The sequence below is a fragment of the Streptosporangium pseudovulgare genome (genome assembly GCF_014648055.1).
Classification (GTDB): Bacteria; Actinomycetota; Actinomycetes; order Streptosporangiales; family Streptosporangiaceae; genus Streptosporangium; species Streptosporangium pseudovulgare.
On record NZ_BMQJ01000028.1, the window covers coordinates 1 to 57,104 of the forward strand.

Annotated in this window: 52 protein-coding genes, 1 tRNA gene and 1 riboswitch (1 of these 54 running past the window's edge); of the genes, 27 read left to right on the top strand and 26 right to left on the bottom strand. The window is 72.0% G+C overall.

The window, feature by feature from the left end:
- Window positions 1–650 precede the first annotated feature (650 nt).
- Window positions 651–1,583, top strand: a complete 933-nt coding sequence (locus IEZ10_RS34845) for a DUF418 domain-containing protein (protein WP_229811950.1) — start codon at window positions 651–653, stop codon at window positions 1,581–1,583.
- 535 nt (window positions 1,584–2,118) lie between these two features.
- Here IEZ10_RS34845 and IEZ10_RS34850 read toward each other — a convergent pair.
- From IEZ10_RS34850 to IEZ10_RS34860, 3 genes are all read right to left on the bottom strand, one after another.
- Window positions 2,119–3,015 carry an RNA polymerase sigma-70 factor gene (locus IEZ10_RS34850; protein ID WP_189250777.1) on the bottom strand — a complete coding sequence of 299 codons (897 nt, stop codon included), beginning with the start codon at window positions 3,013–3,015 and terminating at the stop codon, window positions 2,119–2,121.
- 233 nt (window positions 3,016–3,248) lie between these two features.
- On the bottom strand, window positions 3,249–4,100 hold the full coding sequence (locus tag IEZ10_RS34855) for an SDR family NAD(P)-dependent oxidoreductase (protein ID WP_189250778.1): 852 nt from the start codon (window positions 4,098–4,100) through the stop codon (window positions 3,249–3,251).
- Window positions 4,101–4,564: 464 nt separating this feature from the next.
- Window positions 4,565–5,173, bottom strand: a complete 609-nt coding sequence (locus tag IEZ10_RS34860) for a hypothetical protein (RefSeq protein WP_189250779.1) — start codon at window positions 5,171–5,173, stop codon at window positions 4,565–4,567.
- A 582-nt stretch (window positions 5,174–5,755) separates the two neighbouring features.
- Here IEZ10_RS34860 and IEZ10_RS34865 point away from each other — a divergent pair.
- Window positions 5,756–6,055: a hypothetical protein gene (locus IEZ10_RS34865; protein WP_189250841.1), complete on the top strand. Its 300-nt coding sequence runs from the start codon at window positions 5,756–5,758 to the stop codon at window positions 6,053–6,055.
- 58 nt (window positions 6,056–6,113) lie between these two features.
- Window positions 6,114–8,252, top strand: a complete 2,139-nt coding sequence (locus IEZ10_RS34870; protein WP_189250780.1) for a serine/threonine protein kinase — start codon at window positions 6,114–6,116, stop codon at window positions 8,250–8,252.
- Between the two features lie 421 nt (window positions 8,253–8,673).
- Here IEZ10_RS34870 and IEZ10_RS34875 read toward each other — a convergent pair whose 3' ends face one another.
- Together IEZ10_RS34875 and IEZ10_RS39530 are read right to left on the bottom strand one after the other, a co-directional pair.
- Window positions 8,674–9,243 carry a GNAT family N-acetyltransferase gene (locus tag IEZ10_RS34875; protein WP_189250781.1) on the bottom strand — a complete coding sequence of 190 codons (570 nt, stop codon included), beginning with the start codon at window positions 9,241–9,243 and terminating at the stop codon, window positions 8,674–8,676.
- Window positions 9,244–9,252: 9 nt separating this feature from the next.
- Window positions 9,253–9,558 (bottom strand): hypothetical protein, encoded by a 306-nt coding sequence (locus IEZ10_RS39530; RefSeq protein ID WP_229811951.1) that lies wholly within the window; start codon window positions 9,556–9,558, stop codon window positions 9,253–9,255.
- Window positions 9,559–9,756: 198 nt separating this feature from the next.
- Between IEZ10_RS39530 and IEZ10_RS34885 the strand changes: the two genes are divergently transcribed.
- The 3 genes from IEZ10_RS34885 to IEZ10_RS34895 all read left to right on the top strand — a co-directional run bounded on the left by IEZ10_RS34885 (window position 9,757) and on the right by IEZ10_RS34895 (window position 11,310).
- A complete protein-coding gene (locus IEZ10_RS34885) occupies window positions 9,757–10,077 on the top strand; it encodes a type II toxin-antitoxin system Phd/YefM family antitoxin (protein ID WP_189250782.1) in 321 nt (106 codons plus the stop codon).
- Complete coding sequence (locus tag IEZ10_RS34890) at window positions 10,074–10,481, top strand: type II toxin-antitoxin system VapC family toxin (RefSeq protein WP_189250783.1); 408 nt, start codon at window positions 10,074–10,076, stop codon at window positions 10,479–10,481. Before IEZ10_RS34885 ends, IEZ10_RS34890 begins: the two co-directional genes overlap by 4 nt.
- A gap of 319 nt (window positions 10,482–10,800) precedes the next feature.
- Complete coding sequence (locus IEZ10_RS34895) at window positions 10,801–11,310, top strand: HAD domain-containing protein (RefSeq protein WP_189250784.1); 510 nt, start codon at window positions 10,801–10,803, stop codon at window positions 11,308–11,310.
- 446 nt (window positions 11,311–11,756) lie between these two features.
- Here the strand turns inward: IEZ10_RS34895 and IEZ10_RS34900 are convergent, their stop codons facing one another.
- Window positions 11,757–12,176 (bottom strand): hypothetical protein, encoded by a 420-nt coding sequence (locus IEZ10_RS34900; RefSeq protein ID WP_189250785.1) that lies wholly within the window; start codon window positions 12,174–12,176, stop codon window positions 11,757–11,759.
- Between the two features lie 196 nt (window positions 12,177–12,372).
- Between IEZ10_RS34900 and IEZ10_RS34905 the strand changes: the two genes are divergently transcribed.
- The gene (locus tag IEZ10_RS34905) at window positions 12,373–13,209 is read left to right on the top strand and encodes a site-specific integrase (RefSeq protein WP_189250786.1); all 837 of its coding nucleotides are present in this window, start codon (window positions 12,373–12,375) and stop codon (window positions 13,207–13,209) included.
- Here the strand turns inward: IEZ10_RS34905 and IEZ10_RS34910 are convergent.
- From IEZ10_RS34910 to IEZ10_RS34925, 5 genes are all read right to left on the bottom strand, one after another.
- A tRNA-Ala gene (locus IEZ10_RS34910) sits at window positions 13,197–13,272 on the bottom strand. The genes IEZ10_RS34905 and IEZ10_RS34910 overlap by 13 nt on opposite strands.
- A 136-nt stretch (window positions 13,273–13,408) precedes the next feature.
- Entirely contained in the window at window positions 13,409–14,152 is a 744-nt protein-coding gene (locus IEZ10_RS34915) for an HAD family hydrolase (protein WP_189250787.1), read from the bottom strand.
- Between the two features lie 29 nt (window positions 14,153–14,181).
- Window positions 14,182–14,301: a DLW-39 family protein gene (locus IEZ10_RS39535; RefSeq protein WP_229811953.1), complete on the bottom strand. Its 120-nt coding sequence runs from the start codon at window positions 14,299–14,301 to the stop codon at window positions 14,182–14,184.
- A gap of 173 nt (window positions 14,302–14,474) precedes the next feature.
- On the bottom strand, window positions 14,475–14,864 hold the full coding sequence (locus tag IEZ10_RS34920) for a VOC family protein (RefSeq protein ID WP_189250788.1): 390 nt from the start codon (window positions 14,862–14,864) through the stop codon (window positions 14,475–14,477).
- Window positions 14,865–14,968: 104 nt separating this feature from the next.
- Complete coding sequence (locus IEZ10_RS34925) at window positions 14,969–15,253, bottom strand: GNAT family N-acetyltransferase (protein WP_189250789.1); 285 nt, start codon at window positions 15,251–15,253, stop codon at window positions 14,969–14,971.
- A gap of 429 nt (window positions 15,254–15,682) precedes the next feature.
- Between IEZ10_RS34925 and IEZ10_RS34930 the strand changes: the two genes are divergently transcribed.
- The 4 genes from IEZ10_RS34930 (at window position 15,683) to IEZ10_RS34945 (ending at window position 18,754) form a co-directional block, all read left to right on the top strand.
- Complete coding sequence (locus IEZ10_RS34930) at window positions 15,683–16,078, top strand: STAS domain-containing protein (protein WP_229811954.1); 396 nt, start codon at window positions 15,683–15,685, stop codon at window positions 16,076–16,078.
- 176 nt (window positions 16,079–16,254) lie between these two features.
- Window positions 16,255–16,653: an ATP-binding protein gene (locus IEZ10_RS34935; RefSeq protein WP_189250790.1), complete on the top strand. Its 399-nt coding sequence runs from the start codon at window positions 16,255–16,257 to the stop codon at window positions 16,651–16,653.
- Between the two features lie 197 nt (window positions 16,654–16,850).
- Entirely contained in the window at window positions 16,851–17,264 is a 414-nt protein-coding gene (locus IEZ10_RS34940) for a GNAT family N-acetyltransferase (RefSeq protein ID WP_229811955.1), read from the top strand.
- 419 nt (window positions 17,265–17,683) lie between these two features.
- Window positions 17,684–18,754: a polysaccharide deacetylase family protein gene (locus tag IEZ10_RS34945; RefSeq protein WP_189250792.1), complete on the top strand. Its 1,071-nt coding sequence runs from the start codon at window positions 17,684–17,686 to the stop codon at window positions 18,752–18,754.
- A 79-nt stretch (window positions 18,755–18,833) separates the two neighbouring features.
- On the opposite strand, the gene IEZ10_RS34950 is transcribed toward IEZ10_RS34945, so the two are convergent.
- On the bottom strand, window positions 18,834–20,210 hold the full coding sequence (locus IEZ10_RS34950) for an MFS transporter (RefSeq protein ID WP_229811956.1): 1,377 nt from the start codon (window positions 20,208–20,210) through the stop codon (window positions 18,834–18,836).
- A 240-nt stretch (window positions 20,211–20,450) separates the two neighbouring features.
- On the opposite strand from IEZ10_RS34950, the gene IEZ10_RS34955 reads away from it, so the two are divergent.
- The 4 genes from IEZ10_RS34955 to IEZ10_RS34970 all read left to right on the top strand — a co-directional run bounded on the left by IEZ10_RS34955 (window position 20,451) and on the right by IEZ10_RS34970 (window position 25,553).
- Window positions 20,451–20,663, top strand: a complete 213-nt coding sequence (locus IEZ10_RS34955) for a heavy-metal-associated domain-containing protein (RefSeq protein WP_189250793.1) — start codon at window positions 20,451–20,453, stop codon at window positions 20,661–20,663.
- A complete protein-coding gene (locus IEZ10_RS34960) occupies window positions 20,660–21,706 on the top strand; it encodes a DUF8832 domain-containing protein (RefSeq protein WP_229811957.1) in 1,047 nt (348 codons plus the stop codon). The genes IEZ10_RS34955 and IEZ10_RS34960 overlap by 4 nt, the downstream gene beginning before the upstream one ends.
- Before the next feature lie 28 nt (window positions 21,707–21,734).
- On the top strand, window positions 21,735–23,990 hold the full coding sequence (locus tag IEZ10_RS34965; RefSeq protein WP_189250794.1) for a heavy metal translocating P-type ATPase: 2,256 nt from the start codon (window positions 21,735–21,737) through the stop codon (window positions 23,988–23,990).
- Window positions 23,991–24,221: 231 nt separating this feature from the next.
- Window positions 24,222–25,553, top strand: coding sequence for an aminotransferase class V-fold PLP-dependent enzyme (locus IEZ10_RS34970; RefSeq protein WP_189250795.1), 1,332 nt, complete (start codon window positions 24,222–24,224; stop codon window positions 25,551–25,553).
- Here the strand turns inward: IEZ10_RS34970 and IEZ10_RS34975 are convergent.
- From IEZ10_RS34975 to IEZ10_RS34990, 4 genes are all read right to left on the bottom strand, one after another.
- Window positions 25,483–27,084, bottom strand: coding sequence for an MDR family MFS transporter (locus tag IEZ10_RS34975; protein ID WP_229811958.1), 1,602 nt, complete (start codon window positions 27,082–27,084; stop codon window positions 25,483–25,485). The genes IEZ10_RS34970 and IEZ10_RS34975 overlap by 71 nt on opposite strands.
- Window positions 27,081–28,292, bottom strand: a complete 1,212-nt coding sequence (locus tag IEZ10_RS34980) for a PLP-dependent cysteine synthase family protein (protein WP_189250796.1) — start codon at window positions 28,290–28,292, stop codon at window positions 27,081–27,083. The genes IEZ10_RS34975 and IEZ10_RS34980 overlap by 4 nt, the downstream gene beginning before the upstream one ends.
- A 101-nt stretch (window positions 28,293–28,393) precedes the next feature.
- The gene (locus tag IEZ10_RS34985) at window positions 28,394–29,002 is read right to left on the bottom strand and encodes a hypothetical protein (RefSeq protein WP_189250797.1); all 609 of its coding nucleotides are present in this window, start codon (window positions 29,000–29,002) and stop codon (window positions 28,394–28,396) included.
- A 185-nt stretch (window positions 29,003–29,187) separates the two neighbouring features.
- Window positions 29,188–29,604 carry a CBS domain-containing protein gene (locus IEZ10_RS34990; RefSeq protein ID WP_189250798.1) on the bottom strand — a complete coding sequence of 139 codons (417 nt, stop codon included), beginning with the start codon at window positions 29,602–29,604 and terminating at the stop codon, window positions 29,188–29,190.
- Between the two features lie 99 nt (window positions 29,605–29,703).
- Between IEZ10_RS34990 and IEZ10_RS34995 the strand changes: the two genes are divergently transcribed.
- On the top strand, window positions 29,704–30,246 hold the full coding sequence (locus IEZ10_RS34995) for a cysteine hydrolase family protein (protein ID WP_189250799.1): 543 nt from the start codon (window positions 29,704–29,706) through the stop codon (window positions 30,244–30,246).
- Window positions 30,247–30,488: 242 nt separating this feature from the next.
- Here the strand turns inward: IEZ10_RS34995 and IEZ10_RS35000 are convergent, their stop codons facing one another.
- The 5 genes from IEZ10_RS35000 to IEZ10_RS35020 form a co-directional block, all read right to left on the bottom strand.
- Complete coding sequence (locus IEZ10_RS35000) at window positions 30,489–31,163, bottom strand: DUF6766 family protein (protein WP_189250800.1); 675 nt, start codon at window positions 31,161–31,163, stop codon at window positions 30,489–30,491.
- 94 nt (window positions 31,164–31,257) lie between these two features.
- A complete protein-coding gene (locus tag IEZ10_RS35005; protein WP_229811959.1) occupies window positions 31,258–31,599 on the bottom strand; it encodes a hypothetical protein in 342 nt (113 codons plus the stop codon).
- 169 nt (window positions 31,600–31,768) lie between these two features.
- The gene (locus tag IEZ10_RS35010; RefSeq protein ID WP_189250802.1) at window positions 31,769–32,722 is read right to left on the bottom strand and encodes an LLM class F420-dependent oxidoreductase; all 954 of its coding nucleotides are present in this window, start codon (window positions 32,720–32,722) and stop codon (window positions 31,769–31,771) included.
- Window positions 32,723–32,905: 183 nt separating this feature from the next.
- Window positions 32,906–35,356, bottom strand: a complete 2,451-nt coding sequence (locus IEZ10_RS35015; RefSeq protein ID WP_189250803.1) for an ABC transporter permease — start codon at window positions 35,354–35,356, stop codon at window positions 32,906–32,908.
- On the bottom strand, window positions 35,356–36,087 hold the full coding sequence (locus IEZ10_RS35020) for an ABC transporter ATP-binding protein (RefSeq protein ID WP_189250804.1): 732 nt from the start codon (window positions 36,085–36,087) through the stop codon (window positions 35,356–35,358). Before IEZ10_RS35020 ends, IEZ10_RS35015 begins: the two co-directional genes overlap by 1 nt.
- 98 nt (window positions 36,088–36,185) lie before the next feature.
- Between IEZ10_RS35020 and IEZ10_RS35025 the strand changes: the two genes are divergently transcribed.
- A complete protein-coding gene (locus IEZ10_RS35025) occupies window positions 36,186–36,794 on the top strand; it encodes a response regulator transcription factor (RefSeq protein WP_189250805.1) in 609 nt (202 codons plus the stop codon).
- Window positions 36,795–36,903: 109 nt separating this feature from the next.
- Here IEZ10_RS35025 and IEZ10_RS35030 read toward each other — a convergent pair whose 3' ends face one another.
- Entirely contained in the window at window positions 36,904–39,171 is a 2,268-nt protein-coding gene (locus tag IEZ10_RS35030) for a sensor histidine kinase (RefSeq protein WP_189250806.1), read from the bottom strand.
- A gap of 348 nt (window positions 39,172–39,519) precedes the next feature.
- On the opposite strand from IEZ10_RS35030, the gene kdpF reads away from it, so the two are divergent.
- The 6 genes from kdpF to IEZ10_RS35065 are packed head-to-tail and all read left to right on the top strand — an operon-like array spanning window position 39,520 to window position 47,482.
- A complete protein-coding gene (kdpF, locus tag IEZ10_RS35040) occupies window positions 39,520–39,609 on the top strand; it encodes a K(+)-transporting ATPase subunit F (RefSeq protein WP_189250807.1) in 90 nt (29 codons plus the stop codon).
- 1 nt (window position 39,610) lies between these two features.
- Complete coding sequence (kdpA, locus tag IEZ10_RS35045) at window positions 39,611–41,260, top strand: potassium-transporting ATPase subunit KdpA (RefSeq protein WP_189250808.1); 1,650 nt, start codon at window positions 39,611–39,613, stop codon at window positions 41,258–41,260.
- Complete coding sequence (kdpB, locus tag IEZ10_RS35050) at window positions 41,257–43,380, top strand: potassium-transporting ATPase subunit KdpB (protein ID WP_189250809.1); 2,124 nt, start codon at window positions 41,257–41,259, stop codon at window positions 43,378–43,380. Before kdpA ends, kdpB begins: the two co-directional genes overlap by 4 nt.
- The gene (locus IEZ10_RS35055; RefSeq protein WP_189250810.1) at window positions 43,381–44,250 is read left to right on the top strand and encodes a potassium-transporting ATPase subunit C; all 870 of its coding nucleotides are present in this window, start codon (window positions 43,381–43,383) and stop codon (window positions 44,248–44,250) included.
- Between the two features lie 8 nt (window positions 44,251–44,258).
- On the top strand, window positions 44,259–46,817 hold the full coding sequence (locus tag IEZ10_RS35060) for a DUF4118 domain-containing protein (protein ID WP_189250836.1): 2,559 nt from the start codon (window positions 44,259–44,261) through the stop codon (window positions 46,815–46,817).
- Window positions 46,814–47,482 (top strand): response regulator, encoded by a 669-nt coding sequence (locus tag IEZ10_RS35065; protein ID WP_189250811.1) that lies wholly within the window; start codon window positions 46,814–46,816, stop codon window positions 47,480–47,482. Before IEZ10_RS35060 ends, IEZ10_RS35065 begins: the two co-directional genes overlap by 4 nt.
- A 73-nt stretch (window positions 47,483–47,555) precedes the next feature.
- On the opposite strand, the gene cobF is transcribed toward IEZ10_RS35065, so the two are convergent.
- A complete protein-coding gene (gene cobF / locus IEZ10_RS35070; RefSeq protein WP_189250812.1) occupies window positions 47,556–48,284 on the bottom strand; it encodes a precorrin-6A synthase (deacetylating) in 729 nt (242 codons plus the stop codon).
- 129 nt (window positions 48,285–48,413) lie between these two features.
- On the opposite strand from cobF, the gene cbiE reads away from it, so the two are divergent.
- Genes cbiE through IEZ10_RS35085 form a run of 3 tightly spaced genes read left to right on the top strand, consistent with a single transcriptional unit; the run spans window position 48,414 to window position 51,033 of the window.
- Window positions 48,414–49,580: a precorrin-6y C5,15-methyltransferase (decarboxylating) subunit CbiE gene (gene cbiE / locus IEZ10_RS35075; RefSeq protein ID WP_189250837.1), complete on the top strand. Its 1,167-nt coding sequence runs from the start codon at window positions 48,414–48,416 to the stop codon at window positions 49,578–49,580.
- Entirely contained in the window at window positions 49,577–50,320 is a 744-nt protein-coding gene (gene cobM, locus IEZ10_RS35080; RefSeq protein ID WP_189250813.1) for a precorrin-4 C(11)-methyltransferase, read from the top strand. Before cbiE ends, cobM begins: the two co-directional genes overlap by 4 nt.
- Window positions 50,305–51,033 (top strand): cobalt-precorrin-6A reductase, encoded by a 729-nt coding sequence (locus tag IEZ10_RS35085; RefSeq protein WP_189250814.1) that lies wholly within the window; start codon window positions 50,305–50,307, stop codon window positions 51,031–51,033. The genes cobM and IEZ10_RS35085 overlap by 16 nt, the downstream gene beginning before the upstream one ends.
- Window positions 51,034–51,094: 61 nt before the next feature.
- Here the strand turns inward: IEZ10_RS35085 and IEZ10_RS35090 are convergent, their stop codons facing one another.
- From IEZ10_RS35090 to IEZ10_RS35100, 3 genes are read right to left on the bottom strand one after another with little or no spacing between them, the layout of a single operon-like run.
- The gene (locus tag IEZ10_RS35090) at window positions 51,095–52,597 is read right to left on the bottom strand and encodes a precorrin-2 C(20)-methyltransferase (RefSeq protein ID WP_189250815.1); all 1,503 of its coding nucleotides are present in this window, start codon (window positions 52,595–52,597) and stop codon (window positions 51,095–51,097) included.
- A gap of 5 nt (window positions 52,598–52,602) precedes the next feature.
- Entirely contained in the window at window positions 52,603–53,223 is a 621-nt protein-coding gene (locus IEZ10_RS35095) for a precorrin-8X methylmutase (RefSeq protein WP_189250816.1), read from the bottom strand.
- Complete coding sequence (locus IEZ10_RS35100; RefSeq protein ID WP_229811960.1) at window positions 53,220–54,332, bottom strand: ferredoxin-like domain-containing protein; 1,113 nt, start codon at window positions 54,330–54,332, stop codon at window positions 53,220–53,222. The genes IEZ10_RS35095 and IEZ10_RS35100 overlap by 4 nt, the downstream gene beginning before the upstream one ends.
- Before the next feature lie 159 nt (window positions 54,333–54,491).
- Window positions 54,492–54,685, top strand: a riboswitch (cobalamin riboswitch).
- Between the two features lie 34 nt (window positions 54,686–54,719).
- On the opposite strand from IEZ10_RS35100, the gene cobN reads away from it, so the two are divergent.
- A protein-coding gene (cobN, locus tag IEZ10_RS35105) for a cobaltochelatase subunit CobN (RefSeq protein WP_189250818.1) crosses the window boundary here: on the top strand, window positions 54,720–57,104 show its 5' portion. 1,275 nt of this gene lie beyond the right edge of the window; 2,385 of the gene's 3,660 nt are visible here — the first part of the coding sequence; it begins with the start codon at window positions 54,720–54,722; its stop codon lies beyond the right edge, outside the window.

A 57,104-nucleotide genomic window follows, 5' to 3' on the forward strand; every position in this document is an offset into this window, starting at 1 on the left:
CCTGGCGAGCACGGCTACGGGTCCGGAAACGAAGAGAGCCCGCCTGATCCACACGATCAGACGAGCACTCGTGACACATGATCAGGCCATCTCAAGAACAGCCCGTGGTGGGGCCTAGGAGATTCGAACTCCTGACATCCTGCTTGCAGAGACGCACGCCGATCATGTTCGATCTGTGGAGACGCAGCTCACGGCACTGATCGCGTGTCCAGACACGACGGTAGCCTTGCTGAGGACGCTGCCGGCTCACAGGAATCCGCCACCGCACCCGCGCGCCTTCCGAGAGTGGGAGCTACCGGCATGGAGCCCCAGTGATCGCTTAAGGCCAGGCGCCCGCCTTCGCCCATGAACCGGCCGAAAGTATGATCTCGGACGCTGCGGACCCTGCTTTCGGCTGGTGCCGTCCCCTGGGGGGTCGTACACGATGAAGCCCCATGCCACGCGAAGATCTCCCCCAGGAATCGCACCCCAAGGGCCCAGCCGGCCATCCCGGCCACCGTCTCCCACACGACGGGTCCGCTACCGTCTCCCCCGATCGGCCCCAGACCACCGCGCCCGCATCCGGCCGGCCCCAGACCTCTGCGCTCTCCTCGGATCGGCCCCAGACCTCTGCGCTCTCCCCGGGTCGGTCCCGGATCACCGCGCTCGACGTGCTGCGCGGGTTCGCGCTGTGCGAGATCCTTCTCGCCAACATCCAGCTCATGGCCACCGGTGGCTCCGCCGTCGTGGCGCAGCCCATGGGCGACTGGGACCCCTGGCTCGGACTGCCGATCTTCTCCCTGCTGTTCGGCATCGGGTTCGCGCTGCTGCTGGACTCCGCCGCGAGCCGCGTCCCCCGCCCACGCCTGGTCCTACTGCGCCGGCTTGGAACGCTGCTCGCGATCGGCCTCGTGCACATGCTGTTATGGCCGGGCGAGATCCTGACCGACTACGCCGTCGTCGGCATACTGGTGCTGCTGCCCTCGACCTGGCTGCCGCGGTGGGCCACGGCCGGTCTCGCCGCCGCACTCATCCCGGCGGCGCTGATCTCCAGCGGGGGCGGGCCCCTGCTGATCGCAGGGCTGTTCCTGCTGGGCTCGGCGCTGGTCCGCTACGGAGTGATCGAGCAGATCGAGCGCTCCACCCGAGGGCCGCTCCTGCTGGGCCTGGTCTTCGCGGCGGGACTGGCCTCTGCCCTGTGGGCACGGGACAGTATGCGGGCCGTGGGGGCCACGACGTACCTGTCTTCCGTGTCCAGCCTCGCCGATCTGCTGCTCGTCGGCGTGTACGTGTGTGGCCTGCTGGTCCTGCTCAGAACGCCGCTGCGACCGGCGCTGCGGTTCGTCTTCGCGCCGCTGGGCCGGATGGCACTGACCAATTATCTGACCGCCACACTCCTCGTTCTGGCGGCCGGTCACATCCTCGGCCTGCCGATCGGCCGGTCCTTGACGACGGCGTACTGGACCGCGGGAGCGATCCTCACGGCCCAGTGGCTGTTCTCCACCCTCTGGCTGCGCCGTTACCGTCAGGGGCCCATCGAGTGGCTCTGGCGCTGGGCCACCTGGGCCCACCGCCCGCCCCTCGGCCGGGCCAGGACGTCATGAGCTCGGGGCCGACGTCGGTGATGACGACGTCGTCCTCCTGATCGGCGCCGCCGACCGCGCGCCGGAACAGCATCCCAAGCCCTCGGTGGTAACGGTGTTGATCATGGCGATCCGTTTGTCCAACAGGTGTTTCTCCACGTCTTCGGGCGGACGCCGGGCTCACGATCATGCTGTCACCGGCCGACGCTGCCAGCGGCTGAAAAGGGTTCACCACAGTGCCCGCGGCTTCGAGGCAGACCACGACCGTCTGGCTCGGTGCGCCGTACCGGGGAACGAGGCACGGCTCACCGATCGCCCCAAGCGCATGCGGTGGCCGGCCGCGCCGTGGCGATCGTAAGGGCCGCATCTGTGCGGCGGCGCGCTGCGCCGCCGCCTTGACACCCGTACGGTCCGGGTCCGGGTCCGGGTCCGGAGCAGCTTCTCGAACCGGACGGGGGGAGATGGTGCTCAACCCTCCCAAGTCACGGGCCGGCCGGCGGATCGTCGGCATCCCCTCCGGCGATCGTCCCGGCGCTCATCGACCACCTGCCGGTGTTCATCGCAGGGTGAGCGGAATCTCGGATTCGATGCGGGTCAGCTTCGCCGGGTTGCGGACGTAGTAGAGGCCGCTGATGCGAGCGTCCTCGACACGGATCACAACCACGCCGTCGATCTCGCCGTCCACGCGGAGAACGAGTGCCGGGCTGCCGTTGACCGCGGTGAGCTCACCGGTGAGAGAGACTCCGGCCTTGCCGATGCCACTGACGATGAAGCGGGCCACCTTGTCGGCGCTGATGACGGGCCGCGGTGCGGCCTGCTTGACGCCGCCGCCGTCGCTCACCAGGACGACCTCCGGGGCGAGCACGTCGAGCAGGCCCTGCAGGTCCCCGGATTCGAGTGCGCGCCGGAACGACTCCAGAGCCGCCCGGGTCTCACCGGAGGAAACCGCCTCGCGAGGGCGGCGGGCATCGACGTGCCGCCGGGCGCGGTACGCGATCTGGCGGACGGCCGCGGGGCTCTTACCGACGGCGGCCGCGATCTCGTCATAGCCGATATCGAATGCCTCACGCAGCACGAAGACGGCGCGCTCGGTCGGCGACAGTGTCTCCAGGACGAGCATGAGCGCCATCGACACGCTCTCGGCGAGCTCTACGTCCTGGGCCACGTCCGGCGCGGTGAGCAGCGGCTCGGGCAGCCAGGGGCCGACATAAGCCTCCTTACGGCTCTTCATGCTGCGCAGGCGGTTGAGCGACTGCCGGGTGGTGATCCGGATCAGGTAGGCGCGCTGGTCCTGCACCTGTGCCAGGTCGACCTTGACCCATCGCAGCCAGGTCTCCTGCAGGACGTCTTCGGCGTCGGCCGCCGATCCGAGCATCTCGTAGGCGACGGTGAACAGCAGGTTGCGGTAGGCGAGGAAAGTCTCGGTCGCCGCGTTGGTGGCGTGGTCGCTCATGTCTCGGGGCTTCTCCTTGGTGGCCGGGCCGGCCGTTCAGCGGCGGCCGACGCCTCACCGCACCTGACCGGCATCGCCTGCAACGCTTCGGGCAGGACGATGTCCTGGCTGATCAGTCAGCTTGCAGAGATGACGGTGTGCGGTCCATGCTCCCATTCCGCAGGCCGGCGCCCCGAGCTTGAGGCCGGCTTCAAAGCCGCTTCGGCTCAGGGCTCGGAAAGCTCGGACCGGGGTTACCGATCTGCTCGATCGAGGTCGCCGTGAGCCTGGGCCGACAGGTCCTGCCAGTCGGCCCACAGCTTGAGCCGGTCAGCGTAGGCCTGCTGGATCATCGGGTAGAAGCCCTGGCCGAACAGGATCCGCAGCGGTGGGTTGTCGGAGTCCACCAGCTTGAGCAGCGCCTGGGCGGCGGCGGCCGGATCGCCGGCGGGCTGCTTCCCGGCGATCGCGCCCAGGCGCCGGCGCAGGCCGTCGTAGGCCGGGTCGGGCTGAGCCACGTGGCCGTTGTCGAGCGGGTTGGGGTTCTTGCCGGAGCGGGTGGCGAAGCCGCCGGGCTCGATGATGGTCACCTTGACGCCGAACTCGGCGGCCTCGCCGGCGAGGGCCTCGTTCAGGCCCTCAAGAGCCCACTTGGAGGCGTGGTAGGCGCCGCCAAGCGGCATGGCGATGAGACCGGCGGCCGAGGACAGCTGGATGATGTGCCCCGAGCGCTGCTCGCGCAGATACGGCAGCGCGGCCTGGATCACCCACACCGCGCCGAACAGGTTGGTCTCCATCTGGTCGCGCAGATCCTGCTCGGTCAGCTCCTCGACCGCACCGACCTGGGCGTAGCCGGCGTTGTTCACGATGACGTCGAGCCGGCCGAAGTGCTCCCTGGCCCGCTTCACGCTCTCGAAGACCGCGGCCCTGTCGGTCACGTCCATCTCCAGCGGGAGCACCGCCTCGCCGTGGGCGGCGACCAGTTCGTCAAAGCCTGCGGTGCTGCGGGCGGTCGCGGCCACCCTGTCACCGCGCGACAGGGCGGCCTCGACGAAGTCACGGCCGAGGCCGCGCGACGAGCCGGTGACGAACCAGACCTTGCTCATGATGTCTTTCCGTTCTGCGGTGGCGGCATTCCAAGATCGGCTCCTGGTTACCGCTGTCTGCTGTTTCACCCCCTAGGACACGCGACCCGACGAAGATGTAACACCCACCGAATGTGACCTACGTCTCTCCCGCGCTCACGCGAAGACCGGCTCATACACCACTTCGCTGGACGTGACCCTGTGGCGTGGAGGCGTCGCCGAAGGGACATCGCGTTGGTGCAGGTCTTTCCGCCGTTGACGATGTGATCGTCTATGACCTTCCAGAGATCTTCCACGGGCGCGTCCTCTCGGACATCAGCTCGGGAAGTGCGTGGATCACGCCTTGTAGGGCGGCTTACCTGGGCGTTCGGCCGGTCGTGAGTGACCGTGGCCGGCCCCTCGTCACCCTGCTCTAACGGCACAACGATCAAAGCTCTGGATCGGCCCGACGACGGACTCGGCGGCGATGGCTCGGAGTCGCTCGATCACCCCGGAGTCGCGGCGCTCCCGCCGGAGGCGTCGGAGTCCATGGGGAGCGTTCGGCAGGTGGGTCGAGCCGCCCCCAGTCTCCGGGCACTGGCCGGGGACAGGGTCATGGGGGTGACCCATCCCTGCCGCGTCAGGACGACTTGGGCCGGCAGCGGAGTGACCGGGTAGACCTCGATGCCGTGTGCCCAGTTCGTGAGCAGTCCTTCGGTGCCGCTGGAGTCGGCCAGAACGATTGAGACGGGCTGGCCGTCCCTGGCCCAGGCGTTCCAGATCGCCCAGCCTTCGGGCTGAGCCTCGACTCCCAGGCGGGCGCAGATCTCGGTGTAGCTCTCTTCCATGCCGGCGGGGACGGCATGCGGCCGGAGGATGACGACCCCGGCGAGTTTCATGGGCGGAAGCTCTCCGTCGAGGCAGCCGTCCCCGTCGAAGTGATGGTGACGGAGTTGACGGGCCATTTCGATCACTGCTCGCCGAAGGGGAGTGGCTTCATCGGAGACGCCGGTGAGGACGAGCCATCCTTCGCCGTCTGCCGCGTCGACGATGGCGCGCGCCAGGTGCTCGATGTGACGGAGGTATTCGGTCTCGCTGAGATCGGTTCGGGACACCGCGACAGTGTGGCATCAGGTCGTGCGCTTGAGCATGTGGGTCACCCGGCCGACCGGAAGTCGTCGGCCTCCTGGCGTGGAGCCGGTGACGGGATTCGGATCATGCGCGTACACGCACACTTCTCCCGCCGGACCTTCCCGTCTGCCTCGTCCCACCCGGAGGGGCAACAGCTCGGGGACGGAGGGTCAAGGCCGTCTTCGCGTGTACCTCAACCGGCAGACGTTCCTCGGCCATCGGACGCCAGTGGTCGCAGACGGCCTTGAACCGGAGGAGTCGAGATGCTGGGCTTGCCTGGGACGTGGCAGACGGGAAGATCAGACCCCACCTCAGCCCACTGCGGCTCCGCGATCGGCAGTCGCGATCATCCCGGAGCGGGGCCCCCGCCGGAGGCGTCAGCTTCGAAAGAGGCGGAAAAGCGCGATGGCTATCACGACGGGGATGACGATCGCCGCTACGAGCACGAGAAGAAGGAAGATCCCGAACGGAGAGTAGATCACGGTCTGCTCCTGTCGACAGGCTGATCATATGCATGTCCAGGAAGCGGAGCGGCGGCGGGCCGGTGGTCGGCGAGAGCATCGGCCATGGCGGGCGCGTGGGTCGGTGGACGACCCGGGGCGGCGCCGTCCGGGACCGGCCCCAGGCCGCATGCCCGGGCGGCGGGCAAGCGACGGGCCGCTGTACGGCGGCGCGGCGCGCCGCCGCTCGACGACCTCGCCCGCGGGGCACTCGGGGAGACATCGGGCACGCAACGGGCACGGGAGCCGGACGAGGACTTCCCGCACGCGCTGGAGTACGCCATGCCGTTCACCGGCGGCCTCGGCCTCGGCGTGGGCCGGCGCATCATGATGCCGATCTTCCCCCTGGTTCGCTCCCGAGGCTGATGCGTTGATCGTTTACTCTCACAATGGACCGTAAAGTCCTTAAAGGGAGGATGTGGCCATGCCGGACCTCGCACCCTTGCGGCCCGGGGACCCCGAGCGGGTAGGGGAGTACCGGCTTGCCGGACGGCTCGGGGAAGGCGGCCAGGGAACGGTATTCCTCGGGGTGTCGCCCACGGGCGCCCGCGTCGCGGTCAAGTTGCTCCGTGCCGACCTCGCGCAGGACGAGAAGGCGCTGGAGCGCTTCGTCCGCGAGGTCAGCACAACTCGGCGGGTCGCGCCGTTCTGTACCGCCGCGGTGATCGACACCGGTGTCGATCAACATCGGCCCTACACCATCAGCGAATACATCGACGGCCCGACGCTGGACGCCGTCGTGGCCACCGAGGGACCTCGCGAGGGCTCGGCCCTGCACCGCCTGGCGATCGGCACCGTCACCGCGCTGGTCGCGATCCACCAGGCCGGGATCGTGCACCGCGACTTCAAGCCGTCCAACGTGCTCCTCGCCCCCGACGGCCCCCGGGTGATCGACTTTGGCATCGCCAAAGCACTCGACCGGACTTCCACGCTGACCAAGGCCACGATCGGCACCCCCTCGTACATGACCCCCGAGCATTTGTCGGGGGAGAAAGTCGGATCGTCGGCCGACATGTTCGCCTGGGGCTGCACCATGGTCTTCGCGGCCACCGGCCGGCCGCCGTTCGGCACGGACAGCCTGCCCGCCATCTTCAACCGGATCATCAACCTGGAGCCCGACCTGCGGGCGATCACCGATCCAGCGCTGCGTGAGCTGGTGGGACAGTGCCTGGCGAAGGACGCCGCCCTGCGCCCCTCGGCGGAGGAGGCGCTGCTGCGACTGCTCGGCCACGCCAGCGGCGCGTCGTCGCCCACCGCGCCTCGTGGCATCCTCGCCGAGGGCTCGGCCGCCGCCGCGCAACCGGCGGGTTCCGACGTTCACTCCTCTCACCGGCAGGCCGGGCCGGGCCATCCGCAGCGGGGGCCGAGCCATCGGCAGGCGGTCTCGCAGCTCCACGGCGGCCCCCTGGACCATCCCTCCTCGCTCCCCTCGCCGTACCCGGCGGAGGGAGCGGCCAGGCGCGGACGCGGGGTCCGGCTTTCGATCGGGGCGGGGCTTGCGGTCACGCTCGCCACGGCCGCCGGGATCGCGCTGGCGTCACGCGGCGCCAAGCCCGACCGGGTCGTGTCCGCTCAGACGACCGGCACTCAGCAGGCCGCCACCTCCCAGCCGGGCGGCCCCACCTCCACGCCCATGATCTCCGCCCTGCCCCAGGCAACCAGGACGATCAAGCTCCCCGACGGCTCGATCACGCTCTACGAGAATGACGACGACCCGCTCAAGCTGAACTCCTACAGCACGGACCGGGGTGAGAACCTCTACGTCCGCACCCCCGGCACCGGAGACTTCATCAAGAACGACCGGTACATCCATTACACGGTGAACGCCTCTGGTACCCAGGCGCTGGCCACCGACAGGCTCTACGACGGCGACCACTACTCCGTCGTCTCCGTCGTCGACCGACGGCCGGGCTCGGCGAAAAAGACCAAGATCAGGATCGCCAAGACGCCGGTCTACCCATTCGAGCCCGAGTGGTCCCCGGACGGCACGCACGGCCTGACGACGCTGTACGAGGTGGGCGGGGGCACCAATGAGACAGAGCCCTACACGTTCAAGAAGTACGGCTACGCGATCATCGACATCGCCGGGAAGAAAGCCGACATCGTCCGGGTCAAGAGGAATGACGAGAGCACAGGAAGTTATTTCTGGAGAAGGGACGGCCAGGCGATCGGCACCTGGGTGCTGACCGACAAGACCGCGCACATCCGTTTCTACGACCTGCGGGGCACCGTGCTGCAAAATCTGCCGGACATCGGCATCCCGCTCAGTGAGGGTGGCGAGAGCCTCTCCCCATCGGGCACGTCACTCGTGACGTACTGCAGGGGAACCCCGGAGGAGGTCTGCGTCCGCTCAACCGACGCCGACCTGGAGGCCCAGATCAGGGTCCCGTTCGATACCAGGTGGTTCATCGGCTGGTACGACGATCGGCACATCGCCGGCTGGCGGCGCAAGGGCGGCGGGTACGAGGCGGTAGTGATCGACTTTGAAGGGCAGGTGAAACGAGTGCTCGCCGACGCCAAGGAGGACGAGAAAAAGACCATGCGCTTCTCAAGAGGACGCTGACGTGTGGGAGTGGGCCTACGCCGGGGGTCTCTTACTCAGGTCGCGACCGAGATAATCGAGTGGATGCGCGAGGCAGCTCCTGTTGCGACAATCGGGCACAGGAGAGACGGGGCATGAGGGCACCGGTTAACACCATTAAGCCCTTTTCATCCCTATGGCACCGGCTGATGCGTTCCGGAATTCATAGAGATCCGGAGTACACCACTCCGACGTGGGGTGGAGCCTAGGAGATTCGAACTCCTGACATCCTGCTTGCAAATCGGCCCGATCTTCGGGCACAACCACCTCGGCCTGCGCTGAGGGCGGTCCGCGAGTGTCCGTGATCGACCGCTGCTCACCGCCCTTAATGGCCCGCTAATGACCCGACGAGCAGTCGGCGGTCTGGTGTTTCTCGCACGACGCGCGCACCTCACCCGTCTGATCATCTCAGAGCCTGAGGCCCCCGCCGGAGGCTCTCCCAGTCGGCTCTAAGCAGTTCGTACTCCACAATCCCCTGCTCGGATCCTGGGATCCCCGGCCTGTCGACGTGAAACGAGCGCACGTACTGCAGCCCGGCCTTCTCCATCACCCGCCGCGACGCGATGTTGGCCGCCAAAGCCTCCGCATGGACGCGACGGGCCCCCAGCTCGCTGAAGGCTTTCCGGATCAGTGCCACAGATCCTTCGGTGGCATAGCCCTTCCCCCAAGCGATTTTGCGCAGCCGGTAGCCCAGCTCAGGCTCGTCCTCGGGCTCACCGTGCTTGGCTCGCAGATGAAACCACCCGAGGAACTCCTCGGTCGGCTTCTCGATCGCGGCGAAAAACCCCTGGTCGCCGGCGTAGCTCAAGATGCGAGGCAGAACCTCATTGACGATCTTCTCTCGTGACGTCGGCTCGCCACCGCTCAGGTAGCGCATGACCTCGGGATCGCTGTCCAGCTCCACTAAATTGTCGGCGTCGTCCTCGGTGATGCGGCGCAGGATCAACCGCTCGGTCTCCACGCAAGTCTGCACCGCGTCACCCTATCCGCGTGCGCCCGGATTGCTCACCGCCGGTATCCGGTTAAGGATCTTTGGCCTTCGCGTCCGGGCGGCCCGAGCACGGCCGCGCAAGAACGGCCCCAGGCCGCACGCGTAGGTACGGCCGAGCAGCGAATCATGCCCGACCAGCTTGGCCAGGTGCGGCGTCACCAGCATCTCGGAGTCGAACCGGAAGACGCTCATGGCGATGTGCTCGTCACTGAACCTCGCCTCGATGCCGGGCATTCTGCGAACCTGCTCGATCTCGGACAAGGTGATCCGGATACGGGCGGAGAGGGCCAGCGGCACATGAACCGATCCGGACTTCGTGGAGATTGTGATCTGCCCCGGGTTTCATGGAGTCGCACGCTATGCCATGAATCCGGCGGGTCTCATATCTGGACGGTCGCATCGCAGCAAAACGTTCCCTCAAGCCCAGGTCCAGAGCAGCTCTCCAAATTGTGCTACCACATAGCACCATGTAGCACTCCGTTGTACGGTTGATGGATGAGCACTCCTCAGCCCGACCGCACCCATCAGATCTCCCAACGCGACCTCCGTAACCGGTCCGCCGAGATCATGGACGGCCTGGAACGCGGAGAGCGGTACGCCGTCACCCGCAACGGCCATCACATCGGTGACCTCGTGCCCATCCGCCGCCGGCGCCGGGCCGTCTCAAGAGCGGAGTTCGCAGCCATGTCCCGGGGCATGCCGCGCCTCGACGACCGGAAGTACCGCGAGGACATGGATCGTCACGTCAACGACGGTCTGTACGATCCGTACGATCGCGCCTACGGCAGAGGCGAGTTCACCGGGGACGGGGAATGAGCCACGCCCAAGGACTGCTCGACACCAACATCCTCATCCTGCGTGCCGGGATCGATCCGGACGAACTGCCGGACGAGATGCTGATCAGCGCCATCACCACCGCGGAGTTGTCGGTAGGTGTGCTCGTGGCGTCCGGACCGCAGGAACTCGCTCAGCGGATGAAGATCCTTCAGGCGGCCGAGGCCGAGTTCGATCCCCTTCCCTTCGACGACACCGCCGCCCGCGAGTACGGCCAGCTGTGGACGGCCGTCATCGCCTCAGGCCGTAAGCCCCGTCCTCGGACAGCGGACCTGATGATCGCCTGTGTGGCCATCGCCAACCGTCTCCCGCTCTACACCTGTAACCCCAAGGATTTCAAAGGCCTGGATCACCTGCTCACGGTGGTTCCGGTCACCCGGCCATGATGGACCGGCGCATAAGGACGTCTACTTCCGAGCGCTCCGCGCCGCCACCGTCATCCGCCTCACATGATGCACGCTCGGATCATGCGCCGGTAGACCTTCCTCTTTTCCATCCCAGCGGCCATGATCGCGATGGTGGCGGCGCTCATGCCCCTGTCATTGCCAGCGGGACTCACTCTGTTGCCGCTCCCCGTGACTCCCCGCTGTTCCCCCTCGTTCCCCGCCCCATCGGGCACGCGACGGACACGCCGTCAGCAAGCAAGCGAAGCCGTCCCCGGTCTTCGGGAACGAAGTCGCAGGCAGGATATGGAAGGGTTCGGCTGTGACCGGAAGAGACGCCTCTCATACTGAGCGCCCGCTGCTCTTCCTCGACGTCGACGGGCCGCTTCTCCCCTTCGGCCAGGACCCGCAACGTGCACCGCGGGGGACGACACCGGATGCGCGCTTGGCGCAGCTCACCTTTGAGGTGGGGCGTCGGCTGGCAACACTGCCTTGCGAACTCATCTGGGCGACAACCTGGGAAGAAGAGGCCAATGCCGAGATCGCACCCCGAATCGGACTGCCGCGACTGCCCGTCGTGAGCTGGCCGGAGCCAACCGACCACCATGAACGTGAGGACCAGTGGTTCGGCCTGTGCTGGAAGACCCGAACCCTGGTGAACTGGGCAGGCGGGCACCCATTCGCCTGGGTCGACGACGAGATCACCGACGCCGATAAGGAGTGGGTCGCCGCACACCATAGCGGCCGGGCTCTCCTTCACCACGTGGAGTCCTACCGGGGACTCACCGACGAAGACTTCACAGCCCTCGATCAATGGCTTCGAGCCTTGTGAATCACCCGCGATCCACAGAGTTCGGCAATTGCTCCGCTGTCAGCCTGGGAACTGCATCGATCACGGCCCACAGGGATGCTGAGCTGGGCGGAAAGCCGGTCCTGAATGACCGTGGTTGACCCCTCATCACCTCTCCTGATGGCCCGCTAATGGCCCGGAGATCGGCCCGTGACCTGGTGTTTCCCGCGCGACGCGCACACTCCGCCCGCCTGATCATCCCGTCTGCCGTCGACCCGCCCGAAGAGGAAGCGGGCCAGGGCCACGGGTACCAGATGGAGCGCCCCACCGGACGAACGATCTGGTACCCGTGGCCCTGGTCTGCTCGGCTTGTCCCGGGGTGATGGCGGGCGGGATGATCAGGCTTCCACCTCAACCGCCTACGGACCTCAGCTCCGGAGCAGCGATCATCCCAGAGCCGGAGCACCCCCGCCGGAGGCTTAAGTCCTTTACAGGCAGCGCACCCAGGCGACGAGTGTGTTATGGCCGGGGCTGTCATCGATGGCGCGGACCTGTACGTATGCCAGCTCGATTCGCTGTCCGGTAGAGCCGGGGACGATACACGTGGGATGTGATCCATCGTGGACTCTGCCATCTCGGTCGATCCAATAAGCACCGGCGATCTCAAATCCGATCCCCTCGTTGCGGCTGCCTGCTGATTCGTCGATGCGCAGGCCAATCTGTGTGGCATCGCCACTGGCGGCCGTGACTGTGCCTCTCACGATGGTGGGGACCTTGCTGCCGAAGGGCGCGAAGTACACCGCGGCTGCTCCGGTCAGGACGGCGACCAGAATGAGGCCGACGAGCACGGGGAAGGTCAGCCGGATGCCTCTAGTGGATCTGCCTTCGCGTTGGAGGGGGGCAGTCATGGACGTGACCATACTCGCCATGATCCGTCACGGGGGATGGCTGCTGTGTGATCAATAGTCGCGTTGCGCATTCGCGCGGCCCGAGTGGCGGGCCGCGCGCGAGAACGGCCCCCCAGGCCGCACGCGCAGCGTGCGGGCCGCAAGCTCGGGCCGCGTGGCGGCGCGGAGCGCCGCCCTTGACGCGGGGGTCAGTGTGGTGACCGTTGCCAAGGCGTACCGGCTGTTGAAAGCGATTCTGTCCACAGCTGTGGATGACCAGCTCATCAAGCGGAATCCGTGCCGGATCAAGGGTGCCGGTCAGGAGAGGTCCCCGGAACGTCCGGTGCTCACGGTGGCAGAGGTCTACAAGCTCGCCGATGCGATCGAACCGCGTTACCGGGCGCTGGTGCTTCTGGCGACTTTCGGCAGTCTGCGGTGGGGTGAGCTGGCCGGCCTTCAGTGCCGGGACATCGACCTGGACGCCGGAACCGTGCGGGTGGAACGCCAGTTGATGCAGATCACCGGCAAGGGGCTCGTCTTCACCGAACCCAAGTCCGCGGCAGGCAAGCGGACGGTGGTGATCCCCGAACTGATCGTCAAGGACCTGCGGGAGCACGTGAAGTACTTCGCCCAGGACGGAGAGAAGGGCCTGATCTTCGCCGGGCCGGATGACGGGCCACTCCGCAACACCAACTTCAACCGCCGCGTATGGCCGCAGGTGCTCCAGGACACGGACCTTCCGAAGATCCATTTTCACGACCTGCGGCACACCGGGCAACACCCTCGCCGCGAACGCCGGGGCGTCGATCCGGGAGCTGATGGAGCGCATGGGTCACTCCAGCACGCGGGCCGCGATGATCTATCAGCACTCGACCCACGAGCGGCAGCGGCAGGTGGCCCGCAAGCTCGACGACCTCGCCCGCGGGGCACTCGGAGAGACATCGGGCACGCAACGGGCACGGGAGCCGGACAAGGCCGGATGAAGATCGAAGCCCAGGTGAGGCGACCGTGCCTGACCTGGGCTTCTTCGTGTCGTGAGGGTGGTGGAGCCTAGGAGATTCGAACTCCTGACATCCTGCTTGCAAAGCAGGCGCTCTGCCAACTGAGCTAAGGCCCCCGGTGAGCCGTCGGGGTCGCCGGGATTTCTCCGGGACGCGGCTCGCTTCCAGTCGTACACCGTAGCAACAGGACCCGCTTCGGCGCCACTCGGCGGCGGGGCCGTACGGCAGAGCCCCGCCGTACCTTCCGAGCGGTCAAAGGGCGGAGGCGGAGGCGGCGGTGGGCTGGAGCGGCCTGCCGCCGAGGAGCAGGGCGGGAAGGTCGGCGACGGAGCCGACGAGGTGGGTGGCGCCGCCCTTGAGGAGGCGTTCCCTGCTGTGGACCCCGGTCAGGACGCCGGCGACCACCGAGGCGCCCGCGCGGCGGCCACAGATCATGTCACTCTCGGAGTCACCGGCCACCGCCACCTGCCGGACGTCCTCGATGCCGAGGCGCAGGACCGCGGCGAGGACCATGTCGGGCATGGGACGGCCGCGCCCGGTGTCCTCCGGGCTCAGGGCGAGGTCGACCTTGCCGGACCAGCCCAGCGCCTCCAGGACGCCTCCCAGCATCGCCCGGCTGAAGCCGGTGGTGAGGCACACCTTGACGCCGGCGTCACGGAGATCGTCCAGCGCCTCCATGACACCGGGCGCCGGGACCAGGCCCGCGCGGCCGATGGCTCCCTGGTAGGAGCGCTCGAAGGTGAGGTTGGCCGCCTGTGCCTGGGCCTCGTTGTCGGGGAAGATGCCGCGGAAGACCTCGATGGTCGGGCACCCCCGGGACCGGTGCACGTGCACCATGGCACGCGCGTACGCACCGGTCCCGGGAACGATGCCCTGAGTGGCGATCGCGTCGGCGAACGCCCGCTCAACCATGGCGATATCACCGATCGTGGTGCCTGCCAGATCCAGACAGGCGAGCCTGATGGGCGTTGCTTCCCCATCGCGAGCAGGGATCATGAAAGCACCCAAATCGGTAGCCGCGTTGATCAGTTCTCGCCGCCGGTGGCCTCGGTCCACAGGTCGAGCTCGGCGCGATCAGCCTGCACCTTGCGCCAGACCAGCAGTCCCCCAACGGCGACAAGCACCAGAACGAGCAGCTTCTTCACGGTGTGACCCCACTTCTTGACGGTCTCACCTGCCGGGGTGAGACAACGCCCGGTTCAAACGGTTCCCTGCAGCCTAGCAAGGGATCGGGCTCTGATCTGGTTCACACGGTAAGCCCACGTGGCAAACCCACATCAACCAGGTGATTCCTGATAACCATGCCGTACGGCCGCGCTCAGCGCTCGCGAACCGCGACGAGTTCGACCTCGAAGCCGTCCTCGTTCTCAAGATAACCTGCGTAATGGCCGGTTCCGCCCGCGTAGGGGTGGCGATCAGGGAACATCAGTGTCCACCCGTGCCCGGCCGACGCGCTGACCAGCTCATCCACCCGTGCCTGTCCGGTTACGCCGAAGGCCAAATGGTTCAGACCCGGTCGGCATCGATCATGCGCGGACGAGGTGAGGGCGGGCGACCGCTCGACGACGACGTAGGTGCCGTCCAGGATCCAGCTCCGGCCCGCCTTCCACTCCTGGAAGGGCTGATATCCCAGCTCCCCGAGCAGCCACCCCCATGACCGCACCGCGCGGTCGAGATCGGGCACCCAGAGTTCGACATGATGCAGCATTCGCCCATGCTGCCGGGCCGGGCGGGCGCCGTGCGCCCGGGTCCGGGCGCACGGCGCCCGCCCGGCCCGGGGAGGCCCGGACGCCGGCCCGGGGTGAGACCCGGTCAGGTGTCCTTCACCAGATCGGCGTACTCGGGGTGCTTCCGGATCCAGGCGCTGACGAACGAGCAGAGCGGGACGACCTTCGCGCCCTCGGACCGGGCGTCGTCCAGCGCCACCCGGACGAGCGCGCCGCCCACGCCCCTGCCCTCGAAACGGGGATCGACCTCGGTGTGGGTGTAGGCGATGGCGCCGTCGCGCCGGCTGAGGTCCAGCCGCCCCACCCGCTCGCCGCCGACCTCCGCCGTGTAGGAACCTCCACCGGGCAGGAGCCTGACGTCGACCTGCATGGGTTCTCCCTTCTCCGGCCGCCGGACGGCGGCGCTGGGCCGACCGGTTCTCCGCGGCGTTCGTTCCCGAAGCGGCATTCATTCCCGATGGGGACAAGGTATGCGTTCCGGAGGGTCCGGGGTGATCCCCCGGGCCACCGGTCAGTCGATCGATAAAGGGGTATTAATCGTGAATTCTGGGGATTCAATAGGCTAGAGCGATCAGGGTCGGTCCGGCCACGCGGCGGGGGTCGCGACGTGGTCAGCGGCCTCGCGAGAGGAATCGAGATTGCGGGTGAACGATGTCGGCGTCCAGCGGATCGTCTCGGTTCCGGTACACCGAGCCCCGGGGTCCGGCAGGCGCCCGCCGTTTCGCGTTCGCGCCGTCCGGGTGACGGCTCCGCTCCCGCTCCCGCCCCCTTCCCCTTCGGCCGTCTGCGGAGGTCGCCCGTGAGCACCGCCGTCCACATCAGCACCGTGCCCGACGACGCCGTGACGGCGTCCGGCGGCCCAGTGGAGGGGGTGTCCCTCCTGGCCGTGTCGGGCGAGCTCGACTACACCAACGCCGAGCGGTTCCGCCACGACCTCCTGGGGTCCATCGGCTCCGACCGGCAGCACCTCGTCATCGACCTCGCCGGGCTGTCGTTCTGCGACTCCACCGGCATCCGGGTCTTCCTGGCCGTCCGCAAGCTCGTCCAGGACCGCGGGGGCAACCTCGCCATCGCCGACCCGCATCCCCGGATACGGCGGATCTTCCACCTGACCGGGCTCACCGACGCCTTCGCCGTGCATCCCACGGTCGAGGAGGCCGTCAGGTTCCTGCGGCGGAACGGGGATCCGGCGTGACCGGGCCGGTTCCCGGCGGACGGCGGCCCGAGGGATATTCCGTCCGCCCGAGCCGTCGTAAGTCGGTCTGGAGCGGGCAGATGCCCGGCATCGACAAGTCATCGGCAACATCCGGTTCCGGAGCGGGTCGGTTCGCCCCGGCGGTTGCCGGGCAGCGCGAAGCTCAGGGGGGTGTCGTGACCGGCGACCGCGGTCAGCACTGGCCGATCGATGACGACCTCACCGCCCTGCGCGAGCGTCTGTTCCGGCACGCGACCCTGGCGGGCATGCACGGCGACCGGCTGGACGACCTGCTCCTCGCCGCCAACGAGGCGGTCATCAACGTCCTGGAGCACGGCGGGGGAAAGGGCACGCTGAGTATCTGGCACAACGCCACCTGCGTCACCGTGGAGATCACCGACAGCTCGGGGGACCTGGCGGCCAAGCACGTCCCGCCCGAGCGCCCCACGGACACGGTGCGCGGGTTCGGGCTGTGGCTGATGAGCCAGCTCTGCGACGAGCTCACCATCGACCAGGCCGACGAGGGCTCCCGGGTCCGCCTCCGGATGCGCCTGGACGCCGAGCCCGCCTGTTGACCACCCGCTGAGCACCTACCGCGCCCCGCCCGTCCACCGCGCGCCCGCACCGGACGGACCGGACGGACCGGACGGACCGGTGGCCGCCCGGCGATCCGGCCGTCTGAAAATCCGGTCGACGACCGGAACTCCGGTGGATATCTTCTGCGGATCCGGCATGACCGGCCGATGCCGGCGCCTCACCGCCAGGAGTGACCGTGATCCGCTACACCGACGACGTCGCCACGATCGAAGCCGACCGGCTCACCGGCTTCTTCGTCGGGTGGCCGACGCCGGCCTCGCCCGAGCAGCATCTGGCCGTCCTGCGGGGAAGCCACCGCGCGGTCGTCGCGATCGACGAGGAGACCGGCCGCGTCGTCGGTTTCGTCAACATGATCAGCGACGGCGTCCTGACGGCCTACGTCCCGTGGCTGGAGGTCCTGCCGGAGTACCAGGGGCAGGGGATCGGCACCGAGCTGATGCGCAGGGTCCTGGCCGGCGCCGAGGGCTTCTACTCGGTCGATCTCCTCTGCGAGGAGCGGCTCCAGCCCTACTACGCGCGGCTGGGCATGCGGGCCGTACCCGGGATGTCGCTCATCGACCGCTCCGCCCTCAGGGGCGCCGCGGACTGATCCCAAGGGTGCCGCGGACCGACGGCCCGGACGCGGCGGGCCGGTCCTGCCAGTCCACGTAGCGGGCGCCGTCCAGCGAGCGGCGATCCGGGCGCGGCGGGCCGGTCCGGCCGGTGATCCGGGCACCGCGGGCCGGCCGCTCCCGGGGCCTCGTCCCGGCCCGCCGTGCCCGCCCTGTCCTCCCGGAACCGGGCCCGCGCCGCCGTACCACCCGTCCCTTTTCTGGACTCCTGTCCGGAAGTATGGCCATCGCCCCCGTGGTTTCGTAGGTCATCCTCGTCCCGGCGCCCTCAATCCTTGACCATCGTCACTGCCTGCGATTTCTGTCCCGCGGGTATGAATCCTTTGCTCCACGTGGAGATCCATCCGCAGGTCAGCGGGGGATAACAGGCACTTGATCAGTGCGCTGGGGGGATTCAATGAACCGTCTCAAGGTGGTCAGGACCGGTATGGTCGCCGCGGCGGTGGGCTCGTTGCTGGCCGGATGCGCGTCCGGGCAGAACGACTCACACGACACGAACGCCGGAGCCGCGAAGCCGGCCGCGGCCAAATCGGCCGCCGCCGCCCAGCAGGCGACTCTCCAGGCCAAGCTGGCGAAGGCCGCGCAGGCCCACGCCAACGAGCTCGGCCAGATACCGGTCCTGATGTACCACCGCGTGGTGGACAAACCCACGACCCAGGACGACCGCACTCCCCAGCAGTTCCGCACCGAGCTGGAGCGGCTCGCCCGGGAGGGCTACGTCCCGATCACCGCGGCCGAGTACGTCACCGGGCACATCGACATCCCGGCCGGCAAACACCCGGTCGTGCTCACCTTCGACGACTCCTCCCCCTCCCAGGTCACCCTGGACGGCACGGGGAACCCCATGCCGAACACCGCCGTCGGCATCCTTGAGGAGGTCGCCAAGAAGAACCCCGGGTTCCGTTCCGTGGCGACGTTCTACGTGATCCGCGACCTGTTCGGGAAGGAGAACCTCCCGGAGGAGGCCGCCCAGATCCTGCTCTGGCTGCACGACAGGGGCTACGACATCGGCAACCACACGCGGGACCACAAGAACCTGCACGGCAAGTCCAAGGAGCAGGTGACGGCGGAGATCGGCGCCGGTCAGGAGCTGGTCAGCAAGCTGATCAACTTCAAGCCGGTCACTCTGGCCCTGCCGTACGGCAACCAGCCGAGCACCAAGGAGTGGGGCCTGAAGGGCGGGTCGGGGAACGCCGGCTACGACTTCGGCGGGGTGTTCCTCGCCGGGTACACCCCGGCGGAGTCCCCGTTCAGCAAGAAGTTCGACCCGCTCGGCATCCCGCGGATCCGGTCGATGGACAAGAAGGGCGACTGCGCGAAGTTCTGCTCCACCGCCTGGCTCGACTGGCTGAAGGCGCACGCCGACGAGCGGTACACCTCCGACGGCGACGTGAAGACGGTCGCCTACCCGAAGTTCAAGACGCCCTTCCTGGCCAAGCGCTTCACCGACCGCGCCCTCGGCTACTGACGGACCGTACGGCGGGCGGCCTCCCCACCCGGCGGGCCGCCCGCGGACGGGCCGTACGGCGGGCGGTGGCCGGTCCCCGTCACCCGGCGGGCTTCAGGTCGTCCGCGGCGGCCGCGGGGCCTCCGGCGGGCGTGCCGGACCGCCCGGCCTTCGCCGGCGAGCCGGGCTCCGCGTCCCCCGCCGGCTCGCGCTCCTCCGTCCTTTCCGCCGGCTCACGCTCCTCCGCGGCGGTGTCCGGGGCCCGCAGGCCCCGGACACCGGGGGAGAGCAGCGCGGCGAGGGACACCACGAGGATGAGCCCGGCGCATCCCACCAGGGCGGGCCGGGGTCCGGTCGCGATCGCCACCGGACCGGCCAGCAGCAGGCCGAGCGGGCCGAACATCAGCGAGCCCAGGGCGTCGTAGGAGCTGACCCGCGACAGGGAGGCGGGCGGGATCTCCCGCTGCATGGTGGTGTTCCACAGCACACCGAAGAGGTCGAAGCAGATGCCCATCACCACGGCTCCGGCGACGACCGCCCACAGCGGGGCTCCGACACCGAGCAGGAGATAGGGGAGCCCCGTCGGCACCGTGAGGACGGTGCCGAGCAGGATGGGACGGCGGGGGCGCAGCCGCAGCGCCAGGAAGACGCCGAGGATCATGCCGACCGCCTCGCCCGTCAGCACCGCGGACCAGGCCGCGGCCCCGCCGAGGCTCTCCTTGGCCACCAGCGGGCCGAGCACCCCGTGCGCGGCCTGCGCCGCCATGACCAGCACCGAGAACTGCGCCACCACGACCCACAGCCACTGCCGGGAGATGAACTCGCGCCAGCCGCCGCGCAGGTCGGCGAGGACGGAGTGCCGTTCCCCGGCGACGCGTTCGGCGGGGGTGAGGCGCAGCGCGGCGACGAGCAGGGCCGCCACGGCGAACATGACGCCGCTGACGGCCAGCGCCCAGCCGCCGCCGATCAGGACCACCGTGGCGCCGCTCAGCACGAGCCCGGCGACGCGGGAGCTGTTGACGCCCAACCCCAGCAGGGCGTTGGCGGTCTGCAGCCGGTCGGCGGGGACGACATCGGGGACGATGCCGGTCAGGGCGGGGAAGAGGACGGCCATCGCCACCCCGCTGAGAGCCGCGGCCGCCGCCAGGAGCGGAACCGGGGTCCACCCCGTGAGCATCATCGCGGCGAGGGAGAAGAACGCCACCGCGCTGAGCCCGTCACCGGCCATCATCACCCGGTGCCGGGGGAACCGGTCGGCGATCACCCCGCCCACGAGCATGAAGACCACCATGGGCAGCGACTCGGCGGTCAGCACCGTCGAGAGCGTCCTGGGCGTGGCCCCGGGGAGTCCGAGGACGCCGAAGGCCAGGGCCACCGGGGCGAACGAGCTGCCGAGCACCGAGATGGTCCGGGCCGCGAACAGCAGGGCGAAGCGCCTGTCCCGGAGCAACGCGAGGTCGCGCCTGAAGCTGTGCACCGGGGGTCTCCTTCTCACGGTCGCGTGACACACCGGGTCGCACGCCGGTTCGCGAATGTACGGGGGAACCATCCTCCCGCTCCCCGGCCGCGCTGTCGCGCCCATTTTCCGCGGCCGCCGCGCCGGGCCCCGGGGCCGCCCGCATCAGATGCCGGAGTTGAGGAATAGAACGGGGGAGGGGTATGTTGTCGACGTACGGATACCCCCCAGGGGTAAAAATAGCGAGGAAAGAGGCCGGATATGACCACCGCCACCTACACCGTCAACGGCATGACCTGCGGCCACTGCGTCAGCTCGGTCACCGAGGAGGTCGGCCAGGTTCCCGGCGTCACCGGCGTCGACGTCGACCTCGCCACCGGCGCGATGACCGTCACCAGCGACGCCCCGGTCGACACGGCCGCGATCACCGCCGCCGTCGAGGAGGCCGGCTACGAAGTGGCGGTCACGTCATGAACACCCCGGCCCGGATCGGGGCCTACGCCCTCGGGCTCGCCGTGGTCTTCGGCGGCGCGCTGGGCGCGGGCCGGGCCGTGGGCCCGACGGCCACGGCCGGCACCGCCCACCCGGCGCACGCCGCGCCCACCGGCCGGCCGGACGCCGGACACGGCGGCCACGGCGACGCCGGGACGGACGCCCCGGCGTCCGCCCCGGCGGGGCTGCAGATCTCCCAGGACGGCTACACCCTCGCCCCCGAGACCACCGCGTTCACCCCCGGCGAGGAGACCGACCTCCGGTTCACCGTGACCGGTCCGGACGGCCGCCCGGTCACCGCCTACCAGACGCAGCACGAGAAGAAACTGCACTTCATCGTGGTCTCGCGGGACCTCGGCGTGTTCCGGCACCTGCACCCCGAGGAGGCCGGGAACGGCGTCTGGTCGGTACGGCTGACGCTGCCGGAGGCGGGCGCGTACCGCGCGTTCGCCGACTTCGCCCCCGAGGGCGGCCGGCCGCTGACGCTCGGCGCCGACCTGCGTGCGGGCGGCGACTACGAGCCGGCCGGTCCGCTGGAGCCGCGCCGTACGGCGGAGGTGGACGGGTACACCGTCACCCTCGACGGCGACCTGGTCCCCGGGCGCTCCAGCAAGGTCACGCTGAAGGTGAGCAGGGACGGCCGGCCGGTCACCGACCTGCAGCCGTACCTCGGCGCCTACGGCCATCTCGTGGCGCTGCGCGACGGCGACCTCGCCTACCTGCACGTCCACCCCGACGGGGAGCCCGGCGACGGCAGGACGCCGGCCGGCCCGGAGGTCACCTTCTACGCCGAGGCACCCAGCCGGGGCACCTACCGGCTGTTCCTAGACTTCCAACACGGGGGCAAGGTGCGCACGGCGGACTTCACCGTCCGCGCCGGGGACGCCCCGGCGCCGGAGGGGTCGCCGTCCGAGGAGCCGACCGCGGCTCCGACCGGCCCGTCCGGCACGCCCGACCCGCCGGAGAACGGCACGCCCGAGCCGCCGGAAAACGGCCCGGACCACGCCGACGACCACTCACACTGACCAGGACATGACGCGGAAAGGAGAGGTGATGTCCTCCATCACGGATGACCGGCCGCCGGCCACCGGCGCGGTCGAGCTCTCGATCGGCGGCATGACCTGCGCGTCGTGCGCCAACCGGATCGAGCGCAAGCTGAACAAGCTCGACGGCGTCACCGCGACCGTCAACTACGCCACCGAGAAGGCCAAGGTCGTCTTCCCCGCCGACCTCGACCCCCACGAGTTGGTCGCGGAGGTGGAGAAGGCCGGATACACCGCCGAGCTGCCCCCGCCGCCCCGCGCCGAGGGCGCCGGGGAGGAAGGACCGCGGGAGGAGACCGACGAGCTGGCTCCGCTGCGGGCCAGGCTGATCACCTCCGTCGTCCTGGCCGTCCCGGTGATCGCGATGGCGATGATCCCGGCGTTGCAGTTCACGAACTGGCAGTGGCTGTCGCTGACCCTGGCCGCCCCGGTCGTGGTCTACGGCGGCTGGCCGTTCCACCGCGCCGCCTGGACCAACCTGCGTCACGGCGCCGCCACCATGGACACCCTGGTGTCGCTCGGCACGATCGCCGCGCTCGGCTGGTCGCTGTGGGCCCTGTTCTTCGGTACGGCCGGCACGCCCGGCATGACCCACCCGTTCGCGCTCACCATCGAGCGCACCGACGGCACGGGCAACATCTACCTTGAGGCCGCTGCCGGGGTGACGGCGTTCATCCTCGCCGGCCGTTACTTCGAGGCCCGTTCCAAGCGCCGCGCCGGCGCCGCGCTGCGCGCACTGCTGGAACTCGGCGCGAAAGACGTCTCCGTGCTGCGCGACGGCGCCGAGGTCCGGGTCCCCGCCGACCGCCTGGCGGTGGGCGACCGGTTCGTGGTGCGGCCCGGCGAGAAGATCGCCACCGACGGCGTGGTCGAGGAGGGCTCCTCGGCGGTGGACGCCTCGATGCTGACCGGCGAGTCGGTCCCGGTCGAGGTACGGCCCGGCGACGCGGTGACCGGCGCGACCGTCAACGCCGGGGGCCGCCTGGTCGTCCGCGCCACGCGGGTCGGCTCCGACACCCGCCTCGCCCAGATGGCCAAGCTGGTGGAGGAGGCCCAGACCGGCAAGGCGCAGGTCCAGCGCCTGGCTGACCGGATCTCCGGGGTCTTCGTGCCGATCGTGATCGCCCTGGCCCTCGGGACGCTCGGCTTCTGGCTCGGCACGGGCGACGGCGCGGGCGCCGCGTTCACCGCGGCGGTGGCCGTGCTGATCATCGCCTGCCCCTGCGCCCTGGGCCTGGCAACCCCGACCGCGCTGCTGGTCGGCACCGGCCGGGGCGCCCAGCTCGGCATCCTGATCAAGGGGCCGGAGGTCCTGGAGTCCACCCGCGGCATCGACACCGTCGTGCTCGACAAGACCGGCACGGTCACCGAGGGCAGGATGACCCTGGTTGACGTCGTCACCGCCGAGGGCGAGGACGCCGCCGAGGTCCTGCGCCTGGCCGGGGCGCTGGAGCACGCCTCCGAGCACCCCATCGCCCAGGCCGTGGCCAGGGGGGCCGCCGAGCGGGTGGGCGAGCTGCCCACCCCCGAGGACTTCGCCAACGTCGAAGGGCTCGGCGTCCAGGGTGTCGTCGACGGGCACGCCGTCCTCGTCGGCCGTCCCCGGCTGCTGGCCGAGTGGTCGCAGCACCTGCCCGCCGATCTGGAGCGGGCTCTGACGGAGGCGCAGGCCGCGGGCCGTACGGCGGTCGCGGTCGGCTGGGACGGCAGGGCACGGGCGGTCCTCGTGGTCGCCGACGTGGTCAAGCCGACCTCCGCCGAGGCGATCCAGAGGCTGCGCGCGCTGGGCCTGACCCCGGTGCTGCTCACCGGCGACAACGAGGCCGTCGCCAGGACCGTCGCGGCCGAGGTGGGCATCGACGAGGTCATCGCCGAGGTGCTGCCCGCCGACAAGGTGGACGTGGTCAAGCGGCTCCAGTCGCAGGGGCGGTCGGTGGCGATGGTCGGCGACGGGGTCAACGACGCCGCCGCGCTCGCCCAGGCCGACCTCGGGCTGGCGATGGGCACCGGCACCGACGCGGCCATCGAGGCGTCCGACCTCACGCTGGTCCGCGGTGACCTGCGGGTGGCCGCCGACGCGATCCGCCTGGCCCGCCGGACGCTCGCCACGATCAAGGGCAACCTGTTCTGGGCCTTCGCCTACAACGTGGCGGCCCTGCCGCTGGCGGCCATGGGGCTGCTCAACCCGATGATCGCCGGAGCCGCCATGGCGTTCTCGTCGGTGTTCGTGGTCACCAACAGCCTGCGGCTGCGCGGCTTCAAGTAAGGCCGTCCTCCGCCGTCAAGGCCGCCGTCACGCCGTCACCGCCGCTGCCCGCGCCACGCCGGGCACCGGCGGTGACGGCGTGACGGCGCCGGTCCGCCGCACACTGGAAGCGTCGACCAGGGTGCCGCCGCGGCCCCGCCCGGAGTGATCCGCCCGGCCCGCCGGTTCCGCTTCAGGACTGCCGGTCAGCGCGCGCCGCGGTCGCCCGCTGATGCGGTACGGGGGACTTCGATGACTGTGTCCAGACGCGAGATGATCACCGGATTGGGCGCGCTGACCGCCTCCTTCGCCGCGGCGGCCCCGCGGGGTCCGGAGCCGCCCGCCGCCCGGGGGCCGGCCACCCCGCTCCCCGGCGTCCCCGCCGGCCGCGCCCCGGACCGGACGGCCGGGGACGAACGCTTCTGGGGGGACGTCGCGCGGCGGTACCGCGTCAGCCCGGACTTCGTGAACCTGGAGAACGGCTACTACGGGATCATGCCCGAGCCGGTGCGCCTGGCCTACCACCGCAACGTGGACCTGCTCAACGAGCAGAACTCCCACCTGCTGCGCACGGACTACAAGGAGCGGGCCGATCGGATCAGGCGGCGCGTCGCCGCCCTCCTCGGTGTCTCCGCCGAGGAGATCGCCCTCACCCGCGGCGGCACCGAGGCCCTGCAGAACCTGATCGGCGGCTACAACCGGCTGCGGCCGGGCGACGCGGTGATGTACGCCGACCTTGACTACCACAGCGCCCGGTACGCGATGAACTGGCTGCGCGACCGGCGCGGCGTCACGGTCGAGCGGCTGGCGATCCCCGAGCCGGCGACCCGGCGGGCCGTGCTGGACGCCTACGCCGCGGCGCTGCGCGACCACCCGCGGGTACGGCTTCTCCTGCTCAGCCACATGAACAACCGCACCGGGCTGGTGACGCCGGTCAGGGAGATCGTCGAGATGGCGCGCGCCCGTGGTGCCGACGTGATCGTCGACGCGGCGCACTCGTGGGGCCAGCTCGACTTCACCCTCGGCGACCTCGGGTCGGACTTCACCGTGTTCTCCCTGCACAAGTGGATGGGGGCGCCGCTGGGCACGGGCTTCCTGCACATCCGGAGGGAGCGCCTGGCCGACATCGACCTCGCGTTCGCCGACGAGACCTATCCGGCCGGTGACATCCGATCGCGCGTCCACTCCGGCACCCTGGACGCCGCCGCCGTGCTCTCGGTGGACGCGGCCCTGGACTTCCACGACGCCCTGGGCGCCGCGGCCAAGCAGGCGCGGCTGCGCTTCCTGCGCGACCGCTGGGTCCACCGGGTGCGCGACATCCCGGGCATGGAGATCCTGACCCCGGAGGACCCGGCGATGTACGGCGCGATCACCGCCTTCCGGTTCGCCGGCCGTACCTCGGAGGCCGAGAACGTCGCGATCACCGACGACCTGTACAACCGGTACCGGATCTTCACCGTGCGCCGGGGCGGGCCCGTCCGGGGCGACTGCGTCCGGGTGACGCCGGCGCTCTTCACCTCGCGTGACGACGTCGACCTCCTGGCCACCGCCCTGCACGACCTCGCCCGGCGGCGGCGTCCCTGAGACGGGCTCCGGACGTCCGCGCCGGCGGACCGGGCGGATGCCGCCCCGGCGCCGCCGGGGCGGCATCCGGTGGGACCGTGTCCGGTGGGGGCGTGCCGGGAGACGACGGACCCGGGGAAGCCGCGTCCGGGGAGGTCGTGTCCGGTGGGGTCGTGTCCGGTGGGGTCGTGTTCGGAGAGAGCGGATCCGGGGAGGCGCCTTCCGGGGAGGCCGTGGAGCGCTCCGCCAGCCGCCCGGCCCGGTCCAGGGCGCGCACGGCCACCGCGCACCCGGCGCCGACCGCCGTCAGGCCGAGCCACGGCAGGCTGGGCAGGCCCACCGACCTGCCCAGGTCCAGCGCCCACCCCGACAGCAGGTTGCCCGCGGCGACGCCGAGGCCCGCCAGGGTGCTGTAGAGCCCGTAGCGGGTGCCCACCGTGTGCTCGGGACCGAGGGCGACGACGGTCGTCATCTCGAAGGGGTAAATGATCATCGTGGCCAGGCTGAGCAGCACCGCCGCCCCCAGCACGGGCAGGAGCAGGAGGACCTGGGCGGCGGCGGGCGGTGGAGCGGTGGCGGTGGCCGTCAGCGGCGCGGCCACTGCGAGCGGGACGAAGGCCAGGCCCATCAGGACGAGCCCCCGGGCGATGGCCCGGGACGGCCCCCAGCGCCGGCCCGCCCACGCCGTCACCCGGGCCTGCCCGATGACGGTCATGACGCCGGATACCACGAAGACGAGCGTGACCCCGAACTCGCCGGCCGTCACCCGCCGGACCTCCAGCGGCAGGCCGAGGTAGATCTGGAAGTTCAGCGCGTAGGAGCCGGCCATGGCCAGCGAGAACCGCAGCAGGGACCGGTCGGCGGCCACCTCCCGCCAGACCGCCCGCCCGCCGGCCGCCGTTCCGGGGGCGCCGGCCGTCCCCGGACCGCCTGGACCGGCCGGCCCGGCTCCCGCGCCCGGCGGCAGCGCCCGCACCTGGGCGACCGTGAGGACGGCGAACATCACCCCGGCGGTGAGGCAGACCAGGGTGAACGTCACCCCGTTGAGCAGCAGCCCGACCAGCGGCCCGATCAGGATGCCGAGCTGGCCGAAGGCGTTGAAGGCGGCGAACGCCTCGACCCTGCGCTCACCGGCCTCCCTGGCGAGATAGGCCCGCACCGCCGGGTTGAACAGCGCCCCGGCGAACCCGGTGAGCGCCGAGGCCGCCACCAGCGCGGGGACCGAGCCGGCCACCCCCAGCATCAGGAACGCCACGGCCCGCACCCCGCACCCCGCCACGATCACCGGCTTGCAGCCGAACCGGTCGGCGAGCGTCCCGCCGACCAGGAACAACCCCTGCTGGCTCAGGTTGCGGACGCCGAGGATGAGCCCGACCAGCGCGGCGGGCAGCGCCAGCGTCCCGGACAGGTGGCCCGCGAGGTACGGCATGAGCATGTAGAAGCCGGTGTTGATGGTGAGCTGGTTGACCAGCAGCAGCCGCACCGGCCGGTCGAAGGACCGGATGAGCGCCGGAGTGCCCGCCGTCGGCCTCCCCTCGGCGGCGCCGGTCACCGGTCCTCCCGGACGGCGCCCGCCGTCCCGGGGTCGTCCGTGACGGCGTCCGCCGGGCCGGGCGGGTCCGTGCCCGCCGTACCGGGCGGGGCGCCGGGCGGCGTGTCCGCGAGGGGATCGACCACGGTCGCGCACCGCGTCCAGCGGACCGGCTCGCGCTCCGCGGGGTGACCGATCTCCTCCGGGTCGGCGGCCGGCGGCGCACCGAGGAGGTCGTGGGCCGCGCAGTAGTCGTCGCTGAACACGGTGTCGAAGTAGCGGTGCGGCCCGTCAGGGAAGATCGCCGCCGTCCGCGTGTGGCCGGGCATCGTGCGGGCCAGCCACGACGCCACCAGGGCCACCGCCCCGACGCTCCAGCCGCCGGTGGCGTACCGCAGGGCCGCCAGGCGGCGGCACGCCCACACCGCCTCGGCCGGCGCCACCCAGTGCACCTCGTCGAACAGCTCATAGGCCACGTTGCGCGGGTGGATGCTGCTGCCCAGGCCCCGCATCAGCCGGGGACGGGCCGGCTGGCCGAAGATCGTCGAGCCCGTCGAGTCGACGCCGACGAGCCGCAGGTCGGGGTAGAAGCGGCGGAGCACCCGGGTGACACCCGCGCTGTGGCCGCCGGTCCCGACGCTGCACACCAGGACGTCGATCCTGCCGAGCTGGCCGGCGAGCTCGGTGGCCAGGCCCGCGTAGGCGGTGACGTTGTCGGGGTTGCCGTACTGGTCCGGGCAGTAGGCGTCCGGGTGCCCCGCCAGCAGTTCGCGCACCCGGTCCTGTCGCGCCCGCTGCCAACCGCCCACCGGGTGCGGCTCGGTGACGACGACGACCCGGGCTCCGTAGGCCGCGAGCAGGTGCCGCATCAGCGGCTCCATCCCCGGGTCGGTCACCAGCGTCACCGGGTGCCCGTGGACGATGCCGGCCAACGCCAGCCCCAGGCCGAAGGTCCCGCTGGTGGACTCCACGATGGGCGCTCCCGGTCGCAGCAGGCCCGCCCGGCGCGCCCGGTCCACGATGTGCAGGGCGGGCCGGTCCTTGATGCCCCCGGGGTTGCCGCCCTCCAGCTTCGCCCAGAAGCCGCGGCCCCGGCCGGTGACGATCTCCGGGATCCACAGGACCGGGGTGTTGCCGACGACGTGCTCCGGGGCGTGGCAGGTGTTCCCGGTGACCAGTCGGCCGGTCGGGAGCAGTGAGATGTCTGGTGAGTTGAGTGTGTAGGTCATGGTCCGTTTCCCTCGAACGTGATCCGGTGATCCGCCTCAGGGCACGCCGGAGGTACGGCCCGCGCCGACGGCACGGGCGACTGGGCGCGCCGACGGACCGGCTACACCCGGGAAACGGACTTGAGCAGGAGCAGGGCCGCCCCGGGAAGCGGGCGGACCGGACGGGAGGAGCGCCGCGCCGCCGGAACGGCCGGGGCTTCGGCGGCCACCTCGGCGACCGCGGTGTCGCCGGCGGCGCGGCCGGCGGGGAGCAGGACGCGGAGGGTGGTGATCGACGGTCCGGCCGCCGCCCCGCACAGCGTGTGGTCCTCGCCCGCGGGCAGCAGGGGTCGCAGGGGGCACGGGGTGCCGCCGCAGTACGCCACCGCGCCGGACACGGCGCGAGGGCGGGTGATCGCGTGGAAGCCGGACGCGGTCCGGGGGTCTGTGGCCCGGAAGTCGGTGACGGTCGGGGAGTCGGTGGCCGGTGCGGGGAGGGATTCGGCGGTGGGCCGGGATCGGGCGGTCGCGCTCCGGGTCTCTCCGGGACACGTCTCTCCGGAAAGGGCGGCCCGGAACCCGTGACGATGATGGTGGCCCGAGTGGGCGTGGGCCGAGTGGGCGTGGGAGCACAGCACGAGGTGCAGCAGGACGGTGGCACCGAGCACGGTCAGATACAGCGCGCGGAGGATTCCTCCGCGCCGCATGCACCGCCGTATCGATACGACCATGTCCAACAGCGTACGCTCCACTATGTAATGAATCGCTACGCAGAGTGACATTTGTAGAGAATGGTCGACCAGCGGAAATCGCGCGTCCCGCCGTACGGCGAGCATGAAAAAGCCCAGGCGGCCGGGCCCGGGCGGTGAAGAACCCGGCGCCCCGGAGACGCAGGATCCGGGGCGCCGGCAGCGGGTCAGTCGGAGGTGACCGCGTCCATCAGGTCACCCACCGGCGCGTCGGGCAGAGCCCGCGCCACGTCGGCCAGGGCGACCATCCCGACCAGCCTGTGTCCGTCGATCACCGGAAGGCGGCGGACCTTGTGCTTGGCCATCGTGCCGAGGATCTCCCTGGCATCGTCGTCGGCGCCGATGGTGACCGCCTCACCCTGGGCGAACTCACCGGCCCGGCAGGACTTCGGGTCCTTGCCCTGGGCCAGCACCTTCACCACGATGTCGCGGTCGGTCAGCATGCCCTTGAGCCGGTCGTCCGTGCCGCAGATCGGCAGGGAGCCCACGTCGAGGCGAGCCATCTTGGCCGCGGCATCGAGCATGGTCTCGTCGGCCCTCACGCACTCGGCGCTCGGCGTCATGATCTCGCGTGCGGTTGTCATCTCGCTCCTTTCTGTGCTCCGGAACCTCTGCGGCTACCCGGGAGCCCGCCGATGAAACCGGGACCGAATGAACGGGGCGGAAAGGGAGAGAAGCGATGCATGGGAAAGATTGCGCTGGTCGTGGTGGACATGCTGAACCCCTACGACCATCAGGATGCGGAACCGCTCGCCGAGAACGTCGCCGGGATCGTCGAACCCCTGGCCGATCTGATGCGCCGGGCACACGAACACGATGACGTCGAGCTGGTGTACGTCAACGACAACTACGGGGACTTCTCCGTGACCCGGGACGACCTCGCGGGGCGGGCGCTCTCGGGCCGGCGGCCCGACCTGGTCGAGCCGGTGCTGCCCCCGAAGGAGGCACCCTTCCTGCAGAAGGTGCGCCACAGCGCGTTCTACGGCACCTCCCTGGAGTACCTGCTGCACCGGGAGGAGGTCGAGACTCTGGTGCTGGCCGGCCAGGTCACCGAGCAGTGCGTCCTCTACAGCGCGCTCGACGCCTACGTGCGGCACTTCTCGATCAGGATCCCGCGTGACTGCGTGGCCGGCATCCACGCCGACCTGGCGGACGCCGCGCTGCGGATGATGGAGCGCAACATGGGGGCGAAGGTCGTGGCGGGGGAAAGGTGCCTGGAGGTCTGACGACCTCTCCGGCGCCGGTTCGGTGTGTGAAAGGCCCGACAGGTGAAACCCGATGTGTGAAAGCCCGGTGCATGAGGGTCCGGTGCATGAAGGCCCGGTGTGTGAGCCCGGTGCGTGAGCCCGGTGTGTGAAGCCCGGTGTGTGAAGGCCCGGTGTGTGAAGGCCCGGTGTGAAGGTCCAGTGCGTGAGAGTCCGGTGTGAAGGCCCGGTGCCGCCCGAGGAGGCGTCCTCCTCGGGCGGCGTCACCCCTCGACGCCGGTCGTGTCGTGGGCGGCCCCGACGGGCTTGGACTGCGTCGACCCGCGCTGGCGCAGGTAGACGGAGAGCACGACCATCGACAGCACGGCGAGGAACTCCGACTGCCAGTTCTGCAGTGTGCGGTTCCAGAAGTCGGCCGAGACGACGTACTCGCCCCAGCTCACCGGGTCCTCCAGCTGCGCGAGCTGCTGGGCGTTGTAGCTGGCCTGACCCGACACCGACTGGCCGAGCCATGACAGCAGGAAGACGGCCCCCATCACCAGGCCGAGGGAGTTGCCGTACAGCGACCGCCGCCACCCGGCCGCGGCGGCCCAGGCGGGACTGCCGGACTCGGCGTACCGGCCCGTCTTCTGCTCGGCGTCGCTCTCGCCGCCCTCCTCGCCCGGTTTCTTCGACTCGGTGGAGCCGCGCTGCACCAGCCAGACCGTCGCGAGGATGAACAGCAGGAACTGGAGGTACTCCGACTGCCAGTTCTCCGCGACGTCGGCGGTGAAGTCGGAGGAGGTCACGTAGGACACCCACGACAGCGGCGCGCCGCCCTCGGCGAGCCGCTGCTGGTTGGCGTCGGCGTTCCCGGCGAACGACTGCCCCACCAGGGACAGCAGGAACGCGGCGAGGAAGAACAGGCTCAGGGCGTTGTTCTTGACGAAGTTCTTCACGGCGCCTCCCTAACGCTGCAGAAGGCCGATGACGAGGAAATAGGCCAGGCCGATGCCGATCAGGACCAGGGTGACGGTGAACATGACGCGCATGTCAGGTCGTCACCTCGCACCGGTAGGGGAGCTCGCCTCGGGCCGTGCAGCCCGCGCCGCGCACCAGCCAGCCCTGGGGGAACCTGTGCAGGAAGACGGTGTCCCGTGACAGCCGTACCTGCGCCTCGTCGCCCCAGACCGCGGTGTCCACCGGCTGTCCGCCGGGCAGTTCGAGGTCCAGGATGGCGTTGGCGCACCTCTGGCCGCCGGTGCTCAGCCCCTCGGCCGCCGAGGGGGCCAGCAGCGAGCACGCCTGCTCTCCCTGGCGGTCGTGCACCGCGCCGTAGAAACGGGTGGCCGCCTGCTCGGCGGTTTCCCGTTCGGCGGAGGAACAACCGGTCAAAATCGCAACTAATGACATCAATGCCAATGAAATTGCTCGACTGTTCATCGGCTTCCTCTACCCCTCCGTTCCCAGAAGTCACCCCGGGACGGCTACGCCGTGTACGCGCGCCGGAACGTAAGGATGTGAGGCGCGTGCCCCCGGCGGACCGGCCGGGGGCCCGCCGGCCTCAGCGCACGCGGGGCAGCACCTCGCGGGCGTAGAAGTCGAAGAAGGCGTCCTGCTCGGGACCGATCTGGCTGATGTAGACCTCGTCGAAGCCCGCGTCCACGTATTCCTTGATCGACTGGATGTGCTTCTCGGGATCGGGACCGCAGGGCGTGGAGGCGGTGGCCTGCTCCTCGGTGACCATCTCCGCGAGCTGCTCGAAGTGCCGCGGCAGCGGCAGGAGCTGGGACGCCTCCCCCTGGATGCCCTGGGTCGGCCAGAGCCGGTGCACGGTCTTGCGAGCCTCGGCCTCGTCGGTGGCGTAGCAGACCTTCAGGCCGCTCTGGGTGGGCTTGCCCTCGCCGCCGGCCTTGTGGAACTGCTCCACCAGCTCGGCCGCGGGACCGGTGCAGATGTACCCGTCGCCGATCCGCCCGGCCAGCTCCACCGACTTCTTGCCGAAGCCGGAGACGTAGACGGGCGGCGGGCTGTCGGGCAGCGTGTACAGGCGGGCGTTGTCGACGTCGTAGTGGAGACCGCGGTGGGTGACCAGCTTGCCCGACCACAGCTCCCGCATGAGCTCGACCGCCTCCTCCAGCATCTCCAGCCGCTCGGAGGCCGGAGGCCAGCGGGACTCGATGATGTGCTCGTTCAGCGCCTCGCCGGTGCCGACGCCCAGCCGGAACCGGCCGCCGGTGAGCACGGCGCTGGTGGCGGCGGCCTGGGCGATGATCGCCGGGTGGATGCGGACCAGCGGGCAGGTGACGGCCGTGGTGATCGGCAGCGAGGTCGCCTCGGCGATGGCGCCGATGACCGACCACACGAACGGGCTCTGCCCCTGCACGTCCAGCCAGGGATGGTAGTGGTCGGAGATCCACAGCCCCTCGAAACCGGCCCGCTCGGCCAGCTTCGCCTGCCGTACCAGTTCCCTGGGGTCGTGTTCCTCGCAGGAGAGGAAGTATCCGAACCTGGTCATCGCCGCCTCCTCGGTGCCCTCGTTCCAGATCAGTGGCCATACCCAGGTTGACGAGGACAAACGGATCGGCCGGGAAAACGCCGGGCCGGGCCAGGCCGCGGCCGCCCTGCCCCGCCCTGCCCCCGTCCGGTCCACCGCCGGAACCCGGAGCCCGTCCGGGCTCCGGGTTCCGGGCTCCCGTCCCTACTCCCGCGCGCCGACCGCCTCCGCCGGGTGCCGGCCCAGGACGACGCGGGCCGGCAGCGCGGTGGCCGCGAGGGCGAGCAGGGCGGCCGCGCCGACCACCGCGAGATAGCCGAGCGGCGGGACGTACGGCGCCGTCGACCCCGTCATGCCCGTGCTGAACGCCGTGAGCGTCACCAGCGCGATGCCCGTCCCCAGCGCCACCGCGACCGCGATCGCGACCAGGGTCTCCAGCCCGAGCATCCGGCGCGCCTGCCGCCGCGTCGTGCCGACCAGGCGCAGCAGCGCCAGCTCGCGTGACCTCGCCGAGGTGGACATGGCCAGGGTGTTGACCACGGCGATCGCGGTGAACGCGATGATCAGGCCCATCGCGACGTAGTTCACCTCGGCGTTCGCCGGGCCGGCCCAGGCGGCTCCGGCCGTCTCCGCCACACCGGTGCCGGGAACGGCCCGCGCGAGATCCGCCCGGGTCAGAGAGGGCGCCGAGACCAGCGCGGTGCCGAGCGGGTCGTCCACGTGCCGGGCCACCAGCGCGTGGGAGAGCGTGAGGTCGCCGAACCCCAGCCCGCGGTGGTAGATCGCGGTGACGCGCAGGTCGGCCGGGGTTCCGTCGCCGAGCGTCAGACGGAGCCTCCCGCCCACCCGGACGCCGAGCCGTTCGGCCGCCGTACGGCTGACCGCGACCGCGTCCTCGCCGAGGCCGTCCAGCCGCCCGGCGACCACGCCCAGGTCGAGGGTCCTGCCGAGGCCCTCGCCGGTGACGCCCTGCGCGCCGTACTTCTCCAGGCCCACCCGCACCGAGGTGTGCAGCACCTCGGTGACCGCCTCGACGCCCGGGAGGCCGCGCATGGCCGCCGCCGCCCCGGAGGGCAGGTGCGGGCCGAGGACGTGCCCGGCCACGGTGCCGGCCGCCGCCTCCCGCCGGGCGGCGTCCTCCACGGTGGTCTGCGTGAACAGGATCGTGCAGGTCATCGCCACCATCAGGCTGAGCGGCGTGATGATCGAGGCCAGGCGCGGCGCGCCGGCCCGCAGGTTGGCCGCGGCCAGGTGGCCGCTCGCCCGGAAGGCCCGCAGCGGCGCCCCGACCAGGGTGGCCGCCACCCGCGCGACCAGCGGGCCGAGCAGCGCCACGGCGACCGTCCACACCAGCGCGGTGAGCATGGTGACCGGGCTCGCCGCCGCCTCGGTCGACAGGGACGACAGCACCAGCGTCAGCGCGACGCCGCCCCCGGCGCACAGCAGCCCGGCGACCAGCCTGCCCGTCGGCAGCAGCGCGGCCGGCAGCGTCACCTCGCCCAGTGCCTCCACCGGGCGGATCCGTACGGCGCGGCGGGCCGAGAGCCGGGACGCCGCCCACGCCGCCGCCACGGTCGCCGCGAGCGCCGCGAACGCCGGGAACGGGCTGACGACCAGCCGCAGGTTCGGCGGCATCGCGCCCAGCGCGACGAACCGGGAGCGCAGCCAGAATCCCAGGCCGATGCCGACCGCCGCGCCGACCAGCCCGGCCACCGCGCCGACCAGCAGCGCCTCGCCGCCCAGCATCTTCCGCACCTGGCCGGGAGTGGCCGCGACGGCCCGCAGCAGGGCGATCTCCCGCTGGCGCTGCTGGACGGACAGCGCGGACGTGCCGACGACGACGAGGATCGCCACCAGCAGCGAGGTGCCGCCGAGCGCGCCGCCGAGACTGATCAGCCGTACCCTCGCCTGCTCGGCGTCCGGGAACTCCACGACACCGCGCTCGTCCCCGGTGGCGGCGAGCGCCCGGACGCCGCCGGGGGCCGCGGCGGCCTCGCGCAGCGCCGCGGACACGTCCACCGCCGGAAAGACGCCGACGGCGCTGACCATGCCCGGCCGGCCGGCCAGGCGGCGGGCCTCGGCGGGAGAGAGGAACAGCGTCTCCCGGCCGGGCAGGTCCTGGGCGGTGACACCGGTCACCAGGTAGGTCCGGTCACCGGCCGGCGTCCGCACCGGCACACGCGCGCCGGGCCGCAGGCCCGCCCCGGCCTCCACGGCCACCTCTCCATCCGCCCGCGGCGCGCGGCCCGCGCTCAGGGTGAACGGGGTCAGCGCCGCCGACTCCCAGCCGTGCCCCTCGAAGGGGCGGCCGGCGACGTAGAGGGGGAACGTCACCTCGGTGACCACCCGCGAGACGCCGGGGAGGCGGCGCAGCCGTTCGGCCAGGGACACCGGAACCCACGCCCGCTCGGCCAGCGGCTTGGCCTTGGTCTTGGTCTTCTCCGCCGACTTGCTGATCGTCTCGCGGGCGAACCGGTCACCGGTGACGACCACCGGGGTGCCCGCGTAGCGCTCCGGGGCGACGCTCCCGCGCAGCCCCGTCTCCAGCAGCATGCCGCAGGCGCAGACCAGCGCGGCGGCGCAGAGCAGGGCGACGAACGCGCCCGCGAAGGCGGCCCCGCGGTGCCGGATCGTCCTCATCGCCAGAGAGATCATCACACCCACGCTCCCAGCCGGGTCATCCGCTCGGCCACCTTCTCGGAGGTGGGGGCCGCCATGGAGTCCACGATCCGGCCGTCCGCCAGGAAGAGCACCGCGTCGGCGTAGGAGGCGGCCACCGGGTCGTGGGTGACCATCACCACCGTCTGCCCCGTGCCGTCCACGATCTCCCGCAGCAGCGTCAGCACGTCCCGGGCGGTCATCGTGTCCAGCGCCCCGGTCGGCTCGTCGCCGAACACCACCTCGGGCCGGGTGACCAGCGCCCGGGCGATGGCGACCCGCTGCTGCTGGCCGCCGGACAGCTGGGCGGGCCGGTGGCCGGTCCGCCCCCGCAGACCCACCCGGGAGACGACCTCGTCCAGCCACGCCCCGTCCGCCCGCGTTCCGGCCAGCCGCAGCGGCAGCGTGATGTTCTCCGCCACGGTGAGCGCCGGGATCAGGTTGAACGCCTGGAACACGAAGCCGACCCGCTGCCTGCGCAGCTCGGTCAGGGCCGTCTCGTTCATCCCGGACAGCTCGGTGCCGCCGAGCCGCACCGAACCCGAGGACGGCACGTCCAGTCCCGCCGCGCAGTGCAGGAACGTGCTCTTGCCCGACCCCGAAGGTCCCATCACCGCGGTGAAGCTCCCGCGCGGGATCCCCACCGACACCTCGCGCAGGGCCGCGACCGCGCCCTGCCCCTTCCCGTACACCTTGCTCACCGCGTCCAGCCGCACCACGTCCGTCATGTCTTCAACCCTGGCGGCGGGGTGCGGCGCGGACCACGGAGGTGCTCACCGATCGGTCATGACCTCATCATGATCCGGACACTGGTAGACATATCCCTGTGATCCGCGTGATTCTCGCCGAGGACCAGCACGTCATCAGGGGCGCCCTGGTCGCACTGCTCGGCCTCGAACCGGACCTGGAGATCGTGGCCGCCGTCGACTCGGGTGACGCGGCCCTCTCCGCGGCCCTGGTCCACCGCCCGGACGTCGCGGTGCTCGACATCGACATGCCCGGTGCGCGCGACGGCCTGGCCACCGCCGCCGAACTGCGTGAGAGGCTGCCCGGCTGCCGCACCCTCATGCTGACCGGGCACGGCAAGCCGGGCCACCTGCGCCGCGCGCTCGGCGCCCAGGTGGACGGCTTCCTGCTGAAGACCGCGCCGCCGGAGGACCTGGTCGCGGGGATCCGCGCGGTCGCGGCGGGGCAGCGGGTGCTCGACCCCTCGCTCGCGGTCACCGCCTGGAACCTGGCCGACAACCCGCTGACCCCCCGGGAGGCCGACGTGCTGCGACTGGCGGCGAGCGGCGCCGACGCGGCCGAGATCGCGACCCGGCTCTTCCTCGGGGCCGGAACGGTGCGCAACTACCTGACCGCCATCGTGGCCAAGCTCAACGCCCGCAACCGCACCGACGCCGTCCGCATCGCCTCCGAGGCCGGCTGGATCTGACCCGTCCACCGTCGCGCCGTCCACCGGCCCCGGAACCGGCTTCCGGCCCTCGGCACCCCGGTCCCCGGAACCGGCCCTCGGCCCTCGGCCCTCGGCCCTCGGCCCTCGGTCAGTACGGTGCCCGCCCGGCGCGGTCGTCTCCGGCCGGGACGGCGGACGGCGCGACGACCGCCATGTCCCGGGGGACCGGTGCCCAGGCCGTCAGCTCGAACCGGTCGCCGTCCCGCGCCGTGCCGAGCCGCCCGCCCAGGGCCGCCAGGCGGGTGGTGAGGTTGCCGAGCCCGGCCGAGCCCGGCCGGACCCCGGCCCCGCCCGCACCGTCACCGCGCGCACCGCCCGTACCCGCGCCGCCACCGGTACCCGCGCCGCCACCGCGCGCGCCGCCCGTACCCGTACCGTCGTCACGCGCGCCGGGCCGTACATCCCCCGTGCTCGCGCCGACGGCGCGCCCGCCGGCCGCGCCGTCGTTGCGCACGCCGAGCCGTACGCCGCCCTCCTCCGCCTCCGTCGTGATCACGCAGTGCCGGGCCGCGCTGTGCCGCAGCACGTTGGTCACCGCCTCCCGCAGCACCGTGCCCAGCACGGCGTCCACCTCGCCGGGAAGCGCGCCGTGCGCGAGGGAGACCTCGGCGCGGACCCCCGCGGCGGCCAGCACCGACCGCGCCGTCTCCGCCTCGTCCGCCAGCGACACCGCCGCGCGCTCACCGGAGACGACCCGCAGGTCCGCCTCGGCCTTCCCGGTCATCACCAGGACCTCCGCCAGCTCCGCGCGGGCCCGCTCCGGGTCCAGCCGCCTGGCCAGCTCGCACCTGAGCAGGATCGCGGCCAGGCTGGAGCCGAGGAGGTCGTGCAGGTCGCGGGCGGCGCGCAGGCGCTCCTCGACCACGGCGGAGCGGGCCAGCCCCTGCCTGGCCTCCCGCAGCTCCCTGACCAGCTGGGCGAGCCTGACCAGCCCGTACACCACCATCCCGGTCACCAGCGTGCTCACCGTGAAGTTGACCGTCACCGGGACCGGCAGGCCGAGCAGCACCGCGGCGACCGCCGTGCCCGCCACCACGCACCCGGTCAACGGCCAGGCCACCGCCACCGGGAACGCGAGCAGGACCGGGCCGGCGAGGAATCCGGGCACGCCCAGCCACGCCCTGCCGAACACCGGGATCGGCGCGAAGGCCAGCAGCGCCATCACCGCGAGCGCGGCCATGTGCCGCCCGTTGACCGAACGGACCTGCATGACGACGATCACCGCGAGGCAGACGGCGGCCGGCGCGAACAGATGCGCGGGGACGGCCAGCAGCGCCTTGGCCGAGAACCCGAGCAGCACGGCGACCAGCAGCACGAGGGACAGCCGGTAGGCGCGCGGGTCCTCGGCGGGCGCGGACGGCCCCTGGTCCGCGGCCGGCGCGGGCAGCACGGTCTCGACGGTCAGCCACCCCTCGGCCGTCAGGTCCGCCGACAGGTCGCCACCCGCCAGCGCGGCCTGCCGGGCCGGCTCGGCGAGGCCCTCGTCGTCGGCCGTGCGGGCGCCGTCGTGGACGACGCGCAGCCGTACCGTCCCGTGTGCCGCGACGGTCTCGATCAGGCACTTCCTGACCGTGTTCTGCCGTACCGCCCCGACCACGACCTCGCGCAGCACGGTCGCGAGCAGCGCGCCGGCCGGGCCGAGCGGCTCGGTGTGTCCGGCCCGCACCTCCACCTCGGCGCCCACCGCCGCCAGCATCGCCCGGGCCGTCGTCACCTCGGGCGTCAGGGACGTGGCGCGGTAGCCGGCGGCGGCGGCCCTGGCGTCGGCCAGCGAGCGGCGGGCGGCGCCGACGACCTCGCCGAGCACCTCGCCGGCGTTCTCCGGCCGGTCGAGGGCGAGCCGGACGCCCCCGGCGATCCCGGCGAGCCCCCGGCCGATGCCGTCGTTCAGTTCGGCGGCGATGCGCAGCCGCTCCTCGGCCGCCGCCGCCATCGCCAGGGCCAGACGGGCGGCGTGCACCTCCTCCACCCGCTCGGCGAGCCGGGTGAGGCCGCAGATCACCAGCGAGACGAGCACCATGCTGATCACCGAGTCCGCCGGGCCGATGACGGCGGCGCTGACCGCCACCGGCACGGCCAGCGGCCAGGCGCGGGTCAGCAGCAGGGACCCGCCGACGAAACCCAGGATCCCGACGGAGGTGCCGAAGCCGAGCACGGCCGTGTAGCAGACCAGCGCCTGTACGGCCGGCAGCCACGGCCGTCTGAACCGCCGCAGGCCGGGCGACACGTGGACGAGCTGGAGCCCGAAGGCCACGGCGGCGAGCGGTGACCCCGCGAGGACGTAGACGGCCGCGAAACCGGCGAACGCCACGCCGGCGATCACCCGCGCCAGGCGTGGCACCGGAACCCGCGACATCCCGAACCCCCCGAGCCTTGGAACCGGAGCAAGCCTACGGCGAGCCCGCCGCCCGGCCGCCACCCGGCCGTCATCCCCCGCCGCCTCCACCATCCGCGCCACCCCACCGCCCGCGCCGAGGCGAATGTACGGATCGCGTCAATATCGCGGCAGACAACGTATGGAACCCGTCAAGAGCCCTAAAAACCCCCAAACACCGCGATTTCCTTGTTCTATGGCCGCCGTCCGGACGGCCGGAAGCAACTGAACGAATCCCTCGGGAGTGGAGATGGCCGACATCGTCTTCGTCGCCCTGACGATCGCGTTGTTCGTGATCCTCGGGCTCATCGTCAGGGCGGTGGAGCGCCTGTGAGCGCGGTCAACGCCACCGGTCTGGCGGTCGCCGTCGTGCTGGTGATCTTCATGGTCGCCGCCCTGCTCTTCCCGGAGCGTTTCTGACATGGCGGCCCTGTTCATCGCGTCCCTCGTCCTGACGCTGGCCCTGGTGCACAAGCCTTTCGGCGACTACATGTACCGGGTGTACACCGGCGACCGGCACACCCCGCCCGAGCGCCTGGTCTACCGGCTGATCGGCGTCCGCCCCGGCACCGAGCAGCGCTGGGGCGCCTACGCGCGCAGCCTGCTGGCCTTCTCGGCCGTCTCGCTCCTGGTCCTGTACGGCCTGCAGCGCCTGCAGGACAGGCTCTGGCTCTCCCTCGGCCTCCCCCCGGTGACCGACCACATCGCGTGGAACACCGCGGTCAGCTTCGTCACCAACACCAACTGGCAGGCCTACGCGGGCGAGTCCACCATGGGCCACCTGGTCCAGATGGCGGGCCTGGCCGTGCAGAACTTCGTCTCGGCCGCGGTCGGCATGGCCGTGGCGATCGCCCTGGTCCGCGGGTTCGCCCGCCGGAACACCGACACCATCGGCAACTTCTGGGTGGACCTGGTGCGCGGCGCCGTCCGCGTCCTGCTGCCGATCGCGTTCGTCGGCGCGCTGGTCCTGGTGGCCGGCGGCCTGGTGCAGAACTTCGCCGCCCCGCACGAGCTGACCACCCTGACCGGTGGCACGCAGAGCGTCACCGGCGGCCCGGTGGCCAGCCAGGAGGTCATCAAGGAGCTCGGCACCAACGGCGGCGGCTTCTACAACGCCAACTCCGCCCACCCCTTCGAGAACGGCACGAGCTGGACGAACTGGTTCGAGATCCTCCTGATCCTGGTCATCCCGTTCTCGCTCCCCCGCACCTTCGGCAAGATGGTCGGCCAGGTCCGCCAGGGCTACGCGATCCTCGCCGTCATGGCGACGATCGCCCTGGTCAGCGTCACGCTGACCAACGTCTTCGAGCTGGGGGGCGGCGCGACCGTCCCGCAGGCCGTCGGCGCGGCGATGGAGGGCAAGGAGGTCAGGTTCGGCGTCGCCGACTCGGCCACCTTCGCCGCCGCCACCACCCTGACCAGCACCGGCGCCGTGGACTCCTTCCACGACTCCTACACCCCGTTCGGCGGCATGATGACGATGTTCAACATGATGCTGGGCGAGGTCGCGCCGGGCGGCGTGGGCTCGGGCCTGTACGGCATGCTCGTGCTAGCCGTGATCACGGTCTTCGTGGCCGGGCTGATGGTGGGCCGCACGCCCGAGTACCTCGGCAAGAAGATCGGCTCCCGCGAGATCAAGCTGGCCTCGATGTACTTCCTGGTCACGCCGATCCTCGTCCTGGTCGGCACCGCGCTGGCCATGGGCAACGAGGCGGGCCTGGCGGGCCTGCTGAACGGCGGCCCGCACGGCCTCTCCGAGGTCCTCTACGCCTTCACCAGCGCGTCGAACAACAACGGCTCGGCCTTCGCCGGTCTCACCGTCAACACTCCCTGGTACGACGTGGCGCTCGGCCTGTGCATGCTGCTCGGCCGTTTCCTGCCCATCATCTTCGTGCTCGGACTGGCCGGGTCGCTGGCCCGGCAGACCCCGGTCCCCGAGTCGGCGGGCACCCTGCCCACGCACCGGCCGCAGTTCGTCGGCATGGTCGTCGGCGTGACGGTCATCCTCGTCGCCCTGACCTTCCTCCCCGCCCTGGCGCTCGGGCCGATCGCAGAAGGACTTCTCTCATGACCACCCAGGTCCCCGCACCGGCCCGCGGCGCGGCCCCCGGACGGAACGGCAGGGTCGGCGGCGGCGGCCTGCTCGATCCCCGGCGGCTTCTCGTCTCGCTGCCCAGCGCGCTGGTCAAGCTGAACCCCGCCACCCTCTGGCGCAACCCCGTCATGCTGATCGTGGAGATCGGCGCGGCGCTCACCACCGTCCTGGCGATCCTGGACCCGTCGTTCTTCGCCTGGGCCATCGTGGTGTGGCTCTGGCTGACCGTGATCTTCGCCAACCTGGCCGAGGCGGTCGCCGAGGGCCGGGGCAAGGCCCAGGCGGCGACGCTGCGCGCGGCCAAGCGCGACACGACCGCCCGCAGGCTCAGGAGCCGCGACTCCGCCGAGTGGGACGTCGTCGGCGCCCCGGAGCTGAGGCAGGACGACTTCGTCGTCGTCGAGGCCGGGGAGATCATCCCCGGTGACGGCGACGTCGTCGAGGGCATCGCCTCGGTGGACGAGTCGGCCATCACCGGCGAGTCCGCGCCCGTCATCCGGGAGTCCGGCGGCGACCGCTCCGCGGTGACCGGCGGCACCAAGGTGCTCTCAGACAAGATCATCGTGCGGATCACCCAGAAGCCCGGCGAGAGCTTCGTCGACCGGATGATCGCCCTGGTCGAGGGCGCCGACCGGCAGAAGACGCCGAACGAGATCGCGCTCAACATCCTGCTGGCCGCGCTGACGATCATCTTCCTGGTCGCCACCGTCACCATGCAGTCGTTCGCGATCCACTCCAAGAACATCAACCCGGGCGTGCCCGACTCCCTCGCGCTGACCGGCGACGGCGTCACCGGCGTCGTGCTCGTCTCACTGCTGGTCTGCCTCATCCCGACGACGATCGGCGCGCTGCTGTCGGCCATCGGCATCGCCGGCATGGACCGGCTGGTCCAGCGCAACGTGCTGGCCATGTCGGGCCGCGCGGTCGAAGCCGCGGGCGACGTCGGCACGCTGCTGCTGGACAAGACCGGCACGATCACGCTGGGCAACCGCCAGGCGGCGGAGTTCGTCCCGGTGACGGGCGTGACCGAGGAGGCGCTGGCCGAGGCGGCACAGCTGTCCAGTCTCGCCGACGAGACCCCCGAGGGCCGCTCGATCGTGGTCTACGCCAAGGACGCGTACGGCCTGCGCGAGCGCGGACCGGGCGAGCTGGTCAACGCCAAGTGGGTGCCGTTCACCGCGCAGACCCGCATGTCGGGCGTCGACCTCGACGGCCGGGAGATCCGCAAGGGCGCCGCGACCGCCGTGATGAAGTGGGTCCGCGACAACGGCGGCCACCCGACGGACGAGGTCGGCCACATCGTGGACGGCATCTCCGGCTCGGGCGGCACCCCGCTGGTGGTGGCCGACAGGGACCACGTGCTCGGCGTCGTCCACCTCAAGGACGTGGTCAAGCAGGGCATGCGGGAGCGGTTCGACGAGATGCGCCGGATGGGCATCCGCACCGTCATGATCACCGGCGACAACCCACTGACCGCCAGGGCGATCGCCGACGAGGCCGGGGTCGACGACTTCCTGGCCGAGGCGACGCCCGAGGACAAGCTCGCCCTGATCAGGAAGGAGCAGGAGGGCGGCCGGCTGGTCGCCATGACCGGCGACGGCACCAACGACGCCCCCGCGCTCGCCCAGGCGGACGTCGGCGTGGCCATGAACACCGGCACGTCGGCCGCCAAGGAGGCCGGCAACATGGTCGACCTCGACTCCAACCCGACCAAGCTCATCGAGATCGTCGAGATCGGCAAGCAGCTCCTCATCACCCGGGGCGCGCTGACCACCTTCTCGATCGCCAACGACATCGCCAAGTACTTCGCGATCATCCCCGCGATGTTCGCCGCGGTGTACCCGGGCCTGGACGCGCTCAACGTCATGCGCCTGGCGAGTCCGCAGTCGGCGATCCTGTCCGCGGTCGTCTTCAACGCGACCGTGATCGTGGCGCTGATCCCGCTGGCCCTGCGGGGCGTGCGGTACCGGCCGTCCAGCGCGTCGAAGCTGCTCTCCCGCAACCTCTACGTCTACGGCCTGGGCGGCATCGTCGCCCCGTTCGCCGGAATCAAGATCATCGATCTCCTCATCCAGTTCCTTCCGGGGATGTCTTAAATGGAACGCATGCCAGGCTGGATCCGCCAGCACCTCGCCGCCGTCCGCGCGGTCGTCGTCCTGACCGTCCTGCTGGGCCTCGCCTACCCGCTCGCGGTGACCGGCGTCGCCCAGGTCCTGCTCGGCGACAGGGCCGACGGGTCACTGATCGAACGGAACGGCCGGCCCGTCGGCAGCGCCGCCATCGGCCAGAGCTTCACCGACGCCCACGGCGACCCGGTCGGGAGGTACTTCCAGAGCCGCCCGTCGGCCGGCGGCTACGACCCGCTGGCCTCCGGGGCGAGCAACCTCGGGCCCGAGGACGTCGTGGACACCCTGCCGGTGCCCGGCGCCAAGGACGCCGAGGGCGGTCCCGACGAGGGACGGCGGTCGCTGCTCACCCAGGTCTGCGCCCGGTCGAAGGCGGTCGGCGAGCTGGAGGGCGTCAGCGGCGCCCGGCCGTACTGCACGGCCGACGGCGTCGGCGCGGTGCTCAAGGTCTTCCCGGCCGTCGGCACGCCCACCCGGGCGGTCAGCGTCAACCAGGCCTGTCCCGCCGCGCCGTTCGTCGCGGTCTACCGTGGTGTCAGGGTGGAGTGCGGCAGGCCCGGCGAGGACTACTCGGCCGGCCGTACCGTCCCGGTGCGGGGCGGGGCGGGGACGCCCGCCGTACCGGCGGACGCGGTCACCGCGAGCGGCTCGGGCCTCGACCCGCACATCTCGGTGGCCTACGCCGAGCTGCAGGCGCCCCGGGTCGCCAGGGAGCGCGGCATCCCCGTGGATAAGGTGAAGGCACTCATCGACGAGTACACCACGGGACGCGCGCTGGGCTTCATGGGCGAACCGGCGGTGAACGTGCTCCGGCTCAACCTGGCCCTCGACGAGGAGTAGTGATCGACGTGCCACGCGGGCGGTTGCGGATCTACCTGGGCGCCGCTCCCGGCGTCGGGAAGACGTACGCGATGCTCGCCGAGGGTCGGCGCAGGCGGGAACGCGGGCAGGACGTGGTCGTGGGCCTGGTGGAGACCCACGACCGTCCCCGCACCGCCGAGCTGCTCGACGACCTGGAGATGATCCCCCGCAAGGTCCTGTTCCACCGGGGGACCCGCTTCACCGAGCTCGACACCGACGCGGTCGTCGCCCGCCGCCCGAGGATCGCGCTGGTCGACGAGCTGGCCCACACCAATGTTCCGGGGTCGCGGAACGCCAAGCGCTGGCAGGACATCGAGGAGATCCTCGACGCCGGCATCGACGTGGTCTCCACCGTGAACGTCCAGCACCTGGAGTCGGTCAACGACGTCGTCCAGGCGATCACCGGCGTCCCGCAGCGCGAGACCGTCCCGGACGAGGTGGTACGGCGGGCCGACCAGGTGGAGCTGGTCGACATGGCGCCCGAGGCGCTGCGCCGCCGGATGGCGCACGGCAACGTCTACGCCCCGGAGAAGGTGGACGCCGCCCTGGCGAACTACTTCCGGGTCGGCAACCTCACCGCGCTGCGCGAGCTGGCGCTGCTGTGGGTGGCGGGAAAGGTGGACGAGCAGCTCGACCGCTACCGCGCCGAGCACGGCATCGAGGGCACCTGGGAGACGCGTGAGCGGGTCGTCGTCGCGCTGACCGGCGGTCCGGAGGGCGAGACGCTCATCCGGCGGGCCGCCCGGGTCGCCGCGCGCACCAAGGGCGCCGACCTGCTGGCCGTCCACGTGGTCCGCGGCGACGGCCTGACCGGCGCGGACCCGGCCGGCCTGGCCCGCCAGCGCACGCTGGTGGAGGACCTCGGCGGCACCTACCACCAGGTCGTCGGCGACGACGTGCCCCGGGCGCTGCTCGACTTCGCCCGCGGCGTCAACGCCACCCAGCTGGTGCTCGGCGCCTCCCGCCGCGGCCGGTTCGCGCAGATCCTCTCCCGCGGGGTGGGCGTGGAGACCACCGCGCGGTCCGGCTCCATCGACGTCCACATGATCCCCCACGCCGAGGTGAAGAAGGGCCGCCGCGGCAGGGCTCGGTCGGACGGCGTGCTGACCCGGACGCGCCGGCTGATCGGCTGGGCGATCACGATCGCCGGCATGCCGGCGCTCACCGCGGTGCTCGTCCCGTTCCGGGACCGGCTGGCGCTGCCCAGCGAGATCCTGCTGTTCCTGACGGCGGTCGTCGGTGTCGCGCTCGTCGGCGGAATGTGGCCGGCCATCACGGCGGCGGTGCTGGGCTCGCTGCTGCTGAACTACTTCTTCACCCCGCCGATCCACACCCTGACGATCCACGCCCTGGAGAACCTCTTCGCCCTGGTCGTCTTCGTCCTGGTCGCGGCGGCGGTGAGCGCCATCGTCGACCTCGCGGCCCGCCGTACCAGGGAGGCCGCGCGGGCCGGGGCGGAGGCCGAGATCCTGGCGACGATGGCCGGGCACGTCCTGCGCGGCGAGGCCGCCGTGCCGTCGCTGCTGGCGCGCATCCGGGAGACCTTCGGCCTGGAGTCGGTGACGCTGCTCGAACGGCGGCCCGAGGCGCGGCAGGTGCCCGACGACCAGGGTGACCCGGAGGCGTGGCGGATCGTCGCCACCACGGGCGGCCCGCCCTGCACGTGCCCGGCCGTCGCCGACACCGACGTGGTCATCGACGACGACCTCTCCCTCGTCGCCTCCGGCAGGCTGCTCCAGGCGGCCGACCGCCGCGTGCTGGAGGCGTTCGCCGCCGAGACGGCCGTGGCGCTGCGCCAGGAGCGGCTCCGCGAGGAGGCCGAGCGGGCCAGGCCGCTGGCCGAGGCCGACCGGATGCGCACCGCGCTGCTCGCCGCGGTCAGCCACGACCTGCGCAGCCCCCTCGCCTCGGCCAGGGCCGCGGTCGAGAGCCTGCGCAACACCGAGATCGACTGGTCGCCCGAGGACCGGGAGGAACTGCTGGCCACCGCCGACGAGTCCCTGATCAGGCTGGACCGGCTCGTCGCGAACCTCCTCGACATGAGCCGCCTGCAGGCCGGGGTCCTCGGCCTGATGCTGCAGCCCGTCGGGCTGGAGGAGGTCGTGCCCCGGGCGGTCGACGACCTCGGCCCGCTCCGCGACGGCGTCGAGGGCGACATCCCGGTGGACCTCCCCGAGATCGTCGCCGACCCGGCCCTGCTGGAGCGGGTGCTGGTCAACCTGATGGCCAACGCCGTCCGCTACAGCCCGCCCGGCGAGAAGACGCTGATCACCGCCGGCCCGCACGGCGACCACGTCGAGATCCGCGTCGTCGACCGCGGCCCCGGCATCCCGCCGGAGGCGTACGAGCGGGTCTTCATGCCGTTCCAGCGTCTCGGCGACCGCGACAACCACACCGGCGTCGGGCTGGGGCTCGCGCTCTCCCGCGGCCTGGCCGAGGCCATGGGAGGTACCCTCACGCCTGAGGAGACACCGGGGGGAGGCCTGACCATGATTCTGAGAATGCCCGTCTCCTCGCGGGCGCAGGCCGTGCGGGCACCGTCGTGACCCGGATCCTCGTCGTCGACGACGAGCCCCAGCTCCTGCGGGCCCTGCGGATCAACCTCGTCGCCCGTCACTACGAGGTCGCGGTCGCCGCCGACGGCGGCTCGGCGCTGCGGCAGGCCGCCGACTGGCACCCCGACCTGGTCATCCTCGATCTCGGCCTGCCCGACATCGACGGCGTGGACGTCATCTGCGGCCTGCGCGGCTGGACCAGCATCCCGATCATCGTGCTGTCCGGCCGCGCCGGCAGCCAGGACAAGATCGACGCGCTGGACGCCGGGGCCGACGACTACGTCACCAAGCCCTTCGGCATCGACGAGCTCCTCGCCCGCGTCCGGGCGGTCTCGCGCCGCTCCGCCGTACGGGAGGCCGAGCCGGCCAGCGTCCGGATCGGCGACCACGTGGTCGACCTGAGCGGCAAGACCGTCTCCGGCGGGACGCGGCTGACGCCCACCGAGTGGCACCTGCTGGAGATCCTGGTGCGCAACCCCGGCAAGCTGGTCAGCCAGCGGCAGCTGCTGGCCGAGGTCTGGGGCGAGAACTACGTCAGGGAGACGAACTACCTGCGCCAGTACCTGGCCCAGCTCCGCCGCAAGCTGGAGAGGGACCCGGCGCGTCCCGTCCACCTGATCACCGAACCGGGCATGGGCTACCGCTTCCACCCCTGACCGCCGCCCGCGCCGCGCCCGGGACACCGGGCGGGGACGGGTCGGGGCGGCGCGGGGATCCGGGCCGCGTTCGTCAGGCGCGGCGGCGCAGCAGGTACGTGTCCATGATCCAGCCCTTCCGGGCCCGCGCCTCGGCCCGCAGCTCGCGGATCCGGTCGCCGACCTCTCCCACCGGTCCCTCCACCAGGATCTCGTCGTCGGTTCCGAGGTAGGCGCCCCAGTAGATGTGGAAGTCGTCCAGGCCCGAGAAGGCGCAGCGGGCGTCGAGCATGACGACCATGTCGTCCGCGGTCGGCCCCTCCTCGGCGAGGCGGCGGCCGGTGGTGATGTGCACGGGCCTGGCGACGCTGGTGAGGGTGGTGCGGTGGCGGGCGGTCAGGGCGGAGACGGCGCTGATGCCGGGGACGACCTCGAAGGGGAAGGGCAGCCGCTCCAGGATGGCCAGGGTGCTGTCGTAGACGCCGGGGTCGCCCCAGACGAGGAAGGCGCCGGTCTCGCCGTCGGCCAGGGAGTCGTCGATCATCCGCTCGTAGAGCGCGGCCCGCCGGGCGCGCCAGTCCTCGACGGCCTCGGCGTAGGCGGCCGCGGTCCGGTCCCTCTCGGGGTCGCGGCCCTCGACGATCCGGTACGGCGGGCGGCCGTGCTCCTCGATGAGGTCCCTGCGCAGCCGTACCAGGTCGTCCTTCTCCTCGCCCTTGCCGATGACGAAGAACACGTCGGTGGCGGCGATGGCCTTGGCGGCCTGGATGGTGAGATGGTCGGGGTCGCCCGCGCCGATTCCGATGATCAGTAGCCGCTTCACGGCCCACAGTCTGCCACGCGACGACTTGTACGATATTTCCTGCTATCAGCCTCAAGGAGTCATGTGAACCTGGTCGGCCGCGGCCCGGACGGCACCGGGAATCCGGACCACGCGCGCGCCGGGCGACGTGTGATCACCGTCGTGGGCATCGGCGCCGACGGCTGGGACGGGCTGGTCCCCGCCTCGCGCCGCGCCGTGGAGGCGGCCGGCGTCGTGGTCGGCAGCGCCCGCCAGCTGGCCCTGGTGCCCGAGACGGGCGCGGAGCGCGTCCCGCTGCCGTCGCCACTGCTGCCGAACCTCCCCGGTCTGCTGGACTCGCTGCCGGACCGGGCGGTGTGCGTGCTGGCCAGCGGTGACCCGATGTTCCACGGGATCGGCTCCACGCTGGTCCGGCTGGTCGGGGCCGAGCGGGTCCGGGTGCTGCCGCACGTGTCGTCGGTGTCGCTGGCCTGCGCCCGGCTGGGCTGGCCGGTGGAGAACGTCGAGGTCGTCAGCCTCGTCGGCCGGCCGCCCGCCGCCCTTCGCGCCGCCCTGCAGCCCGGCCGCCGCGTCCTGGTGCTGGGCGGCTCCGCCGGCGTCGTCGGCGACACGCTGGACGAGGCCGGGTACGGCCCGAGCCGGGTCGTCGTCCTGTCCGACCTGGGCGCGCCGACGGAGGCGGTGGGCGTCGAGAGCGGCCTGCAGGTGATCGCGATCGACTGCGTGGCCGCGCCCGGCTCGCGGCCGTTCGCCCGGGTGCCGGGCCTGCCGGACGACGCCTTCGAACACGACGGCCAGCTGACCAAGCGCGAGGTCCGCGCGGTGAGCCTGTCGCGGCTCGCGCCCTTCCCCGGCGAGCTGCTGTGGGACGTGGGCGCGGGCGCGGGCAGCATCGCGATCGAGTGGATGCGCGCGCACCCGTCCTGCCGGGCGGTCGCCGTGGAGAGCCGTCCCGAGCGGGCCGCCCGTGTCCGGCGCAACGCCGGCGCCCTCGGTGTGCCCGCCCTGCGGGTGGTCGAGGGCGGGGCGCCCGCCGCGCTGGACGGGCTGCCCCGTCCCGACGCGGTCTTCGTCGGCGGCGGCGTCACCGTGCCCGGCCTCGTCGAGGCGTGCTGGGCGGCGCTGCCGCCGGGCGGCCGGCTGGTGGCCAACGCCGTCACGCTGGAGTCCGAGGCGGTCGTGGCGGGCTGGTACGGCAGGCTCGGCGGCGACCTCGTGCGCCTGGCCGTACAACGTGCCTCGCCCGTCGGGGGCTTCACCGGCTGGCGCGCGGCGATGCCCGTCACCGTCTGGTCCGTCAGGAAGGACACCCCATGACCGTGTACTTCATCGGCGCCGGCCCAGGCGCGGCCGACCTGATCACCGTACGGGGGCTGCGCGTCCTCCAGAAGGCCCCGGTCTGCGTGTACGCGGGCTCCCTGGTGCCGCGCGAGCTGCTCGACGCCTGCCCGCCCGGAGCCCGGCTCGTCGACAGCGCCGACCTCACCCTCGACCAGATCGTCGAGGAGCTCGCCTGCGGCCGGGACGTCGCCCGGCTGCACTCGGGCGACACGTCGATCTTCAGCGCGATGGCCGAGCAGATGCGCAGGCTCGACGAGCTCGGCGTGCCGTATGAGGTGGTGCCCGGCGTGCCCGCCTTCGCCGCGGCGGCCGCCTCCCTGAGGCGGGAGCTGACGGTCCCGGGGGTCGCCCAGACGGTCATCCTCACCAGGACCTCGGCCAGGGCCACCCCGATGCCGCCCGGCGAGGACCTGGCGACGCTGGGCGCCAGCCGCGCCACGATGGTGCTGCACCTGGCCGTCCAGCGCGTCGACGCCGTCGTGGCGGAACTGCTGCCGAACTACGGCGGGGACTGCCCGGTCGCCGTGGTCGCCTACGCCGGCCGCGAGGACGAGGTCATCCTGCGCGGCACACTGTCCGGCATCGCGGAGCAGGTGAGGGAGGCGGGGATCCGGCGCACCGCGGTGATCGTCGTGGGCCGGGCGCTCACGGCGAGCCAGTTCCCGGGCAGCCACCTCTACAGCGCCGAGCGGGACCGCGCGTGCGGCGCGTCCTGATCCTCGGCGGCACCGCGGAGGCCCGCGCCCTGGCCGGCGAGCTGACGGAGCGCGGCGTGCGCGTCGTCTCGTCGCTGGCCGGCCGGGTCACCGACCCGCGCCTGCCCATCGGGGAGGTCCGCGAGGGCGGATTCGGCGGCCCCGACGGGCTGGCGGCCTGGCTGCGCGCCGAGCGGATCGACGCGGTGGTGGACGCCACCCACCCCTTCGCGGCCAGGATGACCGCGTCGGCGGTGGAGGCCGCCGCCCGCACGGGCGTCCCCCTGCTGATCCTGCGGCGGCCCGGCTGGCACGAGGGGCCGGGGGACGCCTGGCTACGGGTGCCCACGCTGCGGGAGGCCGCCGAGTCGATCGGCGCGGGCGACCGGGTGTTCCTCACCACCGGCCGCCGCAGCCTGCCGGTTTTCAGTCATTCATCCGATGCCTGGTTCCTGGCCAGATCCGTGGACCCGCCGGAGCCGCCGGTCCCGGCCAACGTCCACGTGATCCTCAGCCGCGGGCCGTACACGGTGGAGGGCGAGCTGGCCCTCATCCGCGACCACCGGCTCGGCGTCCTCGTCACCAAGGACAGCGGCGGCTCCATGACCACCGCGAAGCTCGTCGCCGCGCGGCGGGCCGGGATCCGGGTGATCATGGTGGACCGGCCGCCGCCGCCACCGGATCAACTCTGCGTCGGCACCGTGGCCGAGGCCGCGGACTGGGCTCAGGGGTAGCGGGGCGCGCCCGCGGGCCGGACCCGCGGGCGGCGGCGCGGCGTGTGGCCGCGGGCCGGGCTCAGGGGTAGCGGCGCGGCGTGTAGACCACGCCCGCGCCGGTGACGCGCGTGGTGGAGGAGCCGACGATGAGCAGGCAGCGCATGTCCACCGCGGCCGGATCCAGCTCGCCGAGCGAGGTGACGGTGACGCTCTCGTCGGGACCGCCGACGGCGCGGCCGATCACCACCGGAGTGCCCGGGTCACGGTGCTCCAGCAGCAGGTCACGCGCGGCGGACAGCTGCCACGTACGGCTGCGCGAGGCCGGGTTGTAGATCGCCAGCACCAGGTCGGCCCGCGCGGCGGCGGACAGGCGCTCGGCGACCACCTCCCACGGCTTGAGGATGTCGGACAGCGAGATCACGCAGTGGTCGTGCCCGAGCGGCGCGCCCGCCCTGGCCGCGACCACCTGGGCGGCCGTCAGTCCCGGCACCACCCGCACCGGCACGTCCGGGAAGTCGGCCGCGGCTTCCAGGACCGCGCTGGCCATCGCGAACACCCCCGGGTCACCCGAGGAGACCACCGCGACGCGCCGCCCCTCACCGGCCAGCTCCAGCGCGTGCCTGGCCCGCTCCGCCTCCACCCGGTTGTCGGTGCGGTGCCGCCGCTGGCGCGGGTTCGGTTCGACCCGGTCCACGTAGGGCCCGTACCCGACCAGGTCGGTGGCGGTCGACAGCGCGTCCTGGGCCTCCGGCGTGAGCCAGGGCCGCCCGGCCGGGCCGAGCCCGACCACGACGACTTCCCCGGCCGCGGCGGCGGGGGCCGGTTCCGGCACGGGTTCCGGCGCGGGTTCCGGCACGAAGGCGCGCTCCGCCGGGCTGCTCAGCAGCGCCAGGGAGAAGTACGGCACCCCCTCGGGGTCCACGTCCTTCAATGGCGCGACCCGCTCGCCGCCCATCGTGGCCCGCTCGACGTACCAGGCGTCGTCGAGCCGTCCGGCCTCGGCGAAGGCGTCGCGGACCTTGGTGAAGGAGCGTCCCAGCTTCATGACGGCCGCCGAGTCCGTGCCGCGCAGCCGTTCGGCCAGCGCCTCGCCCGGCAGCGTGCCGGGCAGCACGGTCAGCACCTCGTCGCGTTCCACGAGCGGGCGGCCGAGCGCCGCCGACGCGGCGCTGACCGAGGTGACGCCCGGCACCACCTCGGTCGGGTAACGGTGCGCCAGCCGCTTGTGCATGTGCATGTAGGAGCCGTAGAAGAGCGGGTCGCCCTCGCTCAGCACCACCACGGTCCGTCCCGCGTCGAGGTGCGCGGCGAGCCGGGCCGCGCACCCGGCGTAGAAGTCGTCGAGCGCCCCCTGGTAGCCGCCCGGGTGGTCGGTGGTCTCCGTGGTCACCGGGTACTGCAGCAGCTCCTCGACCTGCCCCTCCCTCATGTACGGCAGGGCGATGGACCGGGCGATGCTGCGCCCGTGCCGCGCGGCGTGGTAGGCGACCACGTCCGCCTCGCCGATCAGCCGGGCTGTCTTGACGGTGACCAGTTCGGGGTCGCCGGGCCCGAGGCCGACGCCGTACAGGCGTCCCGACATGTGACTCACTCCACTTCGCTCGCGATGGCGTTGATCGCCGCCGCCGTCATCGCACTGCCGCCGCGGCGGCCGTGCACCACCAGATACTCAAGATCGCTTTCAGCCAGGGCCTGCTTGGACTCGGCCGCGCCGACGAAACCGACCGGGATCCCCAGGACCGCCGCCGGACGCCCGGCGCCTTCGGCGACCAGCTCCAGCAGGCGGAACAGTGCCGTGGGCGCGTTGCCGATCGCGACCACGGAGCCCTCCAGCCGGTCCCGCCACAGCTCCAGGGCGGCGGCGCTGCGCGTGGTGCCCAGGCGTTCGGCCAGCTCCGGCACACGCGGGTCGCCGAGCGTGCAGATGACCTCGTTGTCCGCCGGGAGACGGCGGCGCGTCACGCCGGAGGCGACCATCATGGCGTCGCAGAGCACGGGCGCGCCCGCGCGCAGCGCCCGCTCGGCCCGGACGACCGCCCCGGACGACCAGGCCAGGTCGCGCACCAGGTCGGTCATGCCGCAGGCGTGGATCATCCGTACCGCCACCCGGGCGACCTCGGGCGGCAGGCCGCCCAGGTCGCTCTCCGCGCGGATCGTGGCGAACGACAGCCGGTAGATCTCGGCGCCGTCGCGTATGTAGTCGGTCACTGATGCCTTTCCTCGTATCCGTCCGCGGTGGCCACCATCCGCACGACCCGGCCGGGCGGCAGCCCGCACTGCCGCTCGCAGCCCGCCCAGTGCACGGGCAATCCGGTGTGGCGCCGGTGCACCCAGCGCGCGGCGTCGGCCCGCACGTCGGCCAGGGCCCTGGCGCATCCGGGCCGCCCCGCGCAGGCGGTCACGCCCACCCAGGGGGAGTCCGGGTCGGTGACGAGCCCGGCCGCCTCCAGCGCGTCTCCGGCGCCGGGGCGGTCCGCCACGAGGACGGTACGGCGCGGCGACAGCCGTACCTCGGCACCGGGGAAGCCGGGGGGTGCGGTGGCCCGCCCGGCGGGGCCGGGGAGTGCGACGGACCACCCGGCGGGGCCGGTGAGTGCCGGGGGCCGCTCTGCGGGGTCGGCGAGCGTCGGGGCCCGCTCGGCGAGCGTCGGGGCCCGCTCGGCGAGGCCGGCGAGCGCCAGGGCCTGTTCCGGGGTGAGGCGGCCCAGCGGCACCAGCGCCTCCACCAGCCCGGCGGGCCGCTCCGGAGGACGGGGCGGCCGGTACGCGCCAGGTGTCCCGCCCAGCTCGGCGGCGATCCTCGCCGGGCCGTCCGCCAGTTCGGAGACGCGCCACTCGTCGGTCCGCAGCCGCAGGAAGGCGACCGCCGCCTCCAGCAGGCCGTCGGCCGTGCCCGGCACGCCGTCCACCTCGTGCCCGGCCAGCAGCAGCCGGCCACCGATGGAGGCCACGTCGGCGACCAGCCCGGTGTCGCCCAGCGCGAACAGGAACCGGCCGGGCAGCCCGGCCAGTTCGGGCCGGGCGCACAGGGACCGGTCCAGCCCGGCCACGAGCGCCCCGTCCACCGACGGCGCGGCGACGATGTTGCGCACCCGCTCGTGCGTGGCCGACGGCCGCAGCCCGGCCTCCGCGATCCGCGCGGCGAAGGCGGCGGGGTCCCGCAGGCCGCGGACCTGCACGTTGGCGCGCGAGGTCAGCTCGATCACCCCGGAACCGAGGTCGCGGGCGCAGCCGGCCAGCTCCCGCAGCTGCGGCGCGGTGAGGATGCCGCCCGGCGTGCGCACCCGGGCCAGCGGGCCGTCGGCGGCCTGGTGCACCTGGATCGTCCCCGGACAGGTGTCGGGACGCGCCCGCCCGTCAGGACCGGTCCGCCCGCCGGGACGTTCCCGTACGTCAGAACGTCCCGAACGTTCTCGTACGTCAGGACGTGGCGCCCCGTCCGGACGCGTCCGCGCGGTGCGCCCGTCCGGGGGAAAATCGCGGATGGTCATGGCTGATCTCCCTGTCATAGGCTTGCCGAAGGCGAAGGTCAGGAGGAAGCCGGTGTGAGTCCGGCGCGGTCCCGCCACTGTCACCGGGGAGCGAACCCCACCGCAGGCCACTGTCACAGGGAAGGCCGGGGTGAGCGTCGATCCGGGAGCCAGGAGACTCCGGCCGTCGCGACACCCGCGACCGGGGCGAGGACCCCGAGGGAGGACACCCGCGTGCCCACAGTCCTTTTGCTGTCGACGTCCGACACCGACCTGCTGAGCGCGAGGGCCAGCGGCGCCGGCTACCGGCTCGGCAACCCGGCCAGGCTCCTGGCCGACGACATCCCCGGCCTCGTGGAGGGCGCCGACCTGGTCGTGGTGCGCCTGCTGGGCGGGCGCCGCGCCTGGGAGGAGGGCCTCGACGCGCTGCTGGCCGGGCCCCGGCCGATCGTCGTCCTGGGCGGCGAGCAGGCCCCCGACGCCGAACTGATGGAGCTGTCCACCGTCAGCGGCGGCGTCTGCGCGCAGGCGCATTCCTACCTGGCCCACGGAGGCCCCGCCAACCTGGCGGAACTCCACGCCTTCCTGACCGACACCGTGCTGCTGACCGGCCGGGGCTTCGAACCGCCCCTGCCGACCCCCGCCTGGGGCCTGCTGGAACGCGAGGCGGCGAGCACGACCGGCCCGGTGGTCGGGGTGCTCTACTACCGGGCCCACCACATGGCGGGCAACACCGCCTTCGTCGAATCCCTGTGCCGGGCCGTCGAGGACACGGGCGGCCGGGCGCTCCCGGTCTTCTGCTCCTCCCTCCGCACGGCGGAGCCGGACCTGCTCGAAACGCTGCGCCAGGCCGACGCGCTGGTCGTCACCGTGCTGGCGGCGGGCGGCTCCAACCCGGCGGCGGCCGGAGCGGGCGGCGACGACGGGGCCTGGGACGTCGGCGCGCTCGCCCGGCTCGACGTCCCGATCCTGCAGGGTCTCTGCCTGACGAGCAGCAGGAAGGCGTGGGAGGAGAACGACGACGGCCTCTCCCCGCTGGACGCGGCCTCGCAGGTGGCGATCCCGGAGTTCGACGGACGCGTCATCACCGTGCCGTTCTCCTTCAAGGAGATCGACCCCGACGGGCTGACCGTCTACGTCGCCGACCCCGAGCGGGCCGCCCGGGTGGCCGGCATCGCCGTACGGCACGGCCTGCTGCGCCGCACCCCGCCCGCCGAACGCCGCCTGGTGGTGATGCTGTCGGCCTACCCGACCAAGCACTCGCGCGTCGGCAACGCCGTCGGCCTCGACACCCCCGCCAGCACCGTGCGCCTGCTCGCCCGGCTCGCCGAGGCGGGCTACGACCTGGGCGAGGGGTTCCCGGGGGTGGCCGAGCAGGACGGCGACGCGCTGATCCACGCCCTGATCGCCGCCGGGGGCCAGGACCCCGACTGGCTGAGCGAGGAGCAGCTCGCGGGCAACCCGATCCGCATCGCCGCCGCCGACTACGCGGAGTGGTACGCCACCCTTCCCGGGGACCTGCGCGAGGAGATGGAGCGCCACTGGGGGCCGCCCCCCGGCGAGCTGTTCGTGCACGAGGGCGACATCGTGCTGGCCGCGCTGCGCGCCGGGAACGTGGTCGTGATGGTGCAGCCGCCCCGCGGCTTCGGCGAGAACCCGATCGCGATCTACCACGACCCCGACCTGCCGCCGAGCCACCACTACCTGGCCGCCTACCGCTGGCTGTCGTCGTCCTTCGGCGCGCACGCCATGGTGCACGTGGGCAAGCACGGCAACCTGGAATGGCTGCCGGGCAAGTCCGCGGGCATGTCCGCCTCCTGCGGCACCGACGCCGCGATCGGCGACCTGCCCCTCATCTACCCGTTCCTGGTCAACGACCCGGGCGAGGGCACCCAGGCCAAGCGGCGGGCGCACGCCGTCCTGGTCGACCACCTGGTGCCGCCCATGGCCAGGGCCGAGACCTACGGCGACATCGCCCGGCTGGAGCAGCTGCTCGACGAGCACGCCTCCATCGCCGCGATGGACCCGGCCAAGCTCCCCGCCGTCCGGGCGCAGATCTGGACGCTGATCCAGGCGGCCAGGCTCGACCACGACCTGGGCCTGACCGACCGGCCGCACGACGCCGAGTTCGACGACTTCCTGCTGCACGTCGACGGCTGGCTCTGCGAGGTCAAGGACGCGCAGATCCGCGACGGCCTCCACGTGCTCGGCCAGGCCCCGGAGGGCCCGGCGCGGGTGGACCTGGTGCTGGCGATGCTGCGCGCCAGGCAGATGTGGGCGGGCGCTCGGACGCTGCCCGGCCTGCGTGAGGCGCTCGGGCTCGCCGAGGACGGCAGCGCCGCGCTGGGCGAGGTCGACCGCGTCGAGGCGGTGGCCAGGACGCTCGTCGAGACGATGGAGGAGCGCGGCTGGGACCCGGCCGCCACCGCCGAGGTGGCGGGCACCGTGCTCACGTCCGCCGGCGTCGCGTCCCACGGCGCCGGGTCCGCAGACGTCGGGGCCGTGAGCGTCGCGTCCGCCGACGCCGGGGCCGGGGACCGCGTCCCGCTCGTCACCCGCGTCCTGGACTTCGCGGCCACCGAGGTCGTGCCCCGGCTGAGCCGTACGACCGACGAGATC

Excerpts from the sequence above, each read along its gene's own strand:
- IEZ10_RS35020 (WP_189250804.1), bottom strand. The coding sequence starts at position 36,087 with ATGACGGACGTGGTGCGGCTGGACGCGGTGAGCAAGGTGTACGGGAAG.
- IEZ10_RS34850 (WP_189250777.1), bottom strand. The coding sequence starts at position 3,015 with ATGAGCGACCACGCCACCAACGCGGCGACCGAGACTTTCCTCGCCTAC.
- IEZ10_RS35015 (WP_189250803.1), bottom strand. The coding sequence starts at position 35,356 with ATGATCTCTCTGGCGATGAGGACGATCCGGCACCGCGGGGCCGCCTTC.
- IEZ10_RS34885 (WP_189250782.1), top strand. The coding sequence starts at position 9,757 with ATGAGCACTCCTCAGCCCGACCGCACCCATCAGATCTCCCAACGCGAC.
- IEZ10_RS35010 (WP_189250802.1), bottom strand. The coding sequence starts at position 32,722 with ATGACCAGGTTCGGATACTTCCTCTCCTGCGAGGAACACGACCCCAGG.
- IEZ10_RS34865 (WP_189250841.1), top strand. The coding sequence starts at position 5,756 with ATGGCGGGCGCGTGGGTCGGTGGACGACCCGGGGCGGCGCCGTCCGGG.
- IEZ10_RS34925 (WP_189250789.1), bottom strand. The coding sequence starts at position 15,253 with ATGCAGGTCGACGTCAGGCTCCTGCCCGGTGGAGGTTCCTACACGGCG.
- IEZ10_RS34960 (WP_229811957.1), top strand. The coding sequence starts at position 20,660 with ATGAACACCCCGGCCCGGATCGGGGCCTACGCCCTCGGGCTCGCCGTG.
- IEZ10_RS35055 (WP_189250810.1), top strand. The coding sequence starts at position 43,381 with ATGGAACGCATGCCAGGCTGGATCCGCCAGCACCTCGCCGCCGTCCGC.
- kdpA (WP_189250808.1), top strand. The coding sequence starts at position 39,611 with ATGGCGGCCCTGTTCATCGCGTCCCTCGTCCTGACGCTGGCCCTGGTG.
- IEZ10_RS34990 (WP_189250798.1), bottom strand. The coding sequence starts at position 29,604 with ATGACAACCGCACGCGAGATCATGACGCCGAGCGCCGAGTGCGTGAGG.
- IEZ10_RS34985 (WP_189250797.1), bottom strand. The coding sequence starts at position 29,002 with ATGGTCGTATCGATACGGCGGTGCATGCGGCGCGGAGGAATCCTCCGC.
- IEZ10_RS34920 (WP_189250788.1), bottom strand. The coding sequence starts at position 14,864 with ATGCTGCATCATGTCGAACTCTGGGTGCCCGATCTCGACCGCGCGGTG.
- IEZ10_RS34970 (WP_189250795.1), top strand. The coding sequence starts at position 24,222 with ATGACTGTGTCCAGACGCGAGATGATCACCGGATTGGGCGCGCTGACC.
- IEZ10_RS34980 (WP_189250796.1), bottom strand. The coding sequence starts at position 28,292 with ATGACCTACACACTCAACTCACCAGACATCTCACTGCTCCCGACCGGC.
- IEZ10_RS34900 (WP_189250785.1), bottom strand. The coding sequence starts at position 12,176 with ATGACTGCCCCCCTCCAACGCGAAGGCAGATCCACTAGAGGCATCCGG.
- IEZ10_RS35030 (WP_189250806.1), bottom strand. The coding sequence starts at position 39,171 with ATGTCGCGGGTTCCGGTGCCACGCCTGGCGCGGGTGATCGCCGGCGTG.
- IEZ10_RS35090 (WP_189250815.1), bottom strand. The coding sequence starts at position 52,597 with ATGTCGGGACGCCTGTACGGCGTCGGCCTCGGGCCCGGCGACCCCGAA.
- IEZ10_RS34855 (WP_189250778.1), bottom strand. The coding sequence starts at position 4,100 with ATGAGCAAGGTCTGGTTCGTCACCGGCTCGTCGCGCGGCCTCGGCCGT.
- IEZ10_RS34965 (WP_189250794.1), top strand. The coding sequence starts at position 21,735 with ATGTCCTCCATCACGGATGACCGGCCGCCGGCCACCGGCGCGGTCGAG.
- IEZ10_RS34915 (WP_189250787.1), bottom strand. The coding sequence starts at position 14,152 with ATGATCCCTGCTCGCGATGGGGAAGCAACGCCCATCAGGCTCGCCTGT.
- IEZ10_RS34890 (WP_189250783.1), top strand. The coding sequence starts at position 10,074 with ATGAGCCACGCCCAAGGACTGCTCGACACCAACATCCTCATCCTGCGT.
- kdpB (WP_189250809.1), top strand. The coding sequence starts at position 41,257 with ATGACCACCCAGGTCCCCGCACCGGCCCGCGGCGCGGCCCCCGGACGG.
- IEZ10_RS34995 (WP_189250799.1), top strand. The coding sequence starts at position 29,704 with ATGGGAAAGATTGCGCTGGTCGTGGTGGACATGCTGAACCCCTACGAC.
- IEZ10_RS34945 (WP_189250792.1), top strand. The coding sequence starts at position 17,684 with ATGAACCGTCTCAAGGTGGTCAGGACCGGTATGGTCGCCGCGGCGGTG.
- IEZ10_RS34870 (WP_189250780.1), top strand. The coding sequence starts at position 6,114 with ATGCCGGACCTCGCACCCTTGCGGCCCGGGGACCCCGAGCGGGTAGGG.
- cobM (WP_189250813.1), top strand. The coding sequence starts at position 49,577 with ATGACCGTGTACTTCATCGGCGCCGGCCCAGGCGCGGCCGACCTGATC.
- IEZ10_RS34955 (WP_189250793.1), top strand. The coding sequence starts at position 20,451 with ATGACCACCGCCACCTACACCGTCAACGGCATGACCTGCGGCCACTGC.